Consider the following 57,671-nt stretch of genomic DNA (forward strand, 5'->3'; position numbering starts at 1 on the left):
TCGCCCTGAATAGTCTGGTCCTATTTAATAGGGCCCATTAAATTAAATTTTACGGATAGGCTCAAAGCTCTGGATTCATTGGTCTGTGATGAATTGAAACGCGGTTGTTTCCGCGGAAACAAATCGCGCTGCAATAGAAAGAAGTAGAGAAATTACGGATTGTGAAGAGATACTTTTCATAGTTAATGAAACATTGGTGAACTATTAATAACTATCTTACTCCGTTGTTTGATTAACCAATGATAGACATAGGAAAAGTTCTCGGATAACCTTTGGATCGAATCAGAACCAAGAATAAAATCTTTAGGAAATATGTAAAGTGCGTGAGCTATTCGATTTAGCTGAAAAATATGGATTTAAAGCTCCCCTGGTTTCAGTGCCAGACGACTTCGATTTCAAAGTTTTTGTGAGGCTTTGCAGTTCTTTGAACATATCTCCAACAACTAGTACTGTGGCATCTGACATATTCATTGCCCTTCAAGAAATAGAAGAACTAACCGCTAGCTTAGATTTCATATCAGCAAGAATAAACCGCAAACTTTCTAATGTGCGCCATCATTTAGTGCAGTTAGAAAAAGAAGGGCTTATCTCTAGTGAGTTTATAACTACTGATCCCATTAAGAAACGTAGAGGAAAGCTATATAAGCTAGCAATACCGAAGGGACATCTCATAGCGGCTGTTGAGTCTCAAAAAGAAAACATATCCTCAGATAGCTTTCAATCCGTATCGTCGAGTACTGTTGAAACCATAAACATAGAGCGCTACGACGATAAAACGAGATTTATGGAGCTTCAAATTGTTCGTTACTTGGTTAAGGCAATGCGAACCAATCGAAAAGATAAATCAAGTACGATTAGCATTAAGTTACGTGAAGAGGGGAGAGCTAAACCTGTTCTCATCACTGCTAGAGCAGAGGAAGGGAGGCTTATATACCTTCCCGACATGAGCTACTACGCTAGTGCAATTACATGGCTGATAAATCATATATCTGAACGACTGAATGAATCAGAAGCTATTGGAGAGACCTTCACTTTACCTCTAGAACCCCTTATAACTATGGCCAAAGACATCCCTGTTTCAGAAGCTTCTGCTGGTGGTTACATCAATAATGCTATTCAATCGCTACAAAGACTCTCAGCAACGACTTTTGACATGAGAGATTTTTACGATAGTAATAAGGATTTTATTGTTGATATCGAATTGTACTACAAGTTGTTTCGCTTGGAAGCCATAGTAACTTATGAGGATTCAAAAAAAGTAGAAAAAAAAGCTGCCGTAATTCAATTTCCACGCTCTACAGTTAAAAGTATCGTAGCTGCGGTTAAGGAAAGACGAACATTAAATGATATGTTACTTATTGATAGTGACGTCTTTGCAACTAAAAATGAGATAGAAATACTCTTTGGACTGTGGGCTCGAGAGCATTTGCTCAGTGGCCGTCAAGCACAGCAACTTTATGCATGGAATGAACTAAGGGAATCGGTGGCTCCATCGTCAAGCCTTAATGAATTCAAACGAAAATTTTCTAACATGGTATTAGCTAATTCAGATCCCTCTTACAGAGCCAAAATACATGAGGCTGTAGAAAAAAGGATCGTAAAACAGGTCGGAACTTGTCACCTATCAGAACAGCGAAAAGGGGAACTTATTGTTGAATACGGAAGAGCTACAGTACAAGGCTATTTAATTAACATTGGCTATTCCCCGGACCAGGGCATTCCAGTGATCGCATTCAGGCGTGATATGTCCGCACTCCATATTCTGGGAAAACTAGAAGATCGTAGATGATACAATAGAATACTACCTTTTGGATCGAATCTTTAATCTAACAAAATCAATCACTAACCCTCGGATCGAATCTTTAGAAAGATCACAAATAGATCGCGATCCACCTTGATCTCTCATACCATTCATATAAAGATTACACATATCGAGAAAATAAAGAAAAAAAATGATATTATCTTTAAAAGCTCAGTGAAGAGCACTTTGAAATATGGATAGATAAGAAGCGCTAAAAACAAAACCCGTGAAGTGTTGGCGCACTGCACGGGTCTTTAGATGTAACTTTTTCGAAGCAGTTACACATCTAATTCTAGCGGTTTACCAGATCAGGTCAACCTCTAATGCGTTTTTTATCAGCAAATCTGCGAATATTGTTGGTAAAAAAGATGAATCCTAATAACAGTTATGACGACGTAGTTTTTATGTCGCCAGGGCAATTTGAGTATTTGTCAGACACAGAATCATTTGTGTTTGCACATATTGCTTTTTTTGCATCCCAAATGCGGCCGTACAAACGTCAATTCAAACAGACAACACAAGCAATCTGTAATAAGGTCGGCTATTCGCCAAATGCTGTCCGGGAAGCTATCTCATCTTTGATTAAAAAAGGTTTTCTAAAGAAAAGCCAACCATTAGAAGAAGAGCAAGACACCTCCCATCCGTACTACGATAAAATATCTCACCGCCTCCATGTAGGCGAACATAACTACGCAGTATCGTTTGCTCGGGAGCTGGAAAAGACGCTTATTACCTCAAAGAACAAGAGTAAAAATAACCAAGAGCGTAGTATGACCTTCTTTAAAGTGCATGTAGGGCAGTTGAAACGTAATATATCTCTATTATCAGGCAACAGTTCTAAACATGTTCACAAAGCTCTTATCATGCATGGATACCTCCAAAATCAGCACAAATGGAATGTTGAAAAAAATCGAAAGAGTTTACAACGTACAGTGCCTGCACTGTCTCGTTTTCTTAAATGGTCTCAAAACACTGTTAGGCGTGTAATCAACACCTTAAAGCACTGGGGCATAGTAGACTATAGTTACACTAAAGGGTTTGTGAAATTCTTAACTGTAAGACAATTCAACACTTCAGCTAAATGTGTAAAGTCACTTATAACGAAATTATGTAACATTGTTCGCAGGGACGAACGTACGGAGAGTATTCAGGTATCAGTACCGCTTGACCGCTCACCAAAATCTCCTCACGAAGCAGCAAAATACCTACAAAAGCTTAAGAGTATAGGTAAGATCTAATTAACTTTTTGCACAATAAAGAAAACTCGACTTTTCGAGGGCTTTTCTGTGCGTAACTTTCAATAGTTTTATCCCTCAGTCCTCTTTTTACTAAAAAACTACCGATCTATCCCGCATGTTCCTCTTACAAAGTCAAACATGTGCCCGAATGCCAAAATTTAACGCACTTGTGAGAATATGCAACGCCATTCATGAGTAGTAAGTAATACATTCATGCGTAGATATTGACATTGAAGAGCAAAAGTATACTTACGAGGTCGTATAGCCACATTGATGCACACATTAGAAGTAATATAGATGTATTAAAAGATGTATATATGGCTTCGCCCATACACATACTAATCTCTAATTAGTTCTTTCAACTTAATATACAGGTGACATTTTGACTCGTTATGCTTGTTATTGATTGTTTGTGAATATATTGTTAAAGCCTAACTTTTTAGACAAAGAGAAAGCTTCAAAAATGAGAACGACAAAAACTACATTTAAACAATTACCACTACATCATCCATTAAAGTACATTTGCTTATCATTGATGTTTACATCAGTTCACAATTCAATTATCGCAGCACCAGAGTTATCTATTGAAGATAAGCTTCTATCAAATGACACATATCTCCCTGACTACTCTTATGCAGGTTATCATTTTGGTGAAAGAGAAATTACTTATAGTGAGACAACGACTTATGTTGACGTTCAAGACTTTGGCGCTGTTCCCAATGATAATAAGGATGATACTAGGGCTATATTGAACGCATTCGAACACGCACATAGTATTAATGGACATGTAACAGTTACCCTACCTAAAGGGAGATTTATCGTAAAAGACATTCTAAAAATTAGCCGGGGAAACATCACGGTGAGCGGTAAAGGAATGGGTGAACAGGGCACCCAACTTTACTTTCCAATGCCTCTTTCAATTATTGACAAAACACCTCATCTAGACGAACTAAGAAATTATCTAAGGCTACATAATAAGAAACAACGTGATGCAGAGATTTATATAGATGATTACTTCTCCGAGTACTCTTGGTCTGGAGGAGTGATATGGATTCAAAAGGAAGGAACTCGACCAGTACCTTATCTAGAAGAATTGGATGAACAGCTTCCAATGTTAGCGACGGTTACCAAAGGTAAGAGAGGAACGAAAACTTTAGAAGTTAGCAACACATCACAAATTTCGGTTGGCGACATTCTGAGAATAGACTGGCACAACAAAAACGGTAAACAAGCCGGTATCATAAAATCAATTTATGGAGACACCGACCTAATGATCGGTTCGCATCATTATGATTTTCCAGACCGACCACTAGTAATGCAACCCACCCAAGTTAAATCTATTCGTGGAAATACGGTTGAGATACGTGACCCTCTTTTACACGACATAAATGAGAACATTCCCGCTCACTTATCATCATGGGAACACCTAGAAGAAGTTGGTATTGAAGGGCTCTCTATACAATTTCCTTCGGGCGAAACCTACGGTCATCACGTTGAACAGGGTTTCAACGGTATCTATTTAACCAGTGTGTTCAACAGCTGGATACGAGATGTAAGCTTTGACAATGCAGATAGCGCCATACTGACCGAAAACAGCGGAAACGTGACTATTTCCAATATACACAGCTATGGAACACGTTTTGGTCATTATGGAGTTCACCTTGGCAGCGTGCACAATTTTTTAGTTGAGGATGCCAAAATATCAAATCCGACTGTTCATACCTTTAGCATGAACACTAAATCGACAAAGAGTGTATTTTTGCGGGGAGAAGCTTTCACTCAGCCTACGCTAGATCAGCATGCTGGTGCTAATCATCAAAACCTTTACGACAACATGACGATTCATATAGAAACAAAACGTGATGAAAAAGGTCCTTACTATGATTTATGGTTTGGCGGTGGAGCAGGGTACTGGCAGCCGGGACATGGCCGTTATAATACTACGTGGAACGCAAAAATATTTGTTGAAAGTGGTGCTGATAGTAACGAAACCGTAAGAATTTTAGGCCAAACAGAAGGGCCTGATGCAAGAGTTGTTGGTATATACGGAAATAGAAAGTTTTCTATCGAACATTATCCTGTGCCGCATATTTCTGACATTAATAACAAGGTGGCGATTCCTTCTCTTTACGATTACCAGAAACAAAAACGACTCGCTAAGTAAGAAGGAGAATATGGCCCAAGGCTTCAGTCCTTGGGCCATTCCACTTAGCTTATCCGCTTTCTGAACAATATAATCCCTGCAATACAAAATATTGCTAGGGTTGATGGGGCAGGTACCGATGTTGCTTCTATGTCGTCTCCTTCAATATTTTGCGCAAACAAGTCAACCAACGTAAGTTCAGGCGATGACACGCCGCCTTCTAAAGCAACAAAGCTAAATGTTCCCAGTTTAAATGATGTTCCTAAAACGCTCTCCCAGTCAGCTAATAAACCTAGCTGAAATATTAATTCATCGCCAATAGTATAGGCATCGTCAAAATAAGAGTTGTCAAACACGCTGTTTGTGACGGAAAGTACATCAAACTCGAATAAGCTAGAATCGAAACTCCATACAACCTCAAGGAAGTCTATTGAAGGATTGGCTTCGTTTATGAATACCTCTATTTCAACGATGTCTCCATTTAGGTAGGACTGCGAATCATTTGAAAAAGTTATAAGCGATGCTTTTGAAGAAAAGGACATCACTAAACCAAAGATAAGAATTAAATTAGCTATCTTCATTTTCATTTCCTACTAGTTTGAACCGCAACGTGAATAAGTACAGCGATGAACAAGACCTCGCGTATCTCTGTTATTTACAACGCCATCGTCGTTAAAGTCATAACGGATATTCATCTCCTCTCCATTGCGCAATGCAGCTGTAAAGAGTCGAATATCTTTATTATCCACAACGGAGTCCTTGTTCAGGTCACCAAGTAATTCAATTGTGACAAACATGCTTGCTTCGGTTTGATTATTGTTCGAATCAGTGGCTACGACTTTTGCCAAATGCGTACCTACTGGTAAGTCGAGCAATTCATCCGAGTAATTTTCACCTCCCCACTCGAAAGGAGGTTCGTAAATTTCTCTAACTAATTGCTCATTAAGGTAAAGTGCTAAACTGACAATCGTAATATCGTCATTTGCTGTAGAGGCATCTGCCGTTATTGCAAGGTTTTGATATTCAGTAAGCAGTGAGACATCGCTTTCATTTATAGTAATGGAGGGTCCAGGTAAGCTTAGAACAATAAGTGTCATATCGCTTTCACCCTCTAGCCCCGTGCTATCCTTCGCAACAGCAGTAAACGTATGAGTACCGACGCCTAGAGGTGAGGGGTTTGGCTCATGACGGTCTAACCACCCCATGGCACCAAACTCATAAGGAGCGAAAGAATGCCCAAAGTTCCAAACTGGGCGAGTATCTACTCTTACTAATTCACCGTTTCTGTAAAGAGTAACCGACTGTATATCACGGCCTTCTACAGGTGATTCAGCGTCAATAGTAATCGCTAGTTTTTCATAGCCTTCATAGACTGTCACAGTTGAATTAGGCCACGTAACGGCTGGCGGTTGCGGCTCGCCCTTCACTACTAGCTGCATCGACGCTGTAGACTCCTCGCCTTCGCTATCAATAGCAACAGCTGTAAATTCATAAGTACCCGCGGTCAGCGGTGAAGGATTCGTTGAATGGGTATCAAGCCATCCCATAGCACCCGTTTCATGAGGTTTAGACGCATGACCAAATAGATAGGGAAGAGATGTATCTGTTCTAACCAGCTCGCCATTTATATAAAGAGAAACTGATTCGATAGAACGCCCTTCAACCGCACTTTCTGCACTAATGTTTAGGCTGAGCTTTTCAAATCCTTCATCTACTTCCAAACTCTCTTGCGGGAATGAAACAATGGGCGCGTTTGAGTTAACGTTAAGTACCATTGTTGCAATAGCACTATCGCCTTCGCTGTCCACCGCGACTGCTTTGAAAATATGAGTTCCTGCTGGGAGAGGGGAGGGGTTTGGCTCATGGGTGTCTAACCACCCCATAGCGCCCGTTTCGTGCGGCTTAGAGCCATGACCGAATAAATAGGGCATCGAATCATCTGTTCGCACTAATTCATCGTTGATGTAAAGGCTGACAGATTGAATAAATCTTCCTTCCACTGGACTTTCAGCAGAAATATTAAGGCTCAATTTCTCAAAACCTTGTTCTACGGTTAACGAAGGAGAAGGGAAGGAAACAAGCGGTGCATTAGCGTCAGATTCTAAATCTAAATCGATAATTTGGAGATAAAGCGGCATTGCGTTACCTGAAGTACGCTCCATAAGGTAGTAGTAGACTTTGCCATCTTTTATATAAAGTGTACCGTGATCGAAAACTGGACCATCGGTAGCTTTATACACTCTGACAAAATTATTGGTGCCGCCTTGGGCTTTCTCAACATAGGGGCGGCCACCCTCTAAACCTACAATATAAACATTGTCACCTGATGTATAAATCTCACTTGCGCCGGTGAAATCAGTACTAATTATAAATTCATCAGCGCCAGCAGGTTTATATGAATGAATATAAACTTCTTCGTAATCAGGTCTATTACGGTCTGTAGAACGTACTTTGCTGATTATATGAATGTCGCCTTTCTCTGTAACAGTCCAGTCAAAACTTCCCACAATGTAAACCGAGTTGGCTTCGGTGTGGCTTATATAGTCACCTGGTTCAAATACTTTAATCTCATCTGAATTGATGAGCGGCCACGTCATTGGTTCACCTTTGTGGTTCTTCCAATCACCGAAGCCATCAGGATGGTCTGAATATGCGTAAAAGACACCGTTTTGGTATTTATACTTGTCTGTATTATCACTACTACGCTGTTGGAAACCTACGCGAAGTTTTCCATTTATGTACTTCATATTACCGTAAAGTCCCCAGTTGTATGGGTTCCCCTTGGATTTTTGGTTGTTTTCATTGAATGGAGTGAATGTAGACCATTTCTCAGCTTCAGCATCGTAGCGGTTGAATACATAGGCACCGTTATTATTGCCGCCCAAGCGCATGTAAAGGAGTAATGTGCCGTCTACTGTGGTAAAGAATTTAGGATAGGTAAGTCGAGCAAAGTTGCCTTTATCTCCAAGGTCTCCGGTCATGGTGAGGTGCTTGTAATCATCATCCCCTTGACTGACCTCACTAGTATCTTTTACAAACTTATCTAGCGTAAATTCGGAGTGGGGAAGCTCAGCTGCTCCAGGTACACTGTAAGAATATCGAAAGAAATCGTCTTTAAATTTGCCACCGTGATTATTGTCATCGTAAGCATGCATGTCGAACACCATATGAATGGTGCCGTTAATCGGGCTGACGGCTAACCCGATAGTGTTGTGTGATTCACCGACTAAAGGGTCGCCTCTGAACCCGGTGTGCCTGTGTGGAAACTCAATCGTTGATAATTCGCCACTAAGTGTATTGTAACGTGAGAGCATTACGTTTCTTTCATTTTTTCCGCCCTTGTACCAGGTCATAAACACATAGTGTTTATAGGTTTTTACCGCATCACCATGTGCTGAGATATTTGGGCCGAAAAAATAGTCGTATTTCTCCCCTGTATCCGGGGAACCCACGTTTGAAAAATCGAGGTTTCTACCGTCAAAGTGCAGTCCTTCATCGGTAATTTTGATTTGTTGTTCAAGTGTCACTTCCGCATTTAACGAAAACGCACCCAGTAAAGTGGTTGAAACTAACAATGTTTTTAGGCATTTCATAATTTTATTAGCTCAAGTTTGTTATTAAAAGATGTGTGTTTTAATGCCAAATGTTAATGCTGCAACATTTTAATAACATTCAGCTTCACGCACACCATATTACATTGCGTTTACAAAAGCATTACTTTATGATCATTATTAGTCAAAAGTAGTCATTAAGGCGGAAGATCGTGGGTCATAAAGAAGATAAGAAAAAAGGTTTCTTAGTACAAAAACATATTACGCGAGACAGTGGGCAAAAGAATAAGAATTGGGTAGGCGCAACACTTCTCACCCTAATGTCCATTAGTGCATGTAGTGAACAACATGTTCCAAAACCTGCAGTTGAGCAAGCCAAGACAACCCAAGAAGATAAGCAATTATTCACCGTGCAAGATGCCCTCGGTAATCTTACTTTTGCTAAGGATCAATATCTAAAGATGGCGAGCCATATTGAAGCTGAACGTCATTTATATTATCGACCGGCCTGCGTTGAAGATACGTCAATGATTTGTGTTCCACGCTCATATGAGCACGGGGGCATTTTTATGGACAAATATGAAAAGTGGACTAACGGCTTTTTCCCCGGCGTAATGTGGAAACTACTGTCTAACAAAGACTACGTGGAATGGGGCGAAAGTGAGGAAGAGCAACTTCTAAACTTTGCCACGCACTATCAGAAGGCGTTAGACGGTGATGCAACGCTTGATTCAACGCATGATTTAGGTTTTATGCTTTATGATTCATATGGCGAAGCCCTAAATTACGATGGCTTGAGTGATGGGCTTAGAGCTAAGTACGTTTCAATATTGGCCAAAGGTAGAGAAACACTTTCCAGCCGATTTAATGCAGAAAAAGGTGTTATAAAATCTTGGGATTTCGTCCCCCATATGAAGGTATCCGTATCAAGAAACGGTAACGACGTCGTAGAGTTACACCAAATTGCAGATCCATGGACATTCCCAGTCATCATCGACAACATGATGAACCTAGAATACCTGCTAGATAGCGATTCATCGCATTACAAAGACATTGCAATAACGCATGCTAAAACAACGCTCAAGAATCATTATTTCTATGAAGAAAATGATCCTGAACAGCGATATCCCATTGCATACCATGTTTTTGATTATGGCAAACGGAAACCAGGAAATTGGCAGGGTTTAGGTAACATTTCAGCTTGGGCTAGAGGGCAGGGATGGTCGTTATATGGCTATGTAACGATTGTTGACTATATGTCTAATTTAAACCTGAGTGACGTGGAACGCGGGGCTTTCGAAAAGCATTTAAGTAACGTGCTAAATAGCATTGAGCATTTGCTAGAAGAAGACTTTGTTCCTTTTTGGGACTTTTGGGCGGACAGAGACAACGCTTATAAATATGCCGAAAACACGTCTTTAGAAACGTCTGTGTATTCGGGAATTTTAGAGCTCTGTGCGAACAGAATAGAGCCTCACATTCTGCCGTATAAAGGTTATCGTCCTCAAATATTAGACGCTTCAATGCTAACTGATGAATCGCTAAACGAGCTCAAAAACCAGAAAAACTGGTATGGTTCTGACATTCTGCAGGGAGATAAGCTTGTTCCTTGCGGACGGGAACCTTACCCTGAAACGCATACTAAAATTCCTAAAGACACCTCAGCCGCCGCTATTTACGCTTCTGCACTTTATCGTTACGCAACTATAACGAAAGACGATAAGCAAAGACAAAAATATGGAGCTCTCGCTGACAAAATCATGGCGGAACTGACTTCTAACTATAGAACTGATAGAGACAAAAATGGGCGGGATATGAGCTTCGAACTTGGATTTGTGCTCGATGAAGCTACGGGAGACATGGGGAACGCTGGTGAAATTGATACGCCTATAATCTATGGCGACTTTTACTTTGTCGAAGCCAACATTAGAAAGGTCGACTTTGAGCGTTCTCGCGGCGTAAAACTGCATTATTAAGGAATTAGGGAAATGTTACGAACAAAAGCTTTCTTACTAGGAAGTATATGTGTTTTCGCTGCAGCTAATGCCTTTGGTGGAAACACGCCAAAAGATTTGAATAATCATCCAAACATTCTTATGTTAGCTGTCGATGATTTAAACAGCTGGGTAGGAGCGATGAATGGCCATCCTAGTACCAAAACGCCGAACATTGACAGACTAGCTTTAGAGGCCATCACGTTCACAAATGCCCATGCTCCAGCACCACTTTGTGGCCCATCAAGAGCAAGCATTATGACCGGACTTCTTCCTTCAACAACGGGAATATATGGGCATGTGCAGGACAACGACATTCGTTCTGCAAACAGAAAAGCTGCGCAGTCAACGTTTCTCAGTGAGTACTTTAAACAACACGGATATTATACTGCAGCTGTAGGCAAAATATTCCATCAAAGCGTTGCTGACGGAAGTTTCGATGTATTTGGTGGAAGAGAGCATTTGTTTGGGCCATATTCCCCCGAACCAATAAAGTGGGATAGGAAAGGAACCAGCACTGACTGGGGCGCCTACCCTGAAAAAGATGAAATGATGCCAGATTATAACTCGGCTCAGTGGTTAGTCGAGCAGTTACAACGTAAACATGACAAACCTTTTTTTATCGCTGGTGGGTTCCTTCGTCCACACGTGCCTTGGACCGTGCCTCAAAAGTGGTTTGATATGCATCCGCTCGAAGGTATCGAACTCCCTCCTTATTTTCCCAGCGACTTAGATGATGTGCCTGACATTGCAAAACGCATTTCCACCTATGACATGATGCCAACGACTGATTGGGCAATAGAATCTGGAGAATGGAAGAATATTGTACAAGCATATTTGGCTAGTATTTCGTTTGTAGACCATTACATTGGGCAAGTGATTGACGCGCTGGAGTCTAGCGAATATGCAGACAATACGATTGTCGTACTATGGGGGGACCATGGCTATGATGTTGGAGAGAAGAACCGTTTCGCTAAAATGGCGCTGTGGGAAACGTCTACAAAAACTACGCTTATCATCAAGTCTCCGAGCTCTTCTTCAGCCCTGACAAGTAACCGCCCAGTAAGTTTAGTCGATCTGTATCCTACACTGGTAAAAATGGCTGGTTTGCCAGAAAACCCGCTCAATGAGGGGAACGATATTACCCCCTTGATCTCCAACCCGAATGCCGATTGGGAGCATGTTGCTTTAACCACGTTTGGTCCTAACAACCACGCGGTAAAGAGTGAGCGTTTTCGATACATTCGTTACGAAGACGGTAGTGAAGAGTTATATGATCACTCAACAGACCCTAACGAGTGGAATAACTTAGCTAGTAATCCTTTCTATTCTGATGTCAAAAATGAGCTCAAATCTAAGCTACCTAAAGAAAACGCGAAGTGGTCGCCCGTGTCTCAATTTAAGAGTAATACGTATTTTAAGGCATTGACAGAAAAAGCGGTGGCTGGAGAATGAGAAATAGCACGCGCTAGCTATGCGAGCGGGTGCTAATCCAATCTAATCTAATATGAGTTTGGTTTAAGCGTCAGTTTGATATCTTCGGGCGTGGCATGCTTATCTCCGCCGTTATTCGCGCCCGTTATCCACCAATAAATCATACCGGCATCAGAGCTATCAAACTTGCCTGCTTGAAAGGGAACAATACCGTCCTGTTCAGCATATTCGAGCATTTCGTAGATAAGCGAGATACCGTCATCTTTACTATCTTTGGCCCAATCCCAAGCATTAATCGGCGTTTGCAAGCCTATATTCTGATCGCCTATTTGGTGCTCTTCAACACCGAAATCCAGTATTTGTTGCCATGTAAAATAGTCTCCGCTGTTATCATTGGCGGGGTGATGAGAAACTACTTTTACGTATTGTCGTTTGCTAACTTCTGATTCTTGCAAGGCGTAGCCAATAACATCAGGCTCGCCCGCTTCAATAATCCACAATGGGCTATCTGCGGTAGCATTGTTGATTGCTAGTGTTAAGTCCTTAATTGCAGCTTGTTGTTCCGCTCTACAATTAAACAATTTTTCAACGTTTCTAAATGGGCCAAATACATTGAGCGCGCGGTTGATAGAGCTGTCGAGCACCTGCTGACGTCTACTCTCGCTCGCTGGATCAATTTGATATCGAGCCTTGTTTCGAAAGGGGTCTAAATCACAAGAGTGAGAAATATGAACAAGCCTGTCCGCAGCGTCGGCCTTATCAAGTAATGCCAGTAAAACCGGAGTTGCGCCTATGTCATCAGGATCAGGTGAGTTACCATCTATTACCACTGCAAGTGTGCCGCTAGGTAAATTGACATGGTTCAAAGGAGATGGCTTGAGTTGTCCATTGTTTATAGATGCTGAACTACAAGCAGTAAGTGTAAAACCGGCGACTATAATATTTATTAAAGACTTCACGGGGGCCCCTACGTCTGTCTTCTCTACACCTAATTCAGGTATGTATCAGAAGAGTAATTGTGATTGCAAATGATTGGTAATTGTCAATGGTAATCAAAATGTGTCATTATGTAAATATTGTTAACGATCGCACCAATATTACTTATTGAAAAGAGTAGTAGAAATTCTATGGACACATTAAAGAACATGAACTTTAAAAAATTAGGTATTTCATCGGTTCTACTTACGGTGATTTCTGGCTGTCAGGTTGATGCTTCGAACACGCTTTCTGTACAAGAAGATACCAATAAACAGGCGACTACAGGAAGCTTTGGTGATCAAGGCGACGGCACTTACATTAATCCCATTTTAAATGCCGACTACCCAGACTCAGACATCGAGCAAGTGGGTGATTCCTATTACATGATTACGTCAAAACAACACATGTCCCCCGGTATGCCAATACTTAAATCAAAAGACATGGTGAACTGGGAAAACGTTGGCCATGCTTTTTCGAGTTTATCTTGGGCTCCCGAGTATAACTGGGATCGAATGAACGGCTATTCTTTTGGAGTATGGGCTGGTGACTTGGCGTATCACGAGGGTAAGTGGTACGTGTATCAAATTGATTATCAACACGGATTAATGGTTACAACAGCCGACAATATTGAAGGCCCGTGGAGTGAGCCAATCATAATGCTTCCCAAAGCTGATGTATTAGACGATCCAGCCGTATATTGGGATGAGGAAACACACGAAGCCTACATCATAGTTAACTCAGGCACTAAACAAAAAAGCGCAGATAACACCATCGAAGGTAATGAAAATCGAATTTACCGCATGAGCTGGGATGGCACTAAAATACTTGACGAGGGCAAACTGGTATATACCGGCATGGGTGCTGAAGCTGCCAAAATTTATAAGAAAGATGGGTATTGGTACATCTTTATGGCGCAGTGGACGATGGGAGATAAATCTACAAAGCCTGGCGTTAAAAACCCAAAGAATGATCGAAAGCAATTGGTTTTGCGGTCTAAAGAAAGTATCTATGGACCGTATGAGGTAAAAACAGTATTGGAGAAAGGCTCAGAATTTGGTAACCGTAGTGCAAGCCAAGGTGGTTTAATGCAGGCCCCAGACGGCAGCTGGTGGTATATGCATCAGCTTATTCAAAATGACGATATTCCTTTCCAGGGGCGTCCACAATGTCTGGAGCCTGTTACTTGGATAAACGACTGGCCAATTATTGGTGTAGATGAAGACAATGATGGGATAGGTGAGCCTGTTAAACGTTTTGAAAAGCCGATAAAAGGTTATCCTATTGCGGCGCCGCGTTCAGATGACGATTTTTCTGCTGGCGATTTAGGCCCACAGTGGGAGTGGAACCATAATCCAAGAGACAGTCACTGGTCGTTAACAGAGCGAGATGGCTGGTTACGGCTTAAAGCGAGTAAAATATTGCCGCAAGGCCCTGAATACGGGCCAAAGATTAACGAGTGGACTAATAATGACGGTTCTGACGGAGACTTCTGGCGCGCTAGTAACACTCTTAGCCAACGTATTATGGGCATCACAACGGGCACAGCTGTAGCGAAGTTCGATATCAGTGGTATTGCTCCAAACCAATTAGCTGGATTCGTCAGGTATGGTGGAACCTTTAACTTATTAGGCGTAGAAGGCCTAGAAGATGGATCTACTCGTTTGTTCTACATGGACGGAATGAGCCAAAAAGAAGTAGGCCCAATTATTGAAAGTGACACGCTATATGTCAGAACTTCTAATGCGAGAAACAAAGCAACGTACGAATATAGCTTAGATGGCAAAAGCTATCGGGCTTTCGGCCCAACTTTCACTATCAGCTTTGGAAAATGGACGGGTGACAGATTAGGCTTCTTTTCTTGGAATGAGAAAAAGGACGAGGGTTACATCGACGTTGACTGGTTCAAATACGACTACGATGGCCCTAAGGGTACTCAACAGATGATGTTTTAGCCTAAACCTTTTGGCGATAAAGAAAGGCTGTAGCGTAGTGCTACGGCCTTTTTTAAGTTTTGAAATGAAGAAAATTATACCTTTTAAGCCGTGATTATCAGATTCACGCGTCGACTAGATTGACTAAATAACGACCAGTCACTTTACCATTGAAGAATCTATCTAGATATTCTGGCGTATTATGTAGTGATATTTCTTGATAGTAGCTTTCTAGGTTAGGTAGTTTCATGTCTGTCGCGACTCGTTTCCAAATATGTCGCTTATCTTCAAGCGGAATATAAACAGAGTCGACACCCAACAAAGATACGCCTCGTGTAATAAAAGGAATAACGTTCATTGCTATGTCAGGTGAAGCAGCGAGTCCGACAGAAGTGACTCCGCCACCAGGTTTAACTTGCTTAAGCAATCCTGTTAAGTAATCTCCACCTAGCGTATCTATAGCATGAGCCCACTTAGGCTTGCCGGCAATAGCGTCCTTTACTTCTAAAATAACTTCTCTGTGCAAAACTTCGCTAGCACCCAGTGACTTTAGCTTCTCAGATTGTTCAGGCTTTCCTGAAAAGGCTATTACGTCATAGCCGAGATGAGAGAGTAGCGCAATACTGATACTGCCAACGCCGCCAGTAGCGCCAGTCACACCCACCGGGCCGTCACTGGGCTTCGCTCCCATTTTCTCTAATTTTTGTATGCAAAGCGCAGCAGTTAATCCTCCAGTCCCATAAATCATCGCTTCTTTCAGAGACAATGAACTGGGGCGCTTAACTGCCCAATCGGCTGGTATTGATATTTTTTGACCAAGCCCACCAGGAGTGTTCATACCTAAGTCATAACCAAACACAAGGACTTCGTCACCAGCACTAAAGGTACCTGACTTATCGCTAACCACTATTCCTGCTGCATCGATTCCGGGCGTATGAGGAAAGTTTTGAGTAATTCGTTTATTGCCACTTGCTGACATAGCGTCTTTATAATTTAAAGACGAGTAATGCACGTCTATCAACAAGTCATTATCTGGAAGTTGACTCACTTCTCGCTCAACTACTTTTTTACTAAAGCTATTATCACTATGCTCTTCAACAAACAGCGCTTTAAACGTGGTTGGATTGTTACTCATAACTTTTCTCCATAAATACCATTGTATTTTAGGCCTACGACGTTAAAGCGACTATTTAAGAAAACAGAGCACTCAAGCTTCTGCATCTTCTTGCTATCTATAAAGACGTAATCGCGACATTCCTAAAGCGCACTATGTTACTTTTGTCCCGATCTTCTCTATATGCTTTGCTGCCGTGATGTTGAAATGCGATTACCCCTTTGCTGTCTTTCACATCTTTGACATGGGTAGTCAGTAGGCCATTAATAAAGATTTTGATATCAGAACCTTTGCACACTATTTTTACCTTGTTCCACGTTAAGTGACTATAAGCTTCACCTTGCTCTTTAGTCCATTCACCTAAGTAGTTGATAACAAAGTCTTCATCGGGGTGAGAACGGGTGGGGTGTATTGGGTAAAGCCATTTTCGGCGGCCCTGATCGAAAAGTCCGCCTGTCCATTTTCTGTCACTGGGGTCAATCTCTACTTGATAGCCGATAATTTGCGTACCTTTATCGGTTTCGATAACTTGACCTCGAAAAATTATTCCTGAATTACTGTACTCTAACGTATCTGGCATCATTACTTCTGCTTCAAGTACAAAGTCTTCATAAATTTTTCTAGTTGAAAAGAACCAGTTTTTCTCAGCTATGAGCTGCAGTTCTCCATCAACAAAATGTGCTTCGCCGTCATTATAAACATTTTTGAAGTTAGACAGTTTTTCGTCTAGTAAATACTCAGTAGAAGTGCACCCATTTAACATCAAAAGCGCAGCGAATAGACTAACAAACGTGGGGTATCTCATGGTTAACTCTCCAGTCAGTGCGCACTAAATTACTCTTGAAATACAAGTCCGCGCCATCTTCCTCTAGCGTAAGCTGTGCCGCCATTCTCAGGAATTTTTCCATTCGTTACTGCCTTTGCTTGAACGGTAATGATGTCACCCGGTTTTAATGTAAGTGAGCCCAAGTCAAAATAGTTTTCTTGGTAATCGGTGGTAGTTTCTTTATTTGTGAAGCTGCCAATTTCTTTGTCATTCAGTAGTACGTTGTAAGATGACTCACCATCTATTTCGCCAAGCGTCACTAATATTACGTTCTTAAAAGTTTTTTGAGCGCTAGCCTTTTTCCCCCACATTTTTTCAGGGACCTTTAGTTGAGATGTCGCCCAAACATTTCGATACTGAATCTCTCTAGCATCGATGCCTAACGCACTATTTCTGCGGTCATGATAAAAGGGAACATCACCGATAGACTCAAAGGTTTGGTGAGCTTCTAAAATAAGGCTGTATTCCTGTACTTCTAAGAACGTCTTTTTTAAAGAAAGGGGAGGCGGAGTGTATCTAGTTTCACTTGGTCCTGCGCCTTGCGGCTTGTAATCAGGGTCTTGAGTCAGAATGATTTTGTCTAGCTCGAAGCCATCTTCACGCATAGATAGGGTGATATTGTGTACGCCACTTTCCGGTATATCTAACCAAATAGTGTTTGGTGTCCCACAATGGTTGTCTTTGCGCCTTTGATTAGACGACCACGTCCACTTGTTTTTACCTTCACAAAGTTGCAGCCTTTGGCCACTTGAAGGCCATGTATTGTTTAACCCGATGTGCAAACCATTGTCTTCACTACCTGAGCTGTAAGCTCTTGTCCAAACGAAGTATTTACCTGGAGCATCAAAATATACAGGGTAGGTTAGGACCGCTAACTTACCAGGAGCGGCAGAAAAATTAACACCATGCTCTAAGGGCTCGTAGTGGTTTGTTCTTGTGTCTGGCAGTAACTCAATGTACGCATCATTGCTGGCGTCCTCTAAATGCATTTTATCGCTATCTGCTAAACCATGGGCGTTATTGCTCTGATTATTGAAAATAATCCAGCGGCGCGTGTCCGCTTTATGTTGTGTAGAGTAGTGTTCAGCTTCTATCACCGCAGTTCCGTTTTCAGTAGTGATGATAGAATCTTCAATACTCGCAAAGGTATGAGTTGCTGCGATTAATAAAAAAAGTGAGCAGGTAATCGTAGTTACCCTATTTGTATCGTTAATCATCATAGCGCTTCCTTAGCCCCTTATCCTCGAGGATTACGCGAAATTGATATCGACCAGTCGGTAGAGATGTCCACTGGTCAAGTACTTCCCCATTAGATTTTTCAGCCTGTTCAACTTTGTATTGTGCCGGTGGAATAAACTCTGCGGTGGTATTGAAAGGAATCGTGACAAATACATCGAACCCACTGCTTGCCATATTCCAACTTACATCAATAGTCCCACTTGGTGTCGGTATGGAACCCTCAGCATAGCCGAGTTGCGAAGTAAGTTGGGGGGAGATAACCGCTCTCTTGAAGCCCGGTAGCGAAGGCTTGACGCCTAAAATACCTTCGTAAAACCACCTTGAAATCGTCCCGTAGGCGTAATGATTTAACGAATTCATGCCTTGTGGGTTAAATCCTTCCTCTATTGAGTATGAGTTCCAGCGTTCCCACGTGGTGGTAGCGCCATTATTAATAGAGTAGAACCAAGAAGGATAAGTTTCTTTGAATAACAATGCATAAACCAAGTCCGTACGTCCGGCGTCTTGCAGGACCTCTGCAAGTAGTGGTGTACCGAGGAAGCCCGTTCTTAAGTGTGTGTCCGACGCTTCAAGTAAAGAAACGAGTTTAGTTTGGGCAATCTTTACATCGCTTTCAGGTAAAAGTTTGAATGCAAGTGCAAGTAGATAAGCGGTCTGTGTTTCCTTTCCTTTTACTACGTTTAAATTTGAGTCAAAGAATTCACTTCTGAAAGACTTCGCTAGCTCTTTGTGTTTACTCGCTAAGCGTTTAGCATCTTCATTGAAGCCAAGCTCTAATGCCGTTTTTTTGGTTAGCTCTACCGAACGAGCAAAAAATGCTGTTGAAATAAGAGAAAAGTCAGTGTCTCCTCGGTTTGCCCCTTTTCCTTCTTTTTCAGGGTGGGGTTGTAGCCAATCTCCGAACGTCATCATGCTTGATATGTTGTCTTTAGCTTGGCTCTCGTGGTAATTAATCCAGGCTTTCATTGATGGGTAGCTGTCATCCAGAATCTTTTTATCACCTGTCATCATGTAGAGCTCCCACGGGAGAATAGTCGCAGCGTCGCCCCAACCCGATGACGTCCAATTTATCCATTTTACAAAGGGGACGTAGAGCGGAACGAAGCCGTCTTCTGTTTGTTCTTCTCGCAAACTTTTAAGATAGGCAGACCAGAATCCATATACATCCGCCATATACATTGATGGAGCTATAAAAGCGTTGGCATCACCTGTCCAGCCTAGCCTTTCGTCGCGCTGAGGGCAGTCCAATGGGATATCGAAAAAGTTGCCTCTTAACCCCCAATTAATATTTTCAAATAGTTTGTTCAGTTTTGGGTTGGCACTAGAGAAATTGTTGTATAGCGCTATGTCAGAATGTTGTACGTTCGCTACTATCCAATCTTTTACAGGAACTTTGCTTTCGTCAAAACCAGATACTTCTATGTAACGAAATCCATGGAAGGTGAAAGTAGGCGTATATTTGGCTACGCCGTTTTTTGACGGCAAGTAGTAATCCGTTGAATGCGCAGAACGATAATTCTCTGTGTAAAAGCTTCCTTTATGTAGTGCCTCAGCAAAGCGTAATTTAACTTCTTTGCCTTCTTTAACGGGAATATTGATAGTGGGAACGCCCACCATATTTTGGCCAAAGTCAAAAATGACGGTGTCTTTATTAACTTGCTCGAATGATGTTGGTGTTAGCTGCTTTATATTACGTACGGGCAAGTGACGTTTTGGACGTAAGAGTGTGTCAGACGTTACTAATTCGGTGAAAACTATGCTCCATTCAGAATCATCAAAACCTGGTTTAGCCCAACCGTCCATTTCAAACCGCTGGTCGTATCGTTCTCCATCGTAATTACTGGCAAAACGAATGGGCCCCGATTGGGTTGCTTCCCAAGAGTCATCCGATATCACCAGTTGCGTAGTATTGTCTGAATAGGTGATTTCAAGTTGGGCTAGGAATCTCGGGGGCCTTGAATGATCAGCTTCTTTTAGATCTGCAATCCTACCGGAGTACCAACCGCCAGCGATGACGGCACCAAGTACATTGTCATTTTGATTAACTAAAGAGGTTACATCATAGGTAAGGGTTTCAATTCGTTTTTCATAGGGTGTCCAACCAGGTGGCAAAGCATCCTTAGCGGTGACGTCCTCACCATTCAAGAATACTTTAAAGACACCTTTCGCCGTTACATATAGCCTTGCTTTAATCACTTCCTTATCTAACGAAAACGGCTTTCTAAAATACTGCGGTGTGGCGAAAGTGCTTTGTGAAGGTGATTCAGTCGCTTGGGTTTCTTTCGCTCCTATCCATGAAGCTTTCCAGTCGCTATTCTTAAGCAGGCCTAACTCAAAGTGCGCTGCATCGCTCCATTGCGAAGCGATATTGTTTTCGTCCCAAAACCGAACTCTCCAAAATACTTTTTCTCTTGAGATGATTGGTTTACCTTCGTATTTTACCCATGACATGGCGGAAGACTGGACTTTGCCACTATCCCATTTGTCTGGTTTATTTATCAAGTCTTCAAATGTTGACGCTACTTGTATTTGATACGCAGATTGTTGAGTAGACTCTTTTCTATCTAACGGCGCCTTCCAAGAAAAACGTGGAGCAGATTCGTAATAGCCAAGAGGATTCTCAAACCCTTCCCCTACAGTTAATAATCTGGGTTTATCATTATTAGAAGAAGAATGCGATGAACAGGCTCCTATGAAAACAACCATTACTGCGGCCAGCCAAAAAATTCTTACAAAATTCATACTTAGTCCTTGAGCATCAGTTTTTTCAACAGTCAACGTTGTTGTAGCACTCTCGATATAACCTGGTCTATGTGCGACAGCTTCTATAAGACCAGGCTTAATAGGTTGCGCTTCTTTATATATTTGCCAATTTTGTGATGTTTTACCCCGTTTATATCTAAAAGCAATAAAAGCCCCAGGGGTTTCGCTAGCAATTACTGCCTTGCCATTTTCAATAACTATTTCGGGTGCTTCGGTTTTAGGCTGAGTGCTTGCATCGTCCCATAAGGTGGTAATGAGCTGTCTCTCTGTAATTAAAGGATCGTCACCAATATCCTTTAACCACTCGTTCAGAGCACTCTCCATCTCTTTACGTTTATTTTGATAGTTTTTGATATAGGCGAGGTTTGATAGCTCGTGAGGATCACTACAAACATTGAAAAGCTCATGAGCGTCCTTGGTTTTTCGAAACCATTGACTTTGTGCTTCGTTGAGTTTGCCCGCAGCGTTTAATGCAAGTAGCTCGCGCATACTCGGAATTTTCTCCCGGTATGCGACAGGAAGGTAATACGGGTCATTCGGACGATAATTGCGAATATATTTATAGCAGTGATCTCTAACGGTTCGAATTGTGTCAGTATAACCATCGAACCTATCCGCTGCAGCGTATATGTATTTTCTCTCACCTGAAGTCTTTAAAAAGCTTTCCCCTTGCATGTAATCAGGAATGGAAACGCCAGCCATAGCGAGTGTAGTTGGTGCGAAGTCCACAAAAGACACAAGACGCTCTTCTATCGTTCCTGCTTTGTGACCGTTGGGAAAGCGGATAATTAATGGTACTTTTAGCCCGCTGTCATAGATTAGGCGTTTTTGCCTCGGCATCGGACCGCCGTGATCAGAGTAGAAGACTATTATAGTGTTGTCTAACAAGCCGTCATTCTCTAACACATCTAAAATTGCACCGATTTGTTTATCAGTTTCGGCTAAATTATTGTAAACCTTCCATAGGTCTCTCTGCACAATTGGCGTATCGGGTAAATAAGGTGGGACTGGAAATTTGGTCTCTGGGTCTACATGAATAGGTGTAGAGTCTTTATCCGTCTTAACTCTATGATCGGTAGGCAGTGCCGAAATCTTGTCAGCATCATCAGAAAAGTAATGTCGTTGTTCCAACTTTCTTATGCCGTAAGGTTCAAATAGGCCTGACTCATGAGTTGTAGTGAAATTGAAAATAGAGAAAAAAGGCTGGTTACTCGGGCGGTTACGCCAGTGAGCGTAAATTCCATTTTCATCCCACGCTGTCTTCGGTGCTTTGAATTGATAGTCGTTTTTATAATTGTTAGTGGTGTAGTAACCGGCCTCCCGAAGCAACTGGCTTAACATTTTTGTGTTTTGAGGAGGAACTGCTTCATATTTTGGCAGACCTGTCTCTTCAGTATTTGACGAAGTTCTCATATTGTTAGCGCCGAACCCATTAGGGTAGAGCCCTGTCGCTAACGCAGCTCTACTTGGTGCGCAAACGCCTGACGTTGAGAAAACGTTATTATATACAACACCCTCGTCAGCTAATCGAGATAGGTTTGGCGTTTCAATACTGTCGTCACCGTACATAGGCAGTAGTGGGCTCATGTCCTCTATTACTAGCCACAAAATATTAGGCTGATTAGAGCTTTCGCTGGCTTCTACTGAACAGCTTAGCATGAGAGCCAGAGTTGCTAAGAACTTGAGTACGCCAGGTTTCATTTTGATAGTGACCACACTTCACCCCTTTCGCATCCGCCACTTTTTAAGAAGAATTCAGCTCAGTTTTTCTAAGCTCAATGTTAACATTGTTTTAATCATAAATGTAAATAATAAGTCAAATGCAATCTTTTGTAATAAATTTCTACTCTCTTCATTAAGGCAATCACTGTCGTTACCAAGACTATTCCTAAAGCGTTCCTTTTTCCAACTATTACAATATGTTGCTATATTTACGATAAAATTGCGTTACTTTTACGGATTTACAATGAATGCTGAATAGCTCTATTTGTTCAATTGAAGAGACTCTTGCATTATTTACTGTGTGAGTGAAAAAGATTGTAAATGACCGTTACTTTGTTTAAAGTTGCTACGAATATTAACGATGTATTAACGTTTCGAGGGTATATTAGTGAGCCGAATAAAAACATTGCTACTTCAGAGTGTTCTGGGTTGTGCGATAAGCATCAGTGGTGTAACCGCTGCACAGACTTTCGACAAAGCAGGCTGCTTCGAGGTTGAAGCGATTGATCGTGTTTGGTCAGGGCACCGCGTAGCGTTTGATTATATCGGTAAAGGCGACCAACAAATTGTGGCTTATTATGATGCTAGCAGACAAATGAGTGTTGCTTATAAACCCTATCCTACAGGAAACTGGATATATCAAAAGTTAGACAGCTATTTAGGATGGGATAGTCACAACAGTGTTGTTATTGGCCTCGACGAAGAAGGGTATATTCATATCGTTGGAAATCTACATGTGAACCCTATCGTCTATTTTAAAAGTGAAAAACCTTTTGACGTGCGAAGTTTGAAACGTGTTGACTTCATGGCTGACAAGGAAACAGAAAGTCGAATGACTTATCCAGAGTTTTTCAACGATGCCGAGGGGCAACTCTATTTTAAGTACAGAAACGGACGAAGTGGGAGCGGTAACGAAATTTACAACGCTTTCAATGCCAAAGACGGAACGTGGCAGAGGTTGCATGACTCTCCGTTAGTTGACGGAGAGGGAGAAAGAAATGGCTATTTTTGGGGGCCCGTTCTTGGTCCAGACGGTTACTTCCACCTTTCGTGGGTTTGGAGAGAAACACCTGTCGCAGCCTCTAATCACGATATTTCCTATGCTAAGAGTAAAGATCTTGTGAACTGGCAGAAATCAGACGGCACTGCAATCTCTCTACCTATGAAGTTAAGTAATAGCGAAGCGGCAGTTCCGCTTCCTCAATTTTCAGGCATTCTAAACGGTCACACACCTATTGGGTTCGACCATAAAGCTCGACCTTTAATTTCATATCAAGCCTATGATGACAAGGGAGATAGCCAACTCTTTATAGCTAGAAATGACAATGGGAATTGGAAAAGTTTTCAAATATCTAGTTGGAAAGACTCACGTCAAGAATTGAATATGACTGGTGCCCTTCCTACTACTCTTACAGTCAAGAAACCAGCGAAGCTTCTTGATAGCGGAGATGTAGAGGTATATGCAGACCTAGACGGTACATCTTACGCTTACATACTTGATGCTGATTCGTTAGAAGTTAAATCTGAGTCGACAGGTTCACAAATTCCACCGACATTGCTTGCCTATGATAAAACTAACGACATGCCTTTATATACAAAGGCTTTGAAACAGCTTTCACCAGAAAATAATCATCTTACTGCTGGAAAACGCTTCTACTTGGCATGGGAAGCCTTGCCGCCTAACCGTGATAAAGGAAGGGCGTTTATACCAGAACCAACAACATTAACTGCACATTGCCTAGAATAATATGCAGAAAAAAGAAACAAGCGGTTTAATCTTCAACTTAATTAGGAAATACCATGAACAAACTTAGGTTTAGTCTTATAAGCGTACTTGGTGCTTTATTCACATCTCTTTCTTCCAGTGTAGCTGCACAGGACAAACCCAATATCCTATTCATTCTTACAGATGATTTGGGCTTTAACCAAGTCGGAGCCTATGGCAATACGCCAATCAAAACTCCAAACCTAGATGATCTTGCTTCTAATGGTATCCGCTTCGACCAAGCGTATGCAGGTAACACAGTGTGTTCTCCATCGCGTGTCTCTTTATTTACAGGGCGAGATGGCCGTTTAATGACGAACAATTCAAACACTGTTCAGTTGACAGAAATGGATATAACCCTAGCGCACGTATTAAAACATGGCGGCTACGACACAGCATTATTTGGTAAATATTCTATTGGTTCACAAATGGGTGTCACAGACCCCCATGCCATGGGGTTCGATACTTGGTACGGGTTTTATTCAATCCTTGAGGGTCATCGTCAGTACCCTCATATCGTTTGGAAAGACGGTAAGAAAATTCGCGTCCCTGAAAACGAAGGCGGTAAAAAAGGCGCCTATGCTCAGGAGCTTTTCACGAAGGAAGCTATTGAATATATAAAGCAGCCACGAGAAAACCCATTCTTTATCATGCTTGCTTACTCGTCGCCACATGCTGAATTAGGTGTACCAGAGAAGTTCAGTGAGCAGTACAAATTCGCTGAAACGCCCTATACAGGAATGAAAGGTGGCAATCCAGCTGACAAGTACGCGTCCTACTATCCAGAACCTGTTGACAAGCCGAACGCGACACTGGCAGGTATGGTTTCAGCACTTGACCACTATATTGGTCAAATTGTTACACAGTTAGACGAAATGGGTGAACTTGATAATACGCTAATCTTCTTTACGTCAGACAATGGCCCGCATGATGAAGGCGGCGCAGATCCTGAATACTTAAAAGCCTCTGAGCCCTATCGTGGTATGAAACGAGATTTATACGACGGCGGTATCCACGTTCCAATGATTGTTCACTGGCCAGAGCGCATTAAAGCGGGTCGGACAGACGATACACCTTGGCTATTTGCAGATGTTATGCCCACTGTAGCAGAGATTGCGGGCGTAAATCTAAACATGGTTCCTAGAGTTAAAACCAACGGTAAATCAATTGTAGGGCTTCTAAAAACTGAGCCCAGCGAGATGGGCGAGCGTGTCCTTTACTGGGAGTTCTCGAAGCAGGTAGGTGATCCTAACTCAGGCGTAATTGGAGATACCTATCAAGCGGCTCGTAAAGGCGAGTGGAAAGCGGTCCGCTATGGCTATGACGCACCACTTGAACTGTTCAATATTGAAAAAGACCCTGCTGAGTTACGTGATCTTTCGAAGAAAAATCCAGATATTGCCAGCGAGTTTTTGGCGCTATTTGAAGAAAACAAAGATTAGTAGAAAGGTGACGGGGATAGATACGATGTTAAAACGTCAATTTTTACTCAAGAAAACGCAACTAGCGTTCAGTGTAGCTTTAATGAGCGGAGCAGTTCTATCTGGCTGTGCTATGCAAACGAGTAAAGTAGGTCCTACAGCCTCTGAAAACACTCAGTTTGTAGAGTACTTTGCAGACAACGCAGTAGGTAACCCTCTCGCAATTGTTCAGCATCCAGCGGCCATACACCAAAACGGAATTACCTATGTGTCTTATCAAGGGCCTAAAGAAGATCCGTTTGTTGCCACGTATGATCACAGAACCAAAGAGTGGAAAGGCCCCTTCAAAGCGGGGACCAGCGAGTTAGGTCGGCGCGATGGTGGCAAGAAGTTCGATAACCATGGTAAACCAACCATGCTTATTGATAACGAAGGCTATATCCACATTTTTTATGGTGGCCATGGCGGCCATAAATCAGACGGTCACAATCCTTTAGGTAACACGCATTTTGGTGCAAACAAGCATGCGGTTTCTAAACGTCCTTATGATATTACTGAGTGGGAAGATTTAGACAATATCACGCCTTTCGGTACTTATAACCAAGTAGTCAAAATGGACAACGGCGATATTTATCTGTTTTTCCGTCATGGAGCTCACCGTAGTGATTGGGTGTATCAGAAGTCTGTTGACAACGGGCGAACTTTTTCTGCGCCTGTGTCATTTCTTAAGCACAAACGTCGCACAGACTTAAAGGCTGTGGATAGCTGGTACGCATGGGTCGGAAAAGGGGAAGGAGATAACCTAATCGTTTCCTACGATTATCATATTTGCTGGGATAGTGATGCTGGTAGGGATGATAGAGGGCATACCCCAGAGCGTCACGACCTTTACTTCATGAAGTTCAACACGCAGACAAATGAATGGAGTAATGTGAAAGGCGAGGCTTTGTCTCTGCCGGTTACCAAGGAAATGGCTGATGAGAAAACGTTAGCAATGAAAACGGGCGAGCTTTGGACATTTAATGGTACTTCACACCTCGATAGTAAAGGTAACCCACATATAGCAATCAATGCTGGTGTAGATATCGGTCAGAAGGCTGGTGGCCCCAAACAAACTAGACATGTTTGGTGGAACGGTGAGCAGTGGTTAGGCGGCGAAAAAATCATCGATGGATATGAAGGTGTATCTCGTGGTGACTTTCTAGTCAACGGCCCTGAAGATATTCGCTACCTGGTTGCTTACGAAAAGGACGGGGACGCGGTTTTGTCGTGGTGGAACAGCAATAATAACGGAAATTCATTCTCAGAATCATCAACTGTGCTACGAAAAGAAAATGCTAGTTTCGCTATCACAACACTAATCGAGAACGCGCATCCAGAGGCACAAATGCTAGTGGCTGAAAAAGAGAGTGATGAAAACATAAAAATTTATCTGGTCGGTGAAGATGGTCCGGTACCGCGATCTTTGAGCAGCCTCAATGCTTCAAAAATAATGGATATGTAAACCCCCATAGATGTTAATTGCTCCTGGGTTTTAGGAAGCAGACTGCAAAAAATTAATTGAGAGTAACGATGAATCACACAAAATTAAAATTTTCAGCCATTGCGGTGAGTTTAGCTATAGGATTAAGTGCATGCTCCGGTGAGTCAACAGAGCAAAAGACAAAAAACGTAGAAGTTGAATCTGTGAAACAAATGGAATCAGCGCAGGTTGAGGCCGAGCAGGACATTCAATCTGAAGCGTTGCGTATAGGAAAAAATGCAGCGAACTGGCAAATAGCTCAGTTTGGCAACTTGGACTATATACCTGAGTCGCATCGCGCTAAATCTGAAAATGCAAAGTTTTGGATTCAAGCTGCATTTTACATCGGTTTGACCCGCTGGATTGATGCTACTGATGACGAGAAGTTAAAGAATTTTGTAAAAAAAGTCGCTGAAAGAGAGAGCTACGAATTAATTCTTGAGCGTCCTTATCATGCAGATGACCACGCGATTGCTCAAACTTATCTTTGGCTCGCTGAGCGTGAAGGTATTGAAAAAGCATATGGGCCTACCAAAGAAGTGTTCGACATGATTTTGAGTAAGCCCCCTGAAGTCGGATTAGAAATGGGGGATAGTGAGTCGAGTACGGGTAATTATCATTTGGAAGGGAACTGCCAACTAAGATGGTGTTGGGCCGATGCGTTATTTATGGCACCTCGTGCATGGGCCCAAATGACGAAAGTTACCGGCGACCCAAAATATCTTGAGTACGGTGACAATGAATTTTGGGCAGCGGCAGACTACCTTTTCTCTGATGAGTACGGCTTGTTTTATAGAGACAGCCGCTATTTTGATGCGAAGAGCGATAACGGAGAGCCAGTCTTTTGGGGGCGGGGCAATGGTTGGGTTTTTGCCGCCATACCAATGATTATTGAAGAATTGCCTGACGGGCATCCTTCTAGAGAACGTTATATCGAGCTTTATAAAAAGAATGCAGAGGGGTTAATGGCACTTCAGAAAGAAGACGGTTATTGGTCAGCCTCTTTGATGGACCCTGATAAGGTAAAAACACCAGAGGTGAGTGGCACAGGGTTTATAACCTTTGGTCTAGCCTGGGGCGTTAATAACGGCATCTTGACTGACCAGCGTTCAAAAGAAATTGTCGAAAAAGGCTGGGAAGCAATTACGAAAGCGGTTTCTGACGATGGTCGCGTTCATTGGGTTCAGCACGTTGGAAAGAGTCCTGACCCTGTAAAAGAGTCTGACTCTCAGCTATATGGAACAGGTGCTGTGCTACTAGCTGCGTCAGAAATGTTGAAATGGAATAAATAGAAACGTTTGTATTTCAGCCCCTAGTTTTACGCGCGTTGGCTAGGGGCTTTTTTGTATCTGCAATTCTCAATTTTGAGATCTCATCTTTCAAAATGTAATAGAGGAAGGAAGAAATCTATTTGAAACAGAGGTTTTTCTGGTACTCGATATACTCAAAGAATGATTTATTGAAAGGTTAAATAAAAAGCGCAGTGCTAACTAATATACAAATAAAGGAATCTGAAATGCTCTCATCCGAAAGAAAAATAAAACAAAATCTGTTGCGTTTGACAAGCTGTGCGATTGTCTTATTTTCTCTAGCAAGCTGTGCCAACCAAACTAAACAAAATGTGATAACTAATGCCGCCGAGCAGCCAGCGCCACCAAATATACTTTTGATACTATCTGATGACCACGCATGGAATGATTATAGTTTCATGGGCCATAAGATCGTTAATACACCCAGCTTAGATACTTTAGCCAACGAAGGGGTTACGTTTAGTAAAGGCTATGTTCCGACTTCACTCTGTAGACCTTCTCTAGCAACAATTGCAACAGGTCTTTATGCTAGCCAACACGGCATTACTGGAAACGACCCCTCTAGAGAAACTCCAGGAGGAAAACAAGGAGAGCAATATAAACAGCTTCGCTCGCAAATTATCGCAAAGATTGATGAAGTTAAAACCTTACCAGAATTATTAAAAGAAAAAGGCTACGTATCTCTACAGACCGGAAAGTGGTGGGAAGGCAGTTACGAACGAGGCGGTTTTGATGAAGGAATGACAAAAGGATTTCCGAATCCAGGTGGTCGACATGGCGATGAGGGCTTAAAAATTGGTCGTGAAGGAGTCGATACTATTACCCGTTTTATAGACAAGACTCATGAGGCAAATAAGCCGTTTTTTGTTTGGTATGCGCCATTTATGCCGCACTCGCCACACACGCCTCCTAAGCGAATTTTATCTAAGTACGAAAAGTATGACTTACCAGAGTCTATTGCTAAATACTACGCGATGATTGAATGGTTTGATGAAACGAATGGAGAATTGTTTAGCCATCTTGAAAAACGTGGTTTGAAAGATAACACGCTTATTGTTTATGTTTCTGACAACGGGTGGATTACTAACCCACTGCAAACTGATAGGTTTTTACCAAAGTCGAAGCAAAGCCCAAATGAAAGTGGCGTTCGGACCCCTATTATTTACTCATTGCCAAATAAATTTAAGTCATCCTTTAGACAAGAAAGGGTGAGTAGTATTGATATAGTCCCTACTATTTTAGGTGCAGCGGGTATAAGCGTTCCAAGTGAACTACCAGGTATTAATTTGTACGATAGTTTAGTAACGGGTGAAGATATCGATAGAGAATTAATATTTGGCGAAGGTTTTGCACATGACATGGATGAGATAGACGACGTTGAGTCTACACTGCTTTATCGCTGGGTCATTAAAGGCGATTGGAAATTAATTGTTAGCTATGATGGTAAAAATGTTAGTTACCAGAAATATCATGATGAATTTTTGGTTGGCCCAAGACTCTATAATCTCGCTAACGATGAATTCGAAGAGAAAAACTTGGCTGCGCAATACCCTGATAAGGTTGGCGAACTGAAAAAAGAAATCGAAGAGTGGTATGCATTGGAAGAACGTAAACTAATTCAGTAACATCTTCGATAAATTCCATGAAGCTTGTTGCTATTGCGGCAGGCTTCTTTAATTCTTCCCGTTATTATCTTTACGCAATCGGTAAATAGTGATGCTATTTGCCGCTATCACACTAATTTCAAGCAAAATTCCTCCAACAGAACCTAGATAGATATTGTTCGTTAACCAAAAAACGGCCCCGCAAATAAAGAGTTGTCTCATTCTTATGCCTGAAGCATAAAAGATAGCGTAAGTGCCAAAACAAGCACCAAATATAGGACAAAGGTCAATAAGCTGGTTAACGTTAAAAGTTCCCCAAACAATATTTATGGCTATAAATACGATGCCTATAGACTTGTGGTTAGTTTTGACCGATATGATCGTGCGAAAAAAGTTGAGAAAATTAGCGATAGTTCCAGTGACGGAACCTAAAAAGAAAAAGTGAGCCGTTTGAAATGTAAACATAACAATTAGGCTTATCTTAAGTTTTATATCGCTTTTTTGTGTAAAAGAGTAAATCGCAACTAAAAAAGCGAGCACACCAAAAAGCTGACCAAGGGAAGTAAAAGACATGCTTGTGATGTACCCACTTAACAGTAAGAAAAAGGCTCGTATACCTACAAATACGAGCTCTGGTTCGTTCAACTAGTCGCCAAATTCGCGGATTAGGCCGTTAATCGTTTCTTTAGCATCGCCCAGAATCATTCGCGTGTTATCCTTAAAGAATAAAGGATTGTCGACACCAGCGAAGCCTGCGTTAGCTGAGCGCTTCAACACAAATACAGTTTTTGCACGATGAGCTTCAATAACCGGCATCCCGTAAATGGGACTACCTTTCATCTCTTTCGCAGCCGGGTTAACAACATCGTTAGCGCCTATTACAATAACAACGTCATAATTTTCCATTCGAGGATTAACGTCGTCCATTTCGTAAAGCTGGTCGTAAGGAACATCTGCTTCCGCTAACAGAACGTTCATATGCCCTGGCATACGCCCTGCAACTGCGTGAATGGCATAATCTACTGTACATCCGTTTTCTTCTAGTAAGGTGTGAAGCTCTCTAACAGCATGTTGCGCTTGAGCTACGGCCATTCCATATCCAGGCACAACCAATACGGCTTGCGCCGCCTCAAGTACATAAAAGGCATCTTGAGGTGATAGCACTTTTATTTCGCCAGTAATAACCTCACCTTGCTCGATAGGTTTGGCAAAACCTGACAACAGAACGTTCATCAGCGATCTATTCATTGCCTTACACATTATGTTCGTGAGGATTAACCCTGAAGCGCCAACCAGTAGGCCGGTTACAATCAAGATTGTATTGCCTACTGCGAGACCTGCTGCTGAAGCGGCAATACCTGAATAGCTGTTTAGCAAAGCGATAACTACAGGCATATCTGCTCCACCTATAGAGATCGTCGCCCACAGTCCGAAGCTCAGCCCTAATGCAATAATACAATACAGCCATACTTCATTAGACGGTTGTGTTACAAAGAGATACCCCACGGCTACCATAGCCACCAAATGAAGGATACTTAATTCCCTTAGCCCAGTGAAAATGAACGCCTTTGAAGATAATTTTCCTGAAAGTTTGCCCCAAGCAACTACGGATCCTGAAAACGTAATCCCGCCAATGAGCAGCGTTAAAAGAACAGTAACGAAAACAAAAGCCTGATTATAACCCGATGTGCTGATTTCCATACTGCTAACTGTCGCCCACCCTAATAGCAACGAAGCAGCGCCACCAAAGCCGTTAAAAAGAGAAACCATTTCTGGCATTTGCGTCATCTGCACACTACGAGCTTTCCATGCGCCATAAAGTCCACCGATAAGCACACCAGCTAAAATGTAATGGTAACTAATAATTTGCTGGTCGAGCAGAGTAACCATTACAGCTACAAACATACCCATCGCTGACACGAAGTTTCCTTTGCGTGCAGTTGAAGGATGACTAAGTAATTTAAGACCAAATATAAAAAGCCCTGCTGCTAATACATAAGCAAGGTTAATAAGTGTTTCAATTGTCATGTTCAGCACTCTCTTAGTTATTATCTTTCTTTTTAAACATGCCAAGCATGCGATCGGTAACAAGATAACCGCCCACAACGTTAATACTTGCTAACGTTACAGCCGCAGTACCCAATATAGTTGTCAACATACTGTGATCAGAACCAGATGAGACTAGAGCACCAACTAAGGTAATACCTGAAATAGCATTTGAACCAGACATCAATGGAGTGTGTAACGTGGCAGGGACTTTACGAATGAGTTCAAATCCAAGAAACGCAGCGAGTAATACAATAAATAGTAGGTAAATAGTTTCCATTATTAAACTCCTTCGTACGCAGACAACAGCATGTCATTTCGAATTAGTCCGCCATGAGTAATGACAGCAGCATCAAGAATGTCATCTTCAAACGTTAGTTCGAATTCAATAGGCTCGTTTTTTACAAACTCATCCAGCAAGTTGTAAATGTTGTTTGCGTACATATCGGTCGCAGCCCTAGGTACGCCTTCACTCCAGAAGCCGTCTCCAATAATAGTAACGTTATTTAGTACAACGGTTTCACCTGGCTTAGAGCCTTCTACGTTGCCGCCAGAAACCGCTGCCATATCCACAACAACGCATCCCGGTTTCATAGTTGCTAACGTTTCTTTTGAAATTAGCACAGGCGGCTTACGACCGAATAGCTGAGCTGTAGTGATAACTATATCTGAACTAGCTATGGCTTCTTTTTGAGCTTGTGCGACCAATGCTTGTTGCTCGTCAGAGAGTTCTTTAGCGTAGCCGTCTTTTGTTTGACCCGTTTCACCTATATCAATATCGAGGAATTTACCGCCTAAAGATTCTACTTGTTCAGCTACAACTGGGCGTGTGTCATAGGCCAGCACATTAGCACCAAGTCGCTTGGCTGTCGCAATAGCCTGCAGACCCGCAACGCCCGCGCCAATAATAAACACTTTGGCAGGTTTAATTGTACCTGAAGGTGTCATCATCATTGGTAATATAGAGGGAAGTGTGTTTGCGGCCTTCATCACCATCGCATATCCAGCTAAACTCGCTTGAGAGCTCAATGCGTCCATTTTTTGTGCTCTAGACGTTCTGGGTATCATTTCTACTGAGAGCGCCGTTAAATTGGCCTTTGCTAGTTTAGTTACCAACGCTTCGTTAAAAAATGGGTCTAAGTGTCCAATGACGACTGTGCCAGCAGACAGCTTTTCAACAATGGATTCTCTAGGTGTGTTGACACAGGCTAGTATATCTACTTGCTCGGCTATTTCTGTAGTATCGGCAACAATGTTAGCGCCAGCTTCAGCGAAGTCTCCATCTGTATAATGTGATAGCTGTCCGGCATCTTTTTCGATATAGACTTCAATGCCTTTTTTGATAAGCTTGGCAATAGTTTGTGGAGACACTGCACAGCGCCGCTCCACATGAGCGTGGTGCCTTTGCTCTAGGGCTTCGTTTAAAATTAGGATTTTCAATTAACTCTCCTTTTCGAAACTATAGGAGAATGAGGTGACTCATTCAGTAAACTTCTCTGTCGTTAACTGATATGGTTTAAAGAAGCCCGTTCCTTAATTATGTTAAGCGTGCTGCCGGTGTTTTTAGCGTTGTTAGAATTACACCGGCTACTCTTGGATAGACATAAAAAGCCTTAATCTAAGTGAAAAACCTTTCTTAGATCGGTGGCTACAGGTTCGTTGTCTTCGTGTGTGTCCATTATGTCTGCCATATGCTGCCACCACTTCTTAACTACAGCATTATTTGGCAGCGCATCCATGGTGTGGTCGTCCTCGCGCTTTAGCACAGCAAAGAGCTTATTCGAGCTTTCCTCATAGAAAATACTGTAGTCTGACACGCCCGCATTTTTAAGCTCTTCCACCAGCTCGGGCCATATTTCGTCATGACGTTTTTTATACTCTTGTTCATAACCCGGCTTTAGTGTCATTACAAAGGCAACTTTTTCCATCTATTAGTACTCCAGGCTGTTCAAGTATTCTTTCCATTGCTCCACAGTAGTGATCTCATTGTCACCTTCCCATGCAAAGCCTGCTTTGTAGTTCAGTTTACCTTCTGATGATGTTTGGGTTATTAGCCAAATATGACTTTCATCTTTCTTCTCAGAAGGTGTATGTATAATGTTACCAATTTTACTTGGCTCGATAACGGCTGCCGTACCCAGACCTTGGTTGTCAATTTTTTCCCACGCGGCAATCCATCCTTCTTGTTGATTCTTGTACACATCGGCTTTTTCGTCGTGTGTAGCTACACCTATGGCAATAGGGAGAGAGGCTGGCGCATTATTTAGGTAGAAAGTAGAATCGACGTTGTACATCCGAGAGCCTAGAGCGAGCGACACGGTTTTAACTTCTTTTACCATGCCAATAGGCGTTTCAAATTCGTAGTAAAGAGTAAACTTAACTTCGTCAGTATTGTTTTTATGAATTTCATAGCGAGTAAAGTTGTGGCCGTAGTACGGTATTTCGTTTATCCATACTGCTGAGCCACCCACGCCACGACTGATACCCGTATGGTAGGGGTCGTAACCTTCACCTCTGTCCTCGTGATACGACTGGCCACTGAAGTGCAAATCATACCACTTGTCGATAATCGAATAATCGACCTTCTTTAACCATGCGTCCACGCCACTAGCGTGGCCAGCTAAAGGTGCTGCAGGGCCATAAACCCTAAACGCTACTTTGTCATTTTCCCATGCAAAATCGTCCCGCCTCTCAGGTACGAATTTAGCATATGCCTTGACTTGGTTAGCCTTAGCTGGTGCGCCGTCATTATCAGTTTTTTGTACTTCAGATGAGCACGCTGATATGCCTGATAATCCAATAGCGATCGCCGCGGCTAAACAAATTTGCGTATGTTTAAACATCTACTCTTTCCTCTGTTTGATGGCAAAGCAAGTGCTTGGACATTGTTTACAAGCGTACTCATTTGTCTTTTCAATCAATAGGGTGATTGTTAATGAGTGATATTGCATTATTGTGAGTCGGTTTGCAATGGATTTAGCGCGCGATTTATAGAATTAAACTAACTGTTATTATTTTAAGTTATTAAAATAGCGTTGTTTTATCTAATTCTCTCTTGCCTATAAAATAATTCTAATGTTAACGAAAATATAACAAATATGTTGATATTGGTTAACTTGTGATCTATCTTGCCTTCGTTGTGATTGATAATGATTGTTTATGGAGAGGGTATATGGCGTTAATCGGTGCGAAGAAATTAAGGCTAGCTGTAGCTATTTCATCTGCGATTGCTTGCTATTGTGCAGAGGCTGTCGCTCAGGATACAGATACATCAACAAGTGCAGACCAAGAAACCGAAGTAATAGAGGTTAGAGGAATAAGGAGCGCGCTAGCTAGTGCATTGGCTGAAAAGCGCTCTGCCGACAGTATTAAAGAAGTTATTCAAGCTGAAGATATTGGTAAGTTACCGGATCAGAACTTGGCAGAAGTCTTAGAAAATGTCACAGGCGTTCAGATCGATCGAACTGCCGGCGTGGGAACTGGGGTCCAAATACGCGGTACGAACGCGAACCGAGTCGAAATAAATGGAGTATCAACTGTCGGAAGTGGTAATGGCCGCTCAGGAATTAGTTTTGACGACTTACCAGCAGCACTGATTTCGTCACTAGAAGTTATCAAAGTGCCTACCGCAGAAACTGTCGAGGGCTCTGTAGGTGGAACGATAAACTTACGTACACTTAGAGGCCTTAGTTTAAACGAGCAACTGATTTCAATTCGTGCTCAAGCGGAAAATAGTGATTTGGCAGATGCTACTTCGCCGCGAGTATCTGCAACCTTTGGAGATAGCTTTGACACCGATTATGGGCGAGTCGGTTTGGTTCTCACCGGTAGCTACGCAGAGCAACAGGTTGCTTCGTTTGACCCACGTTTCGACAGAGACAGGGAAGTACTTCCTGATTCTGGTAGCGCTAGCGCAGAGTCGTTTCCATTTTTAAGAACGCAGTTTCTGGATCAAGTCATTTCTCGGTATGAATATGAAACTAAGAACTTCACTGGGTCTTTGGAGTTCGAGCCGATGGATAATTTAAGGTTATACTTTGATGCAACGGTAAATCGTCAAGAACGGGCTCAAAAAAGCTCTCGTGCATTCATTTCAGGCACTGGTGGCTCGGCTGTCGTGGACAATACCGATAACACAGCGTTTGAAACTATCGATTTAGGAACAATTGATGGACCAAATGGACCTTTAGTTCTGGGTGAGGTTCAAGCTGTTTTAACAGGAACTCTGGGTGTAGGTGTTGATGCTAATAACAATAATATCGATCCTAATCTAAGGACTAGCGTTAATACAGGCTCACGTATTACAGACAGTGATGTATTCGCCACCGGTTTCGATCTTTTGTTAGATCGCCTTGCTCTTAAAGGTGAAGTATCTTATTCGAGCTCGGATTCGGTTTTTCCTCGATTGAATACGGAGCTTGATTTTATAAATCCAAATGGCCCGCAACCGAGCGAAGGGATGAGTATCGATAATGGTGTACCTGTAGAGTTTGATGCTTCGGGTCGCACGCTTCAATTCGGGATAGCTCAAAATGCTGAATTCGGCCCTTCGAGCCAAGACTTGTTAAATCCAGCTAACTATGCGCTTCGTGGTGTCGGTGTGGGTAGAAGTACTCAAGAAAATTCCGAAACAGCATTTAGACTAGATGGAGATTACGATATCTCCGATTTAAATCCGTATTTTTCAGGCATTAAAGCAGGTTTGAGATGGAATAAAAATAAGGCAGAAAGTAACGATATAAACACTTCGACGAACTTTTCTAACCCTAACTCTGCATTCTACAGACCTAGGGCGGATCTGTTTTCAAATATTGTTTCTGCTGGTCCATCAAACTTTAATGATGCTGATGGAAGACGCTTGTACATTGCTGACTACCTTACCGTAGACGGTGACTTATCATTTAATAACCCAGACCAAGTTTTGACTGCTATTAATAACGCGATCGCTGAGAATAATGCTGCTCAAATTGCAAATGGAAATATATCAGAGCCATATCCGTCATTGGCACAACCTGAGCTTCAGCTAGATTCATTTTTTGATATTGAAGAAGAGACAACAGCGTTATATTTGCAAGGAGACTACTTCTTTTATATCAATGATATGACATTTCGCGGAAATGTTGGGGTTCGTTACGTTAGTACAGATATTACTTCGGTAGGTAACAACATAGAGAATGGTGAAGTAACTGGCCTGCGCGAAGAAAGTGCTTCTTATGACTATTATCTGCCAAGATTCAATATTGCGTCTGAAGTTATTGATGATTTAGTAATTCGAGCTGGTGTTGCTAAAGACATTCGAAGACCCAACTTCGATAACCTTTCGACATCAATTAACTTTCCGGGAGGAGCCGGCGCCGCAGTGAGAGTGGGTAACCCAGCTTTGACACCAGAAGAAGTTATTTCTTACGATCTATCTGCCGAATACTACTTCTCTGACTCAAGTTTTATTAGCGTAGGTGTCTTCCACAAAGAAAGAACGGATATTTTTGCCGCAGTCCGCGATAATCCAGAAGAACCTATTGGAGAGAATGGTCAAATTGAGCGGGATATAACCGCACCATGCGAAGGTGGCGGTATATTTAATCCCACTGTTACTGATAGGAATGTTTGGTCGTCTGTTCCTGGTACGGGAATTTGTGTTCCCCTTCAAACGACAATTAACTTGCCAAACGAAGAGACTCAAACTGGCATTGAAGTCGCGTTTCAACATGACCTTTCTGAATATGAAGAGGAGCTTGGATGGGCTTCTGGTTTTGGGGTAATCGCAAACTATACATATCAGGAAGCCGGTGCAGGTATTGAAACATTCCGCCCAGCTACAGGAGATGGAAACGCGCTCAATAAACTATTGGGGCGTACAGATGCTGATCAATCTACAGCGACATTAGCTGACGATATCGTAGAAGAACGAATTGAGTTGGAAGACCTATCTCAAAATGCTTACAACATTACATTGTTCTACGATAAGTACGATCTTAGTGTAAGAGCAAGGTACACATGGCGTTCAGCGTTCAAAACAGGCGACTTGATAAGCTTTGATATGCCGCGAATAGTTGATGACAGGGCTCAGCTAAATATGAGTGTGAGCTATGACATAAATGACACATTCACTGTTGGGCTAGACGGTATAAACTTGCTTCGCGAGGACCGAACAGAGTGGTGTGTAAATGAAGACGCGTTACTTTGTGCACAGGGGTTAACTGATAGACGCATTGTGTTGGGGGTTACTGCAAACCTTTAATCACCTTTTAAACCATTGAGCTAGTGAATAGAATCTACCTCTAGATCATATAGAGGTAGATTTTTTGTTTTAACAAGTGAAGAAAACGGACAGCCCCTTGCGTAAGCTCAAGTTGCTAGGCAATTTTTGACAATACGTAAATCATATTTCGTTTGGCTGTGATACTTGGACCGTAAGTGAATTGGGTCAGTACCGCGAATCAGGTCAAACTGAATTACCATCTATGGGGGAGCCTCCACAATAAGTCCCGTCTGTTCACCTCATTGCAGAAAAATTCTTCACAAGTACACGACCAGCTTTTAAATGATACGAAATCGAGAGACGTACTACTCTTTTAATAATTGTCACCTCGTAAGTCATTGAGTTCGGTTATTGTCGACTGCTTTCTAAGCCTTGTATAAAAATAGCAATTTCATAAGACGGTTGTGAATTACCAAAAATCTTTATGTATACATATTTTCGCCTATGTAGAGAAAAAGTGTGTATGAACCTCGCATTAAAGGTCACTACTAGACTACAAAAAGCCATTAAAGACGGTCACTTCGGCATATTTACAACTCACGATATCGCATCGGCAACAGAATGTGTCAATTAAAGCGTTGCTGGTGGAAAAGAAGTTAGAGATTTGAGGTAAAACTCAAGATGAATTTCTCTCTAGTTTAGAGAAGCAACGTGGTTTGGATTTAGCGTCGGATGAAACAAAACCAGACTTCAAAAGAGATACCTCCCAGCTTGTCCCTCACGATATCAGCATAAATTGAAAGTATTAGGTTGCCCTGTCCGATGGCGACACGAAACGCAATGCTTTAGATATGAGCATGTAATCCAGTTAAGTAACAAACCTTGGTGTTAACCCATGACAAGGTCAAATGCATCTTGACCCTCTGGCATACGCACTTTTCTGCTATTTGTACCTCATTGTTTGAGCGGCGGCCTTGACGTATAGCAGACAGTTGGAAATGCTTTCCTATGAAACACAGATTATGTTTTTCAGGGGAAACGCCGTTACTATAAAGTCTCAGTTATAAGCTTTTAGGAGAAAAAAGGACACAGGAAGTTTTAGGTTTTGTTCTAATAACCGTTGGTTCGAATGCTATTCTCTTGGCTGTTCTAGGCTTTTTGTTTCGTTCAATAATTAATCAACTCCTAACAAAAGATATTAATTATTATAAAGCAGAGTTGGCAACCCAAAATACAAGATTTCAAGTTTCTTATGGCGGTATTTTCGAAAAACAGGCACATGCAAAAATCGAGATCTACTCTAGATTATTAGAATTGTCGCTGGGAGGTCAGCATCTCCGCGAAGCAAAACAATGGAACGCTTACAGAGATCAAATCAGAGAGGTTAAGAATCAGTACCACCAATTAAGAGTTTTGTTAACTGAAGATTTGGATAAGAAAGTTCTTGACTCACCTACTAGCTCGCACCGAATATTAACTCGATCAACTGATGGTCACACACCTGAGGAATTTATCAACAATTTTGAGAAAGCAAAAAATGAAGCATTAAAAGAGATGAGAAAGTTACTTTCAAATCAATATTCTTTGAATAACCATAGAAAGAGCAATTTACAAACCAGCATTGGAACTTAGTTTGCAATTACAACGAGACCAGTTTACTTAAGTGTAAACTGGTCCATGTTAGGGCCGCTTTCACCCATCGTTCTAAATTCTATGTGATTTGCGCCTTTAACAAGAGTAAAGCTCACTGCTTGTTCATCCCATTTACTGTCCCAACTTCCGGTTGGCCTAAATTCAACCGTAGCTACTTTTTTATCATTTACGTATATAGCTAGGGGACCTTTAGACCTCTTGTCATTATGTGTATAGCGGAAAACTGCAGTGTATACGCCTTCGGCGCCATCGTTTTCGTGATACCAATACATGGTACCTTCTTTTTCATTGAATGTTCCATAACCACCACCATGAACGCCGTGGGTTCCTCGCACTGCTGCAGCACCTCGTTCATATTCCGCACCTTCGCCTTGTAAGGATAGACCACGTCCGATCCACATATTAGCAGAGTTCTCATCGCCCCAAAAACAGGCCCACTCCTGGCCCAAACTTTTGTGCCATCTGCATTACAAGCCTGCCATTTATAATTACTTTGGCATACACCGTATCCCCTTCGTTGACCGAAAAAGGCAAAGGTAAGGATTCATTTTGCCTTTATCGGCACTATTTATACTATAAAGAACCTCTACATGCTGCGACGAGAGGTTCGTTGGGTTGGTAATTGCAATTGTCTGTACATCAATCGCAACTTTATTTGATAGTCGTAACGCTTCGTCACCAACTATTGCACCTATCGTTACGAATTCATGGGCATCTGGATATTTAACTTCAACGAATGCGCGATTTTTTCCCATAAATAAGTGTCGATAATTGGATTTATCACGATTTGTGTGTTCATAAGGAGAGCCATTTTCAAGTGCTTTTAATTTTAACCCATCGCTAAAATGATAATAAATCTTATGGCTACCATATGGATAGAAAGTATCTTTATCATCGACCGTTTCAGTGGTTATGACTTTTGCCGTTCTAAAACCATTTTCGGCAGAATAGGTGTCAATAGTGTGTTTTAACCCATCAGGAGAGTTCGCCGTTGTAACCACTTTCTCCAATACCTTTTTGCCATCTCTATAACCAACGGCTTTTATTGATCCCGCTTGCCATGGAACAAACCACTCTGCTTGCATCTCTTGTGCTTGCTTACCAGGCCTATCGCGACCAAGTGATTTACCGTTTAGAAACAACTCGACCTCATCAAGGTTAGAATAAACCCATACTAGAATTAGTGTGCCTTCTTTCATAGTGGGATGTGTCCAACTAGGTAAAATATGAAGTGAGGGTTCATCTAGCCACTGACTTCGATAAAAATGGAAGAGATCTTTCTTGAAACCTGCCAGGTCCAGTGCGCCTCCCATAAAGGCGATGTAAGGCTACCCTCCGTGTGTCAACCCAGCCTCGCCGTGGTAGTCAAAGCCAGTCCAGCGAAAGTGCCCAGCATGGTGGGGTAAGTCTCTTGCTAACTCCCAATTTTTGGGGGCACTGATACGAACTGTCGGGTTATCGTATGAGGAATTAAGATGTTGTTTTTGGTTCGTCCAGTCTTTAGGGTCTCTCCATTCGTAGAAGAAAATCTCTTTTTCTGTAATATCAGGCAACTCGAAAGTGTCGTGTTTAGGTCCGTCACGCCACCAAGTCTGAGTGCGATGGTATCCACGTGTTTGCCAGGTGTGAGGTGCTTCAGTAGAGACAAAGGGGCGATCAAAGCGTTGGTCAAAAAAGCTTTCATTTTCTGAGCCGCCGTTGATTCCTACTACATCGAGGCCTTCTGTATTTGTTGAACCCGAAGTGACCAGGCGCATTGCGTCGTGTTTCTTGATTTCACCAGCTAACTGCGTGACGATGTCGCCATGAGTTTCGTTTCCTACGCTATAAATAACTATTGAAGGGTGGTTTCGGTTGCGTGTAACCCATTCCGTTAAATCTCTTTCCCACCATTCATTGAAATAATAACGACCGTAATCATGCTTGGCTTTTTGCTTCCACCCATCAAACACTTCATCCATTACCATTAAACCAAGTTCATCACAGAGTTCGTAAAACATAGTGGGGTAGGGGTTGTGGCCTGTTCGAATAGTGTTAACCCCCATTTCTCTTAAAAGGTTAAGTTTCCATCTTAGTAAGGGTTTTGTCCAAGCGCCCACCACGGGCCCGCCCTCAAAGTGTTCTGCTACCCCCTGAATCTTGACATTTTGACCATTTATCCAAAATCCCGTGTCCGTCTTCCACTCTATATCTGGAACTCCAAATTTCGTAGCTTGAGAATCGAGAACGTTGTTGTTCTTCAAAAGCGCAACATCTAGGCTGTATAGGTAAGCGTCATGTGGGTTCCAGCGCCGCGCGTTGGGTAACTCAAAAGAAAATGAGAAATCGGTTTTGCCGTTGACTTTTGTGGCTGCTTTTTCAAGCGGGGAGAGCTCTGTGAATACCTAATTACGATCATGGTCGTAAACGGTGTAGCGAAGTGATAGACCGTCAGTATTTTTAGCGCTACTATTTAAGTTAAAGCTAACCTCTACCCTCGTCTTTTGACCTATCTTTGGGGTGTGGATAAATAGTGAATTGTGTTTGATATGAATTGGGTTGAGAATAGCTAGCTTGACTGGAGCAAAGATCCCGCCAGGATGATACCATCTAGTGGATGGCTGAAGTTCGTTGTCAACACGCAAGCTAATAACATTATCGCCTTGCTTAAGATACTTGCTTAACTCATATTGAAAACTGATATAGCCATAAGGCCTTTTGCCAAGATATTCTCCATTAACTTACACTTCGCTATTCATGTATACGCCTTCGAACTGAAGCCAGGCTTGTTTGTTGTGCCAATCATCATTGTAAACAAAGTGCTTCCGGTACCAAGCGGTTCCTCCGCCGTGATAACCGCCTGATTGACCCTGTGATCCAGCTTTGTGTACGCGCTCTTCGAATATGTAGTCGTGAGGGACATCTAGTTTTTTCCAGCCGCTATCATTTATGGTTTCATCTTTATAGATGACGTTATCATCAAGCTTGAACAACCAATCCTCATTGTAGTTTAAATACTGCCTAACTTCGTTTTCCGCATAAACATTGCTTGACAGCAGCGTACTAAAAAAAGCAATAAACACAAATAAAAGGCGCTTGAGTTGATTGCTATTTAAAACAATGTGAAACATTTTTGTATCCCTTTTTTAGTAAAACTCAATTCTGAATTTATTGCAGTATATACACACTTATTTGGTTGGCTTCAGAGCTGTAGCCTTGTAACTAGCCTCCGAGGTATACATTGCTTCTTTGAAATATCGAAACTAATCGATATATACAGTGCATACCGCTTAAATCGTCGTTAACACACATCCCTTACGACGGGATAATGCTTTTGTTATGATTGTCACCATATGAAATATTGTGCGTCTCAAGTTACTTTTTCCTTAAAACCACAATTTAAAAACGTCTAGTTTTGTTCCTGAGCAGCCAAAGCTTATTTAAAGGGCGAAATTGGCCCGTCGTAGTAAAGGCTCCGCGTAATACCAGTAATACAAAATCAAGCGAAATCGCTTCCCTCGTCTACCAACTTTAAGTGACTCAAAGTCTTGTAGGTATTCGCGGTACGTCTTAAATATCGATTGAAAATATCGTGCTCGCTCAGCATCGAAAAAATCTATCTGTCGATGAAATATCGATAAGAAATCACGGAGGGTTAAAGATTCTTGCGTTGAGTGTATTTCTATCGTCATAAAAATCCTTTTCTAAAAACCCTCTAAAATGGGTTGCGTGTTACAGTAAGGGAGCTTGCAAGTATCCCCATAGCTCCGATCTTAAACAGCCCTGTTCGTTGCAATTGACATCCGAACACTTCTTTCCGAGTCTTCATGTTCCTTTCCACACTATCAATTGGTAGGCGTTGCTCATCCATGTATGAGCACAATCAGTCTATATCAGTCAGTTATGATCATATGAAAATTAATAAATTGTTAAAAAAGGTCGTTAACAATGATTGATTTGTGTTAGTGTTTTGTTTAAGGTAAACGTTTAACCTTTTTAAGGTAATTTAAAAGATTATTAATATCAATGTATTGTGGTTTTTGGCTGGGTTTTTTTTGTCACGCTGTAGCTGAGAGGGTGGTAACGAATACAGTCAATATCGATCATTTATAAGTTAAAGCTCATAAACTTTTAAATATAGTCATTACAAGGAGACAGGACATTGACACATCAAATTAACACAACACATTTAGGTTCTATTGCGAAGCGCTCAATATTAGTTGCCGCTATTGCTTCTGCCTTAAATACGTCTGATGCATTTTCACAAGATTTTGAACAGCAGAGCGTAAACGATGCATCTGTAGAAGTAATTGAGATTCGAGGCATTGTAAGCAGCTTGAAAAGAGCAATGTCTGACAAAAAAGAAAATTTGGCCGTTTCAGATGGAATAGCAGCGGAAGATTTAGGCAAATTCCCTGATCTGAACGTAGCAGAGTCTTTGCAACGTATCACGGGTGTTTCAATTGACCGTAACGGTGGAGAGGGACAAAAAATAACGGTACGTGGTTTTGGGCCACAGTTTAATACTGTACTTGTAAATGGTCGCCAATTAGCTACTGACGACGCAGGCCGTGCATTCAACTTCGACGTATTAGCAGCGGATCAAATTACTGGCGCTAGCATCTATAAAAGCGGTGTTGCAAACCTCCAATCAGGGGGTATAGGCTCTACCATCAATGTTTCGACAGCCCGTCCTTTTGACTATGACGGTTTTCAAGCTGTAGGTAGTGTGAAGGGGGTTTACGAGACACTTTCGGAAGAAACATCTCCACAGGCATCATTCCTAGCGAGTAATACGTTTGCTGAGGACAAAATTGGTTTATTATTGGCGGTATCTCACCAAGAACGTCAAGTTCAAGTCAACCGTATCGGCACCGCGGGTTGGCGACCAGGTTTGACATTGTCGAACAGAAACGACGGGGTATTGGCTACGAATGTGTATCTTCCACGTAATTGGAATCAAACTGTAGACCAACAAGACAGAACTCGTACTAATGCGTCCCTTGTAGCGCAGTTTGCTCCTACAGACGATGTAACTATCACGCTAGACGGTTTTGTGTCTAAGTTTGAAATTGATTCTCAGCTATCCGCTTTAGCGTCTTGGTTTGAGGCAGATCGCGTCAGTTCTGCAACAATTTCTGATTTCGGTACTGCTCTGCAGTTTACGCAAGGAATTGACGTTCACGAAGGTAGTGGTAATCCAGCTTCTGACTTTATATCGTCAACCCGTGGTATACGCGACGTTACTAACAAAGGCTTTGGTTTAAATGTAGATTGGAACATAACCGATACAATTTCAGCAAAGTTCGACGTTTCAACGTCAGATGCTGAAAATGATGTTGCAGGCAAAGGTCGAAATAACGTTGTGGGTATCATCAACAGCTACGAATTTGACGGTAGAGGTAACATACCTACTGTAATTCACAACGGTTTTGAAAATGGCTCTCTTCCAGATGTTTCTCTTAACCGTCTTCACGGCAACGACCTAGGTAATATATTCGCATCTCAAGATGAAGTCACAGAATATAAAGCAGATTTCACGTACCTAGCTGATTCTGACGTTTTTCGTAAAGTTGATTTCGGTTTTTTACGTTCGGAGCGTGAAAAGTATGTATTTCAAGAATTTGCTGCTCAGTGTGCATTTTGTGGGTATGGCACAGAGGCGCCAATTGATGAGTTAAATATCCGCCCCTTTACTGCGAAGAATTTTTTAAGTGGTTTAATTGATACTTGGTATACATATGACGGTGACGCTTACCTAGACTACCTTGCTTCACAAGGAGCGCCACTAGAACCTACCCTTCAGCCAAACTATTACAACATTGAAGAAGACGTAACAGCGATTTATGCTAACTTCGAATTAGGTTACGACATTGGAGATATGCCATTAACGATGAACTTCGGCGCCCGTTACGAGGAAACAAATCTTTCAGTTTCAGCAGTACAAGCGCTAATCGCCGATATTGTGCCAACAAGTGACCTAACATTGTATACCAATGTATTTGCACCGGCCGAAAACATTACGGAATCATCTTCTTACGCCAACCTTTTACCTAGCTTAAACGTTAAGTTAGAGATACAAGAAGACATGATTGTACGTTTCTCTCGGTACGATTCATTATCACGTCCTACCATGTCTCAACTGTCTCCAGCGACTACGTTCAATTCGCCCCGTCGTCAGAATTTACAGGCTAGTGGTGGCAACCCAGATCTTAAGCCTTTTAGCGCAGACAACTGGGACTTATCGTTCGAGTGGTACTATAGCGATGACTCAATATTTTCATTTGCACTATTTAGCAAAGAAGTAGAAGACTTCATCGTTACACTTTCTGCAGATGAAACGTACGCAATGACCAATCGTCTTCCAAATGATTATCGCTGTGCTGCTGCCGATTGTGCACCAGGTATATCACTTGACCCAGAAGAGCCTAATCGCGATGTAGTGGCAGATACAAACGAACTTAACGGCGCTAGTGAAGTTTACACTGTTACTCGTCCGCAAAACGGCGAAACTGCAAAGGTTAACGGCTACGAAGCGGCTGTTACCCACGTGTGGGACAACGGATTCGGTATAACCGCCAATGCTACAATAGTAAATAGTGACGCAGAAATATCAGCTGATACTAGCCGTACATTTGCGTTAGCCGGGCTTGGCGACTCGCAAAATCTTATTGTGTTCTATGAGCGCGACGCGTTCCAGGCACGTATTGCGTTTAATAACCGTGAGTCGTTCCTATTTGCGCTAGATAACACTTCTGTTGGCGGCAAAACAGGCGAGCCGGTTACTACAAAAACATACGGTCAGTGGGACGTAAGTGCAAGTTACGACATAAGTGAAAATTTAACTGTATTTATTGAAGGAATTAACGTGACTGAAGAAGAGTTAACGCAAATTGGACGCTTCCCTAACCAAATCTACTCAATCGAAGACAACGGAGCTCGCTACTCACTAGGTATCCGAGGCTCATTCTAAGGATTGGTTGATGTTTTGGCAGGGGGAACCCCTGCCATTAATCTTTAAGTTCATTAATAAAGCAAAGCCTATCTCTCGCTGATTCTTCTGTATTTCCACAACCGATAAAACTGAGCTTACAACGGTATTGACGCACTTTAACCTTTATTGAGTTGCTCATTAAAAAGGTTATTTGCATTCTCCACTGAATTCCGAAACTTCACCTTCCCTATACATTACAACGATATTGTTACTGACCTTTCCCCTGAACTAGCGCCACTCTTTCGATGAGACTTTTCATACTATGCACCTGTTTCACATACTCAACTGCCGTCCATTTCTAACATTAATCCAGGTGCTTCCATTCGCTCTCTGCGTTTGTGAACACGCCTGCGCTTCGCCCGTTTTACATGATGGATATCATGTGTCCACTAGCACAGCGTCTAGCGCTGACAATGTCGTTCGTGAGTCTCAAGCATCTCAGTGAGGTGCAACAAGTTCAGGTCATAGTATTTCTTGCGAATTAGCGACTGAACTTGCTGCTTAAGCCGGTCAGGCGTTTTATTAACTGGCGTTGCCTGTATTTCCGTGAACAAAGAACTGTAACCCTTGGCTTCGGCAACGCTGTAAATAACGTACAACAGTACATCTAGACTTATTGAGGAGCTTAATGGCATTAGCTATAGTAAATTTACACTCTGCCACTTTCGCGATGACATCAACTGTCAATTGAGCTATGGAATTCAACACAATCATCCTTAGCGTTCCTCAAATGCATAAACAAAACATTCAAAGAACACGGTTAAAGATAACCGTCAATTTCCCTTGGTAACTAGCGACTACGACAGAATCGCGTGGTAATTAAAGTATTACTTTGCCGACCATGCAGTTTTGTGCAGAAGTGGGTTGGTCAAACAGAAATTGCTATTACCGACAATTCAACGAACAGTGGACATTCTGAAATATTTGCTGTCCGACCGAGTTGTACATTGCTTCCATCTTTCGAGTGATTTACTCAACTATAAAACCTGCATACAGAGAGTTATCAACCGTTTAAAAAAGTCCCTGATACTTATTTGGAGGTATTTAAATAGTTTCCTATGTGCTCGCGCTCATACTCGGGGCAAGCATCAAAGAATACGTTCAAAAGGTTCATATGACCTGAGCCAAAAATCATCAAAATTCTATCGCCAGGCTTGGCTAGAACCCGTTGGATATTTCGAAAAATCCGAAGGTTTCTACTGAACCAACGGCCAGTTTCAAAGTCTGCACCAAAGTATTCATTTTCTTCAGTTTCAAATTTAAAGTGCCCAATTAAATAGTTGCCAAGTGATTTTTTGATATTTTTTTCGCTGTTCAGCCGAAGTAATTCGGCTGCAATACCTTGTGACTTGTACAATGGTTTTCCTGAGCTATACCTAAGCTCAGTATCTGGATTACTTTTATAATACTTACCGAACTCAGCAACTTTAACCTTATCAATAAGTACTTGGTCAACTGTGGAATACATTCGTCCCCATGTATCAACAGCAAATATTGAACTATGTCCAAGCTTTTCGGCGAGCCGAAACCCGAGTTGATAAACCTCATTTCGGGGAAATTGTTTAAGTTTTGCATTTCTTTTAGATAAATAGGCCTCGTAATCCTCAGTGAACTTTTTTTGCTCTGCAAACTTATGCTCAACAACAATATGTGTAGGACTAAAGGTCTTAATTTGCTCTGCGATAGCCACGAGTTGCTTTTGGTACTCGCTAGATAACACATCAATTTTCTCGTCGTCTTCGACTTTCACGACATCAAGGTTAGGAAACTGAATGGAATGTACCTAAAGTTACTACCTTTATAGCCTCCCTTGCCTTATTGGGTGTTTGCCCAAAACCCAACGTAGAAGTTAGTAGCAACGAAATAGCTATGATAAATCTGTAAAACATCTGAATTACCGTTTAAGTAGTGATAACGGGATTCTATATACTGGGTTAACTCACGCAATACTAAAAATGTAACTAGTCATAAAAGGTACTGCTTTTTCAAAAAGGTTGCCTAACTGTCCCTTAAACATCTGCTTGTCACAAAGCTGAAATAGCTGATCAATAATCTTTTTGTCCGCTTCTTGTCTTCAACGGACCACTACGGCTCTAAAATATGAAACGCCCGATGATTAAAATCGGGCATTTTAGCCCAAATAAGTGCCAGTTTGTTATAGGACTAGTTACTTATATTCTTACATCTCAATCGTTATTGAATGTTGCCCTGCTCCATATATACGGCTTGGTTTACCCTGCAATGAAACCTTGGCTGAGGAATTGTTCGGCACCTCGAGCTGCCAATAGATAGTATTTCCATGGCGTTGCCAATTGCTCACAATTTTCCCATAGCCTGTCTTATAACTTGCTTCGACCCATTCTAGGTCTTTAGGGAACACAGGTGATAGTTCGAAATGCTGGTATCCTGGATTGTCGCCGAGAGGTCGAATACCGCCTAAACCCTCATAAAACCAACCGTCATACCCACTGTGAAAAGGGTGGTTTAATGAACGGCTCGGCGGGTTTCTACCTTCAGGGTCTTTAGTTGGATCCCATACGCCTTTGCGCTCCCATAGGGTTGTTGCTTTTAGATTATCGAATTGCCACTGGTAACCTGGATAGCCCTGAGCCGTAAATATACCAAAAGCAGTATCGCCGTAACCGTAATCACTCAGTGCGCGATATACATAAGTTTGACCCAATGCGCCAATAGAGCCGTGACCATTCCAGTTTTCTACAACATCTTTATTCAGTGCTTCGGCAACAGAAGACCTTAAGTGTATAGGGGTAATACCGAATCTTAGTGCCATGGCATCAGCAGTTTGACTCCCATAATGCCCGGTTTCTGTGTTATAAAATTCTTTGTGATATTGCGTGGCGATCCTTTCGAATAAGGCACTATAGTGTTTAGCTTTTTCCGGTTTGTTCAGAAGCGTAGACATTTTAGCCATTAATTCCGCACCATGTGCCAAAAAGCCAGATGTCGTCATCGTTGGTAAAGTATATTCAGGATTACAGCGCTTGCGCGTCATCCCGGGTACTCGAACTGGATCACACCAGTCACCATAGCCATCGCGCAGAAGGTTATCGGTTAGTTGTGTCTCCGCAGCGTCCATGTATTCCACCATACTCTCGTACTGTTCGGCGATTACTTGGATATCACCATGATGGCGATAATTCTCCCAAGCAATAATGACTTCAGCTACAGCCCAATCGTACTTTTCGCCATGTGAGCGTTTGCCAGGTACGACTGCCGGTGCGATGTGACTTGATGTCTCGAAGTCGCCTAAATATTTTTCCCAGAGGTTTTGCATGTCGTAATTGTAGTTACCAGTAATCAGCGCTGCATGTGCATCACCTGTCCACCCAGCTCGCTCTCTTATTGGGCAGTCCATCGGTAGCGCCATTAAATTTCCTTCGTAACTCCATAGCGCCATGTCATGAATTTTATTTAGTAATTTACTAGAGCTTTTAAATTGCCCAGCAATTTCAACGTCGCTTCGAACTAGATGTCCGTGTACGGCGTTCAAATCTGGCTCAAAGTCTATGCCTGTTAATTCTAGATAACGAAAACCATGCCAAGTAAAAACCGGGCTCCAAAATTGCGCGTCTTCTCCAGAAGCTATATAGGTATCAACCTGTTTTAGAAGTGGTGCACCTCCCCCAGACTTTTGGCTTAAATTACCGTCTATGTCTGCCCATTCTCCGTAGCGCATATGGACAGCTTGCCCTGGTTTTAAATTTAGAGCTTTTAGGTTTAATGTTGGTATACCAGTGAAGTTTTGTCCAAAGTCGAAAACCCATACATTCTTTCGCGGTTGATAAAGCTTAATAGGTTCTAATTTTTTTACTGCTCTTATCGGCGGCAGAAGCTGTGGTTCTAATGATTCAGTAGGCCATTCATCCAAGGCTTCAACCGGTTGCCAGTTAACTAGATTATTTGCAGATGTATTTACGTTCCATGCTTCAACAGCTTCATTGGCATCGTAAAGCTCTCCAGAAAAAAGCCCTTCTTTTAAAATAGGTGACGGGTGTGATATCCAGCTTTCATTTGACGCTACAATTTGACTGCTTCCATCTTCATAAATAAGTTCTAACTGGGCTATGAAATTCGGCTGTCCATAGGATAAGGTTTTCTGATTTCTCTTATCCTTGGCTGTGTCTGGGTTAGACCATTTGCTAAAGGCAATGTTCTCGTCATACCAGCCGCTCCCAAGATGGACGGCGATAGTATTCTGACCGTTTAATAGTAAATCGCTGACTTCATCAGTGTTATATAAAATACGCTTATCAAAATCAGTTTGACCCGGGTCAGCAAGTCGATCATCAACCTTCTGTCCGTTTAAGAATATTTCATAGTACCCACCAGCTGTGCTGTGAAGTTTTGCTCCCGCGATTTTTTTGCCAGTTTCTGTAGTAAATGAGTGACGAAATAAGCTGGCAGTAGGCTGCTGTTTTAATTGTTTAACAATGCCTAGTTGTTTGTTAAAAGCGGTCTCTGTTAGTTTTTCTGTGATATTTGGATGAACATTGGCTGCATATTCTATCCAGTCCATTCGATTTTTTGTTACTTGTGCGATATCACGCTGTTTGACTTGCAACCACTTTGCACGCCAGTCGGATTTGTTAAGTAAGCCCATTTCCCAAGTAGAGGGTGTACTCCAACGGCTTGGCTTTTCGGCGTCTTTTGACCAGACTCGAACTCTCCAAACGGCTTTGCTATTTGTCTCTAGCGTTGTGCCTTGATAGGGAACGTTAACAGAAATACTAGATATGACTTTCTCGCTATCCCAAAGATCTGCCAAGCCAGAAACTAGTTTGTCCTGACTAGTAGCGACTTGTATTTGGAAAGCCTCTTGTGCTTTAACATTAGAATGCCAAGATAGCCTGGGAGTTTCGTTGTGAACGTTAAGCGGGCGGATATTACTCCCAACCAGTAAGTTATCAGGTTGTGGTTGTTCATTGTGTTGAACTTCGCTAGAACTTAAATCAGGTTCTGCAAAGGAACAAGCAACCAAGATAAGTAAAAAGGGGACAAACGTAAGGTGTCTTAACATGTAATTTTGCTCTTCTTATACCGATTTAAAGGTTCATGATAAATAGGTAACCTTCTCGTAGATTGATACCCAAGATTCATAGTTTTTTTCAAAGTTAGTCTTAGCAAAAGAGCACATGTAATGTTTAAGGGCTTTGACGTAACTATAGACTTGAGAGCTACCAATGAAATTCTTTTGCGGTGTTACAAGCTCTACTTAAATAAGGAAATAGGGTAGGCGTCAGTATGCATTCTTCAAGACACCTACTTATGCAGAACCCTAATTTTCTAGGACAGGTAACTACCCCTTCATATCTTCAAGTTCTACACCTCTGGTTTCATAGACATAACGTATGACAAATATAATCGACAGCAGTGAGAAAAGCGCATAAAGGCCATAAGCACCCGCGAGCCCTATACCGGCAAGCAACATCGGGAATGACCAAGTTATTAGAAAGTTTGTTGACCACTGAACTAAGCCACTAACAGCAAGGCCTGAACCTCTTATCTGATTTGGAAACATCTCTCCCAACATCACCCACATTACCGGCCCCCACGAGAAGTTAAAGCAGAAAACGTAAAGGTTCGCTGCAATCAAGGCTAGTGGGCCCCATTCGTTTAGAGATAACTTCCCATCAACAGACTGCTCAGCATTTAAGAAGGCAATGGCGACCACGGCAAGCGTAACTGTCATGCCAATCGAACCCCACTTTAATAGCGGTTTACGGCCCACTTTGTCGATCACTGCGAGGGCGACAATACATGCCGCTATGCTAATAGCCCCACTTATAACGTTTATTAATAACGCGTCAGACTCAGAAAAACCTACTGCTTGCCATAGTACAGCTCCATAGTAAAAAACGACATTTATACCCACAAGTTGCTGAAGTGCAGCTAGACCAATGCCAATCCATACTATAGATTTCAGCTTCCCTGAGTTTTTATCGATTAAGTCCTTTAACTGAGGCTTATGATCGTCTGATAATGATGCCTCTATTTCCGTGAGTTTATTCTGAGCGTGAGAGCCGTAAAGCTTGCTTAGTACCGAGCTTGCCTCCCCAGTTTTCTGTTTGACTACTAAAAAACGTGGGCTCTCAGGAATGAAAAGAAGCATTATGAAAAAAAGTGACGCTGGCACTATCTCCATCCAGAACATCCAGCGCCAAGCTTCAAAATCCAACCAAAGTTTTTGAGTAGAGCCGGAAGCGATATCAGCAAGAAAATAATTACTCAGAAAAGCTGAAAAAAGCCCGCCAATAATGGCTATTTGCTGTATTGAGGCGAGCATACCTCTGTATTTTGCTGGTGAAACTTCTGCGATGTACGCGGGCGCCATTACAGAAGCGGCGCCTACAGCGAGACCACCGATAACTCGGTAAAGAACAAACTCGACACTACTTGTTGCAACACCTGACCCCCATGCACTTATTAAAAAGAAAATAGCGGCAACAAGCAGTAGAGACTTGCGGCCGTATTGATCAGCTAAGCGTCCAGCAAAGAAAGCACCTACGGCACAACCTAAAAGCATACTGGATACATTAAAACCAGTCCCTACACTTTGAGAATTGAAAGCGGTTTGCAGCCCATCAACAGTGCCATTTATCACGCCACTGTCGAATCCAAAAAGAAATCCTCCTATCGTCGCTACAATGGTTATGAAGAGAATAAACCCAGAGTTTGTCGATTCACTGGAAATATCATTGGTTAACGTTGTGTCCATATTGTTTTCTCTATTGCTATAGTCCTAATTTAGGAGATGTTGATAACCGAGCTTTCTGATTCACTTTCTAAATAACCAGGTTGCGCTGCTTGGCGGTACTCAACAGGAGTTTGATCAAAGTGTTTACGAAAAAGCGCATACATATATTGAACAGAAGGATAGCCACAGCGCTTTGCTATTTCGCTACTGTGCGCGTCAGTCTCTTTTAACATTCTGCATGCTCTGTTTAATTTTTCGTTGTGTATTTCGGTGTGAATACTATGGCCCCGCTCTTCTTTAAAACGGGCCTCTAAGTTAGACCTTGAAATGCCTACGTGGTCCAGCACTTGGTCAACTTTTATACCCTTACAGGCATTCATTCTTATAAAATGCGAAGCTTGCATTACAAGAGGGTCTTTGATGGCTTTAAACTCTGTTGACTGCCTTTCTGCTACGGTAACGGGAGGGACGAGTAACTGAGTGATTTTAGGTGCTTGCCCTTTCAATTGCTTGTGAAGTAGCTTCGCAGCCTGGAAGCCCATTTCGAGACAACCTTGTCTAACAGATGACAAACTAACTCGGCTCAAAAATCGTGTGAGTTCATCGTCGTCGATTCCAATGACCGCAAATCGCTCTGGAATGAGCAGGTCCAAATGGTCACATGCTTGAAGTAGATGCCTAGCACGAGAATCAGTGACGGCTACAATGCCAGTGGGTGCTGGTAAACTTTTGAGCCAATCGGTAAGTCTTTTTTGAGAATATTGCCAAGTTTCGGCTCTCACCGCATGACCCCGATAAACATAACACTCGTATCCATATTGCCTAGTTAGTGAGAGCATTGCTTGTTCGCGTTCTTGTGCCCACCGCTGCTCTTGGCTGATTGGGCTACCGTAGAAAGCAAACCTTTCAATACCTTTTTGGCGTAAGTGTTCAACTGCGGCTTCTACGAGCGCAAAGTTATCCGTTGCAACATATGGCACATCGGGGTATTTGCTTTTGTCTTGATAAGAGCCCCCTACGCCAACAACTGGTACAGATGTACTTGCCAAAGCGCGCTCTATCGCAGGGTTATCGAAGTCGGCAATTATGCCGTCACCGCGCCATTCATCTAAATGCTCTAACCGAGTCAAAAAATCTTCTTCTAAATACAAATCCCAGTCTGCATCTGATGTTTGGAGGTACTGACCAATTCCCTCGATAATTTGTCTGTCGAATATCTTACTCGCATTCAGAAGTAGCGTAATACTGTGCGCTTTTTCGAACATGTTAGCTTCCTACGTATAAACAGATTACGTAACTTTTATTATGATTATTTGTTTATTGATACTAAACCAGGATGTCTTAATTAACAAAACGATTACAAAATTTCGTAATTGATATAAACGCTTTTAGTAATCAACATTCGTACATCAGCGCTTATTTTATGAGAAACGTCGATGTATATAGGAATAGATTTAGGCACCTCTGGTGTGAAAACTGTGTTAACCAACGAAGCCGGAGCGGTTGTTCAGTCAGTGAGCCGTCCCCTTGGCATATCTATGCCGCATCCTCTTTGGTCGGAGCAGGATCCTAACGACTGGTGGCAGGCCACCTGTGACTGTCTTGATGAATTGAGTGATAAGAACAATTTATCTACCGTCAAAGCAATCGGCTTGAGCGGTCAAATGCATGGTGCGACGCTGTTGGACAGCGAAGGGGGCGTTTTAAGACCCGCAATATTGTGGAACGACGGTCGAAGTAGCGACGAGTGCGAAGAGATAACTCGCTTAGTGCCAGACTCATCTATCCGTACCGGAAACCTCATAATGGCAGGCTTTACTGCCCCCAAAATTCTTTGGGTAAAAAAAATGAGCCAGGAATCTTTTCTAAAATAGACAAGGTTCTGCTTCCTAAAGACTTTTTGAGGTATCAGCTAACTGGCGAGTTTGGATCAGATATGTCGGATGCCGCCGGCACTGTTTGGCTGAATACCGAGTCTCGAAGTTGGGATGAAGAACTATTAAAAGCTTGCGGCTTGAGCGTCGACAACATGCCTTCTCTCTACGAGGGCAGCAGTATTACAGGGCATTTAAAAGACTCACTACAGACACGCTGGGGAATGCAGAATGTCGCTATTGCTGGTGGTGCCGGTGATAATGCGGCCGGTGCGATTGGGTGTGGAATTCATGAGCCTGGTCACGCAATGTTATCGCTTGGAACATCAGGAGTTTATTTCGCAGTAACTGATCGATTCACCGTAAATACAGCTCAGGCTGTTCACAGTTTCTGCCACGCTATCCATGACCGTTGGCATATGATGTCGGTTATGCTCAGCGCGGCAAGCTGCCTAGATTGGTACGCAAAGCAAAGTGGCTACACCGATGTTGGCAGCATGATTGATGACGTGCAGACAAATACAAGCCACCATGACACACAAACACCTGTTTTTCTCCCATACCTAACGGGCGAAAGAACACCTCATAATAACCCTTCAGCTAAGGCTGCATTTTTTGGCGTGTCGGCATCGACTGAGCGAGTCCATATGGCACGAGCTGTCATAGAAGGGGTTTCGATGGCGCTTGCTGACGGCATTGATGCGGTACATCAAAGTGGTGTCACTGCAAAATCAATAAGCCTTATAGGTGGAGGAGCAAGAAGCACTTTTTGGCGTCAGCTCCTTAGCGATATCAGCGGTTACGAACTGGAGTACAGAGAAGGCGGGGATGTTGGACCGGCTCTTGGAGCAGCTCGGCTGGCTCAATTAGCTGCCAATCCTAACGCCGACCTTTCAGACATATGCTTTAAGCCGAAGCTAGAGGCGACATACACACCAAACAAAAAAATTCATGACAACTACCTCAATAAACGGCAGAAGTTCAGAGAACTGTACTACGCAGTCGAAACATTCTACTCGTAATGTTGGGTTAGAGTTAAAAACTTTAAGTGACTGTTACGCATCAATATAGTGCGGACTATAAAGGAAATCCTATGAGCAATTATTTTGAAAGCATTCCCTCCATACAATATGAAGGGCCAGATTCAACGAACCCACTTTCGTTCAAGCACTACGACCCCCAAGAGGTGATTGGTGGTAAAACAATGGAAGAGCACCTTCGCTTTGCAGTGTGCTACTGGCATAACTTCTGTTGGGATGGCGCAGATGTATTTGGAGGCGGCACGTTTAATAGACCTTGGCTTGCAGCGGGTGATCCCATGGAGAGAGCCAAACAAAAAGCCGATGTAGCGTTTTCATTTTTCGAAAAGTTGGGTGCGCCATTTTATTGTTTTCACGATATTGACGTAGCACCAGAAGGTGATTCTATCCAAGATTACATTCGCAATTTTGGGGAGATGACAGAAGTTTTAGCCCGTAAACAAGAAGAAACTGGTATGAAACTCCTGTGGGGAACTGCTAACGTATTTAGCCATCCTCGCTATATGTCTGGCGCGGCAACGAACCCAAATCCAGAAATCTTCACTCGGGCTGCAACTCAAGTTTACCATGCGATGAATGCGACCAAAGCCCTTGGCGGTGCAAACTACGTCTTGTGGGGTGGCCGTGAAGGTTATGAAACGCTTTTAAACACGGACTTGAAGCGCGAGCGTCAACAATTTGGTCGCTTTATGAATATGGTTGTTGAGCACAAGCACAAAATTGGTTTTGATGGACTATTGTTGATTGAGCCAAAGCCTCAAGAACCCACAAAGCATCAATATGATTATGATACAGCAACGGTCTATGGCTTC

General features: G+C 42.2%; 36 protein-coding genes and 4 pseudogenes (1 of these 40 running past the window's edge). 16 read left to right on the top strand and 24 right to left on the bottom strand.

Annotation, left to right across the window (positions count from 1 at the left end):
- Positions 1-319: 319 nt before the first annotated feature.
- The 3 genes from KUL49_RS17180 (at position 320) to KUL49_RS17190 (ending at position 5,203) form a co-directional block, all read left to right on the top strand.
- The gene (locus KUL49_RS17180) at positions 320-1,789 is read left to right on the top strand and encodes a winged helix-turn-helix domain-containing protein (RefSeq protein WP_131138068.1); all 1,470 of its coding nucleotides are present in this window, start codon (positions 320-322) and stop codon (positions 1,787-1,789) included.
- Between the two features lie 335 nt (positions 1,790-2,124).
- A complete protein-coding gene (locus tag KUL49_RS17185; RefSeq protein ID WP_131138069.1) occupies positions 2,125-3,039 on the top strand; it encodes a hypothetical protein in 915 nt (304 codons plus the stop codon).
- A gap of 412 nt (positions 3,040-3,451) precedes the next feature.
- Positions 3,452-5,203 (top strand): right-handed parallel beta-helix repeat-containing protein, encoded by a 1,752-nt coding sequence (locus tag KUL49_RS17190; RefSeq protein ID WP_242633873.1) that lies wholly within the window; start codon positions 3,452-3,454, stop codon positions 5,201-5,203.
- A gap of 44 nt (positions 5,204-5,247) precedes the next feature.
- On the opposite strand, the gene KUL49_RS17195 is transcribed toward KUL49_RS17190, so the two are convergent.
- Together KUL49_RS17195 and KUL49_RS17200 are read right to left on the bottom strand one after the other, a co-directional pair.
- Positions 5,248-5,763 carry a hypothetical protein gene (locus KUL49_RS17195; protein ID WP_131138070.1) on the bottom strand — a complete coding sequence of 172 codons (516 nt, stop codon included), beginning with the start codon at positions 5,761-5,763 and terminating at the stop codon, positions 5,248-5,250.
- Between the two features lie 12 nt (positions 5,764-5,775).
- On the bottom strand, positions 5,776-8,775 hold the full coding sequence (locus KUL49_RS17200; protein WP_131138071.1) for a BNR-4 repeat-containing protein: 3,000 nt from the start codon (positions 8,773-8,775) through the stop codon (positions 5,776-5,778).
- Between the two features lie 170 nt (positions 8,776-8,945).
- Between KUL49_RS17200 and KUL49_RS17205 the strand changes: the two genes are divergently transcribed.
- Both KUL49_RS17205 and KUL49_RS17210 read left to right on the top strand, forming a co-directional pair.
- Positions 8,946-10,709: a hypothetical protein gene (locus tag KUL49_RS17205; protein ID WP_242633874.1), complete on the top strand. Its 1,764-nt coding sequence runs from the start codon at positions 8,946-8,948 to the stop codon at positions 10,707-10,709.
- A gap of 12 nt (positions 10,710-10,721) precedes the next feature.
- Positions 10,722-12,182 (top strand): sulfatase, encoded by a 1,461-nt coding sequence (locus KUL49_RS17210; protein ID WP_242633875.1) that lies wholly within the window; start codon positions 10,722-10,724, stop codon positions 12,180-12,182.
- Positions 12,183-12,229: 47 nt separating this feature from the next.
- On the opposite strand, the gene KUL49_RS17215 is transcribed toward KUL49_RS17210, so the two are convergent.
- Positions 12,230-13,120: a hypothetical protein gene (locus KUL49_RS17215; protein ID WP_131138072.1), complete on the bottom strand. Its 891-nt coding sequence runs from the start codon at positions 13,118-13,120 to the stop codon at positions 12,230-12,232.
- A 168-nt stretch (positions 13,121-13,288) separates the two neighbouring features.
- On the opposite strand from KUL49_RS17215, the gene KUL49_RS17220 reads away from it, so the two are divergent.
- Positions 13,289-15,091, top strand: a complete 1,803-nt coding sequence (locus KUL49_RS17220; protein WP_131138073.1) for a glycoside hydrolase 43 family protein — start codon at positions 13,289-13,291, stop codon at positions 15,089-15,091.
- A gap of 103 nt (positions 15,092-15,194) precedes the next feature.
- On the opposite strand, the gene KUL49_RS17225 is transcribed toward KUL49_RS17220, so the two are convergent.
- The 4 genes from KUL49_RS17225 to KUL49_RS21305 all read right to left on the bottom strand — a co-directional run bounded on the left by KUL49_RS17225 (position 15,195) and on the right by KUL49_RS21305 (position 22,728).
- On the bottom strand, positions 15,195-16,205 hold the full coding sequence (locus KUL49_RS17225) for a YhdH/YhfP family quinone oxidoreductase (RefSeq protein ID WP_131138074.1): 1,011 nt from the start codon (positions 16,203-16,205) through the stop codon (positions 15,195-15,197).
- A 97-nt stretch (positions 16,206-16,302) separates the two neighbouring features.
- Positions 16,303-16,989 carry a DUF1080 domain-containing protein gene (locus tag KUL49_RS17230; RefSeq protein WP_131138075.1) on the bottom strand — a complete coding sequence of 229 codons (687 nt, stop codon included), beginning with the start codon at positions 16,987-16,989 and terminating at the stop codon, positions 16,303-16,305.
- Between the two features lie 29 nt (positions 16,990-17,018).
- The gene (locus tag KUL49_RS17235; protein ID WP_242633876.1) at positions 17,019-18,230 is read right to left on the bottom strand and encodes a hypothetical protein; all 1,212 of its coding nucleotides are present in this window, start codon (positions 18,228-18,230) and stop codon (positions 17,019-17,021) included.
- Positions 18,220-22,728, bottom strand: coding sequence for a family 78 glycoside hydrolase catalytic domain (locus KUL49_RS21305; RefSeq protein WP_308805574.1), 4,509 nt, complete (start codon positions 22,726-22,728; stop codon positions 18,220-18,222). The genes KUL49_RS17235 and KUL49_RS21305 overlap by 11 nt, the downstream gene beginning before the upstream one ends.
- Before the next feature lie 394 nt (positions 22,729-23,122).
- Here KUL49_RS21305 and KUL49_RS17250 point away from each other — a divergent pair, with 394 nt between their 5' ends.
- From KUL49_RS17250 to KUL49_RS17270, 5 genes are all read left to right on the top strand, one after another.
- Positions 23,123-24,481: a BNR repeat-containing protein gene (locus KUL49_RS17250; protein ID WP_131138076.1), complete on the top strand. Its 1,359-nt coding sequence runs from the start codon at positions 23,123-23,125 to the stop codon at positions 24,479-24,481.
- A 53-nt stretch (positions 24,482-24,534) separates the two neighbouring features.
- Positions 24,535-25,941, top strand: a complete 1,407-nt coding sequence (locus KUL49_RS17255) for a sulfatase-like hydrolase/transferase (RefSeq protein WP_131138077.1) — start codon at positions 24,535-24,537, stop codon at positions 25,939-25,941.
- A 25-nt stretch (positions 25,942-25,966) separates the two neighbouring features.
- On the top strand, positions 25,967-27,424 hold the full coding sequence (locus tag KUL49_RS17260) for a BNR-4 repeat-containing protein (RefSeq protein ID WP_131138078.1): 1,458 nt from the start codon (positions 25,967-25,969) through the stop codon (positions 27,422-27,424).
- Positions 27,425-27,492: 68 nt separating this feature from the next.
- Entirely contained in the window at positions 27,493-28,734 is a 1,242-nt protein-coding gene (locus KUL49_RS17265; RefSeq protein ID WP_131138079.1) for a glycoside hydrolase family 105 protein, read from the top strand.
- 224 nt (positions 28,735-28,958) lie between these two features.
- On the top strand, positions 28,959-30,377 hold the full coding sequence (locus KUL49_RS17270) for a sulfatase (protein WP_131138080.1): 1,419 nt from the start codon (positions 28,959-28,961) through the stop codon (positions 30,375-30,377).
- A gap of 48 nt (positions 30,378-30,425) precedes the next feature.
- On the opposite strand, the gene KUL49_RS17275 is transcribed toward KUL49_RS17270, so the two are convergent.
- From KUL49_RS17275 to KUL49_RS17300, 6 genes are all read right to left on the bottom strand, one after another.
- Positions 30,426-30,929, bottom strand: a complete 504-nt coding sequence (locus KUL49_RS17275; RefSeq protein WP_131138096.1) for a YgjV family protein — start codon at positions 30,927-30,929, stop codon at positions 30,426-30,428.
- 72 nt (positions 30,930-31,001) lie between these two features.
- Entirely contained in the window at positions 31,002-32,384 is a 1,383-nt protein-coding gene (locus tag KUL49_RS17280; protein WP_181412776.1) for an NAD(P)(+) transhydrogenase (Re/Si-specific) subunit beta, read from the bottom strand.
- Positions 32,385-32,397: 13 nt separating this feature from the next.
- Positions 32,398-32,682 (bottom strand): NAD(P) transhydrogenase subunit alpha, encoded by a 285-nt coding sequence (locus KUL49_RS17285; RefSeq protein ID WP_131138081.1) that lies wholly within the window; start codon positions 32,680-32,682, stop codon positions 32,398-32,400.
- A gap of 2 nt (positions 32,683-32,684) precedes the next feature.
- Complete coding sequence (locus KUL49_RS17290) at positions 32,685-33,842, bottom strand: NAD(P) transhydrogenase subunit alpha (protein ID WP_131138082.1); 1,158 nt, start codon at positions 33,840-33,842, stop codon at positions 32,685-32,687.
- 173 nt (positions 33,843-34,015) lie between these two features.
- Positions 34,016-34,330: an L-rhamnose mutarotase gene (rhaM, locus tag KUL49_RS17295; RefSeq protein ID WP_131138083.1), complete on the bottom strand. Its 315-nt coding sequence runs from the start codon at positions 34,328-34,330 to the stop codon at positions 34,016-34,018.
- Positions 34,331-34,333: 3 nt separating this feature from the next.
- Complete coding sequence (locus KUL49_RS17300; RefSeq protein ID WP_131138084.1) at positions 34,334-35,245, bottom strand: DUF4861 family protein; 912 nt, start codon at positions 35,243-35,245, stop codon at positions 34,334-34,336.
- A gap of 329 nt (positions 35,246-35,574) precedes the next feature.
- On the opposite strand from KUL49_RS17300, the gene KUL49_RS17305 reads away from it, so the two are divergent.
- Positions 35,575-38,643, top strand: coding sequence for a TonB-dependent receptor (locus KUL49_RS17305; protein ID WP_131138085.1), 3,069 nt, complete (start codon positions 35,575-35,577; stop codon positions 38,641-38,643).
- Between the two features lie 1,101 nt (positions 38,644-39,744).
- Positions 39,745-40,236: a hypothetical protein gene (locus KUL49_RS17310; protein WP_131138086.1), complete on the top strand. Its 492-nt coding sequence runs from the start codon at positions 39,745-39,747 to the stop codon at positions 40,234-40,236.
- Between the two features lie 23 nt (positions 40,237-40,259).
- Here the strand turns inward: KUL49_RS17310 and KUL49_RS21310 are convergent, their stop codons facing one another.
- The 6 genes and pseudogenes from KUL49_RS21310 to KUL49_RS21330 all read right to left on the bottom strand — a co-directional run bounded on the left by KUL49_RS21310 (position 40,260) and on the right by KUL49_RS21330 (position 43,367).
- Positions 40,260-40,658: a hypothetical protein gene (locus KUL49_RS21310; RefSeq protein ID WP_242633877.1), complete on the bottom strand. Its 399-nt coding sequence runs from the start codon at positions 40,656-40,658 to the stop codon at positions 40,260-40,262.
- 87 nt (positions 40,659-40,745) lie between these two features.
- Complete coding sequence (locus KUL49_RS21315; protein ID WP_242633878.1) at positions 40,746-41,456, bottom strand: DUF4982 domain-containing protein; 711 nt, start codon at positions 41,454-41,456, stop codon at positions 40,746-40,748.
- A gap of 129 nt (positions 41,457-41,585) precedes the next feature.
- A complete protein-coding gene (locus KUL49_RS21320) occupies positions 41,586-42,446 on the bottom strand; it encodes a glycoside hydrolase family 2 TIM barrel-domain containing protein (RefSeq protein ID WP_258312673.1) in 861 nt (286 codons plus the stop codon).
- A gap of 18 nt (positions 42,447-42,464) precedes the next feature.
- A pseudogene (locus tag KUL49_RS21325) lies at positions 42,465-42,596 on the bottom strand (hypothetical protein); the annotation flags it as partial.
- Between the two features lie 45 nt (positions 42,597-42,641).
- A pseudogene (locus tag KUL49_RS21470) lies at positions 42,642-42,965 on the bottom strand (beta-galactosidase); the annotation flags it as partial.
- A gap of 12 nt (positions 42,966-42,977) precedes the next feature.
- Positions 42,978-43,367, bottom strand: a complete 390-nt coding sequence (locus KUL49_RS21330; protein ID WP_242633880.1) for a hypothetical protein — start codon at positions 43,365-43,367, stop codon at positions 42,978-42,980.
- Between the two features lie 1,031 nt (positions 43,368-44,398).
- Between KUL49_RS21330 and KUL49_RS17320 the strand changes: the two genes are divergently transcribed.
- Entirely contained in the window at positions 44,399-47,209 is a 2,811-nt protein-coding gene (locus tag KUL49_RS17320) for a TonB-dependent receptor (RefSeq protein WP_242633881.1), read from the top strand.
- 305 nt (positions 47,210-47,514) lie between these two features.
- On the opposite strand, the pseudogene KUL49_RS21335 reads toward KUL49_RS17320, so the two are convergent.
- The 5 genes and pseudogenes from KUL49_RS21335 to KUL49_RS17345 form a co-directional block, all read right to left on the bottom strand.
- Positions 47,515-47,944: pseudogene (locus tag KUL49_RS21335) on the bottom strand (ISNCY family transposase); the annotation flags it as partial.
- 316 nt (positions 47,945-48,260) lie between these two features.
- Positions 48,261-48,920, bottom strand: a complete 660-nt coding sequence (locus KUL49_RS17330) for a DUF5694 domain-containing protein (protein ID WP_131138087.1) — start codon at positions 48,918-48,920, stop codon at positions 48,261-48,263.
- Positions 48,921-49,409: 489 nt separating this feature from the next.
- The gene (locus KUL49_RS17335; RefSeq protein WP_131138088.1) at positions 49,410-52,268 is read right to left on the bottom strand and encodes an alpha-L-rhamnosidase; all 2,859 of its coding nucleotides are present in this window, start codon (positions 52,266-52,268) and stop codon (positions 49,410-49,412) included.
- Positions 52,269-52,547: 279 nt separating this feature from the next.
- Positions 52,548-53,966, bottom strand: coding sequence for a sugar porter family MFS transporter (locus tag KUL49_RS17340; protein WP_181412777.1), 1,419 nt, complete (start codon positions 53,964-53,966; stop codon positions 52,548-52,550).
- Between the two features lie 29 nt (positions 53,967-53,995).
- The gene (locus KUL49_RS17345) at positions 53,996-55,210 is read right to left on the bottom strand and encodes a DNA-binding transcriptional regulator (RefSeq protein ID WP_131138089.1); all 1,215 of its coding nucleotides are present in this window, start codon (positions 55,208-55,210) and stop codon (positions 53,996-53,998) included.
- A 171-nt stretch (positions 55,211-55,381) separates the two neighbouring features.
- Here KUL49_RS17345 and xylB point away from each other — a divergent pair.
- Positions 55,382-56,841: pseudogene (xylB, locus tag KUL49_RS17350) on the top strand (xylulokinase).
- A 71-nt stretch (positions 56,842-56,912) separates the two neighbouring features.
- Positions 56,913-57,671, top strand: the 5' portion of a protein-coding gene (xylA, locus tag KUL49_RS17355) for a xylose isomerase (protein ID WP_131138090.1). 561 nt of this gene lie beyond the right edge of the window; only the first 759 of its 1,320 coding nucleotides appear in the window; its start codon is at positions 56,913-56,915; its stop codon lies off the right edge, out of view.

The sequence above is a fragment of the Alteromonas sp. KUL17 genome (assembly GCF_006538305.1).
Lineage (GTDB): Bacteria > Pseudomonadota > Gammaproteobacteria > Enterobacterales > Alteromonadaceae > Alteromonas > Alteromonas macleodii.

What these genes read in the sequence shown, in the direction of transcription:
- KUL49_RS17225 (WP_131138074.1), bottom strand. Translation starts at nt 16,205, where the DNA reads ATGAGTAACAATCCAACCACGTTTAAAGCGCTGTTTGTTGAAGAGCAT.
- KUL49_RS17260 (WP_131138078.1), top strand. Translation starts at nt 25,967, where the DNA reads ATGTTAAAACGTCAATTTTTACTCAAGAAAACGCAACTAGCGTTCAGT.
- KUL49_RS17200 (WP_131138071.1), bottom strand. Translation starts at nt 8,775, where the DNA reads ATGAAATGCCTAAAAACATTGTTAGTTTCAACCACTTTACTGGGTGCG.
- KUL49_RS17195 (WP_131138070.1), bottom strand. Translation starts at nt 5,763, where the DNA reads ATGAAGATAGCTAATTTAATTCTTATCTTTGGTTTAGTGATGTCCTTT.
- KUL49_RS17340 (WP_181412777.1), bottom strand. Translation starts at nt 53,966, where the DNA reads ATGGACACAACGTTAACCAATGATATTTCCAGTGAATCGACAAACTCT.
- KUL49_RS21330 (WP_242633880.1), bottom strand. Translation starts at nt 43,367, where the DNA reads ATGTTTCACATTGTTTTAAATAGCAATCAACTCAAGCGCCTTTTATTT.
- KUL49_RS17255 (WP_131138077.1), top strand. Translation starts at nt 24,535, where the DNA reads ATGAACAAACTTAGGTTTAGTCTTATAAGCGTACTTGGTGCTTTATTC.
- KUL49_RS17230 (WP_131138075.1), bottom strand. Translation starts at nt 16,989, where the DNA reads ATGAGATACCCCACGTTTGTTAGTCTATTCGCTGCGCTTTTGATGTTA.
- KUL49_RS17305 (WP_131138085.1), top strand. Translation starts at nt 35,575, where the DNA reads ATGGCGTTAATCGGTGCGAAGAAATTAAGGCTAGCTGTAGCTATTTCA.
- KUL49_RS17280 (WP_181412776.1), bottom strand. Translation starts at nt 32,384, where the DNA reads ATGACAATTGAAACACTTATTAACCTTGCTTATGTATTAGCAGCAGGG.
- KUL49_RS17265 (WP_131138079.1), top strand. Translation starts at nt 27,493, where the DNA reads ATGAATCACACAAAATTAAAATTTTCAGCCATTGCGGTGAGTTTAGCT.
- KUL49_RS17345 (WP_131138089.1), bottom strand. Translation starts at nt 55,210, where the DNA reads ATGTTCGAAAAAGCGCACAGTATTACGCTACTTCTGAATGCGAGTAAG.
- KUL49_RS17210 (WP_242633875.1), top strand. Translation starts at nt 10,722, where the DNA reads ATGTTACGAACAAAAGCTTTCTTACTAGGAAGTATATGTGTTTTCGCT.
- KUL49_RS17235 (WP_242633876.1), bottom strand. Translation starts at nt 18,230, where the DNA reads ATGATGATTAACGATACAAATAGGGTAACTACGATTACCTGCTCACTT.
- KUL49_RS17270 (WP_131138080.1), top strand. Translation starts at nt 28,959, where the DNA reads ATGCTCTCATCCGAAAGAAAAATAAAACAAAATCTGTTGCGTTTGACA.
- rhaM (WP_131138083.1), bottom strand. Translation starts at nt 34,330, where the DNA reads ATGGAAAAAGTTGCCTTTGTAATGACACTAAAGCCGGGTTATGAACAA.
- KUL49_RS17220 (WP_131138073.1), top strand. Translation starts at nt 13,289, where the DNA reads ATGGACACATTAAAGAACATGAACTTTAAAAAATTAGGTATTTCATCG.
- KUL49_RS17335 (WP_131138088.1), bottom strand. Translation starts at nt 52,268, where the DNA reads ATGTTAAGACACCTTACGTTTGTCCCCTTTTTACTTATCTTGGTTGCT.
- KUL49_RS17275 (WP_131138096.1), bottom strand. Translation starts at nt 30,929, where the DNA reads ATGTCTTTTACTTCCCTTGGTCAGCTTTTTGGTGTGCTCGCTTTTTTA.
- KUL49_RS21315 (WP_242633878.1), bottom strand. Translation starts at nt 41,456, where the DNA reads ATGAAAGAAGGCACACTAATTCTAGTATGGGTTTATTCTAACCTTGAT.
- KUL49_RS17300 (WP_131138084.1), bottom strand. Translation starts at nt 35,245, where the DNA reads ATGTTTAAACATACGCAAATTTGTTTAGCCGCGGCGATCGCTATTGGA.
- KUL49_RS17285 (WP_131138081.1), bottom strand. Translation starts at nt 32,682, where the DNA reads ATGGAAACTATTTACCTACTATTTATTGTATTACTCGCTGCGTTTCTT.
- KUL49_RS21310 (WP_242633877.1), bottom strand. Translation starts at nt 40,658, where the DNA reads ATGTGGATCGGACGTGGTCTATCCTTACAAGGCGAAGGTGCGGAATAT.
- KUL49_RS17185 (WP_131138069.1), top strand. Translation starts at nt 2,125, where the DNA reads ATGCGTTTTTTATCAGCAAATCTGCGAATATTGTTGGTAAAAAAGATG.